At 72.9% G+C, this 42,589-nt stretch carries 46 protein-coding genes, 3 pseudogenes and 1 riboswitch; of the genes and pseudogenes, 18 read left to right on the top strand and 31 right to left on the bottom strand.

The genetic code is table 11. The features are described from left to right. Nucleotides 1-87 (top strand): annotated as a pseudogene (locus tag ACIRG9_RS28675) (phytochelatin synthase); the annotation flags it as partial. A 144-nt stretch (nucleotides 88-231) separates the two neighbouring features. Here ACIRG9_RS28675 and dusB read toward each other — a convergent pair. The 4 genes from dusB to ACIRG9_RS28655 all read right to left on the bottom strand — a co-directional run bounded on the left by dusB (nucleotide 232) and on the right by ACIRG9_RS28655 (nucleotide 4,023). After that, nucleotides 232-1,404, bottom strand: coding sequence for a tRNA dihydrouridine synthase DusB (gene dusB, locus ACIRG9_RS28670; protein WP_402862556.1), 1,173 nt, complete (start codon nucleotides 1,402-1,404; stop codon nucleotides 232-234). A gap of 170 nt (nucleotides 1,405-1,574) precedes the next feature. Next, entirely contained in the window at nucleotides 1,575-2,954 is a 1,380-nt protein-coding gene (locus ACIRG9_RS28665; RefSeq protein ID WP_402862553.1) for a glycine--tRNA ligase, read from the bottom strand. Nucleotides 2,955-3,065: 111 nt separating this feature from the next. Next, nucleotides 3,066-3,539, bottom strand: a complete 474-nt coding sequence (locus ACIRG9_RS28660) for a hypothetical protein (protein ID WP_402862583.1) — start codon at nucleotides 3,537-3,539, stop codon at nucleotides 3,066-3,068. Nucleotides 3,540-3,681: 142 nt separating this feature from the next. Continuing rightward, a complete protein-coding gene (locus tag ACIRG9_RS28655; protein ID WP_402862550.1) occupies nucleotides 3,682-4,023 on the bottom strand; it encodes an antibiotic biosynthesis monooxygenase family protein in 342 nt (113 codons plus the stop codon). A gap of 27 nt (nucleotides 4,024-4,050) precedes the next feature. On the opposite strand from ACIRG9_RS28655, the gene ACIRG9_RS28650 reads away from it, so the two are divergent. The 7 genes from ACIRG9_RS28650 (at nucleotide 4,051) to ACIRG9_RS28620 (ending at nucleotide 8,145) form a co-directional block, all read left to right on the top strand. After that, nucleotides 4,051-4,308 carry a DUF6703 family protein gene (locus ACIRG9_RS28650; RefSeq protein ID WP_402862547.1) on the top strand — a complete coding sequence of 86 codons (258 nt, stop codon included), beginning with the start codon at nucleotides 4,051-4,053 and terminating at the stop codon, nucleotides 4,306-4,308. A 73-nt stretch (nucleotides 4,309-4,381) separates the two neighbouring features. Next, nucleotides 4,382-5,329, top strand: a complete 948-nt coding sequence (locus ACIRG9_RS28645; protein WP_402862544.1) for a metal ABC transporter substrate-binding protein — start codon at nucleotides 4,382-4,384, stop codon at nucleotides 5,327-5,329. After that, nucleotides 5,326-6,087, top strand: a complete 762-nt coding sequence (locus ACIRG9_RS28640) for a metal ABC transporter ATP-binding protein (RefSeq protein ID WP_402862541.1) — start codon at nucleotides 5,326-5,328, stop codon at nucleotides 6,085-6,087. Before ACIRG9_RS28645 ends, ACIRG9_RS28640 begins: the two co-directional genes overlap by 4 nt. 1 nt (nucleotide 6,088) lies before the next feature. Next, nucleotides 6,089-6,961: a metal ABC transporter permease gene (locus tag ACIRG9_RS28635; protein WP_402862538.1), complete on the top strand. Its 873-nt coding sequence runs from the start codon at nucleotides 6,089-6,091 to the stop codon at nucleotides 6,959-6,961. Between the two features lie 43 nt (nucleotides 6,962-7,004). Further along, entirely contained in the window at nucleotides 7,005-7,307 is a 303-nt protein-coding gene (locus ACIRG9_RS28630) for an ArsR/SmtB family transcription factor (protein WP_402862535.1), read from the top strand. 52 nt (nucleotides 7,308-7,359) lie between these two features. Further along, on the top strand, nucleotides 7,360-7,965 hold the full coding sequence (locus tag ACIRG9_RS28625) for a hypothetical protein (protein ID WP_402862532.1): 606 nt from the start codon (nucleotides 7,360-7,362) through the stop codon (nucleotides 7,963-7,965). Between the two features lie 9 nt (nucleotides 7,966-7,974). Beyond that, the gene (locus tag ACIRG9_RS28620) at nucleotides 7,975-8,145 is read left to right on the top strand and encodes a hypothetical protein (RefSeq protein ID WP_402862529.1); all 171 of its coding nucleotides are present in this window, start codon (nucleotides 7,975-7,977) and stop codon (nucleotides 8,143-8,145) included. A 94-nt stretch (nucleotides 8,146-8,239) separates the two neighbouring features. Here the strand turns inward: ACIRG9_RS28620 and ACIRG9_RS28615 are convergent, their stop codons facing one another. From ACIRG9_RS28615 to ACIRG9_RS28595, 5 genes are all read right to left on the bottom strand, one after another. Beyond that, nucleotides 8,240-10,309: an acyl-CoA dehydrogenase family protein gene (locus ACIRG9_RS28615; RefSeq protein ID WP_402862526.1), complete on the bottom strand. Its 2,070-nt coding sequence runs from the start codon at nucleotides 10,307-10,309 to the stop codon at nucleotides 8,240-8,242. Nucleotides 10,310-10,429: 120 nt separating this feature from the next. Beyond that, on the bottom strand, nucleotides 10,430-10,933 hold the full coding sequence (locus ACIRG9_RS28610) for a DUF6328 family protein (RefSeq protein WP_402862523.1): 504 nt from the start codon (nucleotides 10,931-10,933) through the stop codon (nucleotides 10,430-10,432). Between the two features lie 89 nt (nucleotides 10,934-11,022). Continuing rightward, a complete protein-coding gene (locus tag ACIRG9_RS28605; protein ID WP_402862520.1) occupies nucleotides 11,023-11,766 on the bottom strand; it encodes a sugar isomerase domain-containing protein in 744 nt (247 codons plus the stop codon). After that, a complete protein-coding gene (locus ACIRG9_RS28600; protein WP_402862517.1) occupies nucleotides 11,763-12,575 on the bottom strand; it encodes an aminoglycoside N(3)-acetyltransferase in 813 nt (270 codons plus the stop codon). The genes ACIRG9_RS28605 and ACIRG9_RS28600 overlap by 4 nt, the downstream gene beginning before the upstream one ends. Continuing rightward, nucleotides 12,572-13,396, bottom strand: coding sequence for an alpha/beta fold hydrolase (locus ACIRG9_RS28595; RefSeq protein WP_402862514.1), 825 nt, complete (start codon nucleotides 13,394-13,396; stop codon nucleotides 12,572-12,574). The genes ACIRG9_RS28600 and ACIRG9_RS28595 overlap by 4 nt, the downstream gene beginning before the upstream one ends. Before the next feature lie 89 nt (nucleotides 13,397-13,485). Next, nucleotides 13,486-13,592, top strand: a riboswitch (TPP riboswitch). A 73-nt stretch (nucleotides 13,593-13,665) separates the two neighbouring features. Between ACIRG9_RS28595 and ACIRG9_RS28590 the strand changes: the two genes are divergently transcribed. The 3 genes from ACIRG9_RS28590 (at nucleotide 13,666) to ACIRG9_RS28580 (ending at nucleotide 16,590) form a co-directional block, all read left to right on the top strand. Next, complete coding sequence (locus tag ACIRG9_RS28590; RefSeq protein ID WP_402862511.1) at nucleotides 13,666-14,250, top strand: ECF transporter S component; 585 nt, start codon at nucleotides 13,666-13,668, stop codon at nucleotides 14,248-14,250. A gap of 109 nt (nucleotides 14,251-14,359) precedes the next feature. Continuing rightward, complete coding sequence (locus ACIRG9_RS28585) at nucleotides 14,360-15,793, top strand: ABC transporter ATP-binding protein (RefSeq protein ID WP_402862508.1); 1,434 nt, start codon at nucleotides 14,360-14,362, stop codon at nucleotides 15,791-15,793. After that, nucleotides 15,790-16,590: an energy-coupling factor transporter transmembrane component T family protein gene (locus ACIRG9_RS28580; RefSeq protein ID WP_402862505.1), complete on the top strand. Its 801-nt coding sequence runs from the start codon at nucleotides 15,790-15,792 to the stop codon at nucleotides 16,588-16,590. Before ACIRG9_RS28585 ends, ACIRG9_RS28580 begins: the two co-directional genes overlap by 4 nt. A gap of 84 nt (nucleotides 16,591-16,674) precedes the next feature. On the opposite strand, the gene ACIRG9_RS28575 is transcribed toward ACIRG9_RS28580, so the two are convergent. Beyond that, entirely contained in the window at nucleotides 16,675-16,920 is a 246-nt protein-coding gene (locus ACIRG9_RS28575; protein WP_402862502.1) for a hypothetical protein, read from the bottom strand. 245 nt (nucleotides 16,921-17,165) lie between these two features. On the opposite strand from ACIRG9_RS28575, the gene ACIRG9_RS28570 reads away from it, so the two are divergent. Next, nucleotides 17,166-17,492 carry an MTH1187 family thiamine-binding protein gene (locus tag ACIRG9_RS28570; RefSeq protein ID WP_402862499.1) on the top strand — a complete coding sequence of 109 codons (327 nt, stop codon included), beginning with the start codon at nucleotides 17,166-17,168 and terminating at the stop codon, nucleotides 17,490-17,492. 94 nt (nucleotides 17,493-17,586) lie between these two features. After that, nucleotides 17,587-19,032: an NADP-dependent phosphogluconate dehydrogenase gene (gene gndA / locus ACIRG9_RS28565; RefSeq protein ID WP_402862496.1), complete on the top strand. Its 1,446-nt coding sequence runs from the start codon at nucleotides 17,587-17,589 to the stop codon at nucleotides 19,030-19,032. A 34-nt stretch (nucleotides 19,033-19,066) separates the two neighbouring features. Here the strand turns inward: gndA and ACIRG9_RS28560 are convergent, their stop codons facing one another. The 3 genes from ACIRG9_RS28560 to recO all read right to left on the bottom strand — a co-directional run bounded on the left by ACIRG9_RS28560 (nucleotide 19,067) and on the right by recO (nucleotide 21,144). After that, the gene (locus ACIRG9_RS28560) at nucleotides 19,067-19,342 is read right to left on the bottom strand and encodes a thioredoxin reductase (RefSeq protein ID WP_402862493.1); all 276 of its coding nucleotides are present in this window, start codon (nucleotides 19,340-19,342) and stop codon (nucleotides 19,067-19,069) included. 116 nt (nucleotides 19,343-19,458) lie between these two features. Beyond that, nucleotides 19,459-20,259 (bottom strand): isoprenyl transferase, encoded by an 801-nt coding sequence (locus ACIRG9_RS28555; protein WP_402862580.1) that lies wholly within the window; start codon nucleotides 20,257-20,259, stop codon nucleotides 19,459-19,461. A gap of 12 nt (nucleotides 20,260-20,271) precedes the next feature. Continuing rightward, complete coding sequence (recO, locus tag ACIRG9_RS28550; RefSeq protein ID WP_402862490.1) at nucleotides 20,272-21,144, bottom strand: DNA repair protein RecO; 873 nt, start codon at nucleotides 21,142-21,144, stop codon at nucleotides 20,272-20,274. Nucleotides 21,145-21,246: 102 nt separating this feature from the next. Between recO and ACIRG9_RS28545 the strand changes: the two genes are divergently transcribed. Continuing rightward, nucleotides 21,247-22,023: a DUF4097 family beta strand repeat-containing protein gene (locus tag ACIRG9_RS28545; protein WP_402862487.1), complete on the top strand. Its 777-nt coding sequence runs from the start codon at nucleotides 21,247-21,249 to the stop codon at nucleotides 22,021-22,023. A 59-nt stretch (nucleotides 22,024-22,082) separates the two neighbouring features. On the opposite strand, the gene ACIRG9_RS28540 is transcribed toward ACIRG9_RS28545, so the two are convergent. From ACIRG9_RS28540 to ACIRG9_RS28495, 10 genes and pseudogenes are all read right to left on the bottom strand, one after another. Next, nucleotides 22,083-23,279 carry an acyltransferase gene (locus ACIRG9_RS28540; protein ID WP_402862484.1) on the bottom strand — a complete coding sequence of 399 codons (1,197 nt, stop codon included), beginning with the start codon at nucleotides 23,277-23,279 and terminating at the stop codon, nucleotides 22,083-22,085. A gap of 178 nt (nucleotides 23,280-23,457) precedes the next feature. Next, a complete protein-coding gene (era, locus tag ACIRG9_RS28535) occupies nucleotides 23,458-24,357 on the bottom strand; it encodes a GTPase Era (RefSeq protein WP_402862577.1) in 900 nt (299 codons plus the stop codon). Between the two features lie 5 nt (nucleotides 24,358-24,362). Continuing rightward, nucleotides 24,363-24,749: a cytidine deaminase gene (locus tag ACIRG9_RS28530; protein WP_402862481.1), complete on the bottom strand. Its 387-nt coding sequence runs from the start codon at nucleotides 24,747-24,749 to the stop codon at nucleotides 24,363-24,365. Next, complete coding sequence (locus tag ACIRG9_RS28525; RefSeq protein ID WP_402862574.1) at nucleotides 24,742-26,154, bottom strand: hemolysin family protein; 1,413 nt, start codon at nucleotides 26,152-26,154, stop codon at nucleotides 24,742-24,744. The genes ACIRG9_RS28530 and ACIRG9_RS28525 overlap by 8 nt, the downstream gene beginning before the upstream one ends. After that, nucleotides 26,130-26,603, bottom strand: a complete 474-nt coding sequence (gene ybeY / locus ACIRG9_RS28520) for an rRNA maturation RNase YbeY (RefSeq protein ID WP_402862478.1) — start codon at nucleotides 26,601-26,603, stop codon at nucleotides 26,130-26,132. Before ybeY ends, ACIRG9_RS28525 begins: the two co-directional genes overlap by 25 nt. An 18-nt stretch (nucleotides 26,604-26,621) precedes the next feature. Further along, nucleotides 26,622-27,050 (bottom strand): PhoH family protein, encoded by a 429-nt coding sequence (locus ACIRG9_RS28515; protein WP_402862571.1) that lies wholly within the window; start codon nucleotides 27,048-27,050, stop codon nucleotides 26,622-26,624. A gap of 213 nt (nucleotides 27,051-27,263) precedes the next feature. Further along, nucleotides 27,264-27,797 (bottom strand): annotated as a pseudogene (locus ACIRG9_RS28510) (LAGLIDADG family homing endonuclease); the annotation flags it as partial. A 212-nt stretch (nucleotides 27,798-28,009) separates the two neighbouring features. After that, nucleotides 28,010-28,751 (bottom strand): annotated as a pseudogene (locus ACIRG9_RS28505) (PhoH family protein); the annotation flags it as partial. A gap of 136 nt (nucleotides 28,752-28,887) precedes the next feature. Further along, nucleotides 28,888-30,258, bottom strand: a complete 1,371-nt coding sequence (locus tag ACIRG9_RS28500) for a serine hydrolase domain-containing protein (RefSeq protein WP_402862475.1) — start codon at nucleotides 30,256-30,258, stop codon at nucleotides 28,888-28,890. A 21-nt stretch (nucleotides 30,259-30,279) separates the two neighbouring features. Continuing rightward, complete coding sequence (locus ACIRG9_RS28495; RefSeq protein ID WP_402862472.1) at nucleotides 30,280-30,630, bottom strand: histidine triad nucleotide-binding protein; 351 nt, start codon at nucleotides 30,628-30,630, stop codon at nucleotides 30,280-30,282. A 94-nt stretch (nucleotides 30,631-30,724) separates the two neighbouring features. Between ACIRG9_RS28495 and ACIRG9_RS28490 the strand changes: the two genes are divergently transcribed. Further along, nucleotides 30,725-31,486 carry an SDR family NAD(P)-dependent oxidoreductase gene (locus tag ACIRG9_RS28490; protein ID WP_402862469.1) on the top strand — a complete coding sequence of 254 codons (762 nt, stop codon included), beginning with the start codon at nucleotides 30,725-30,727 and terminating at the stop codon, nucleotides 31,484-31,486. An 84-nt stretch (nucleotides 31,487-31,570) separates the two neighbouring features. Here the strand turns inward: ACIRG9_RS28490 and ACIRG9_RS28485 are convergent, their stop codons facing one another. The 3 genes from ACIRG9_RS28485 to hrcA all read right to left on the bottom strand — a co-directional run bounded on the left by ACIRG9_RS28485 (nucleotide 31,571) and on the right by hrcA (nucleotide 34,546). Beyond that, a complete protein-coding gene (locus tag ACIRG9_RS28485) occupies nucleotides 31,571-32,305 on the bottom strand; it encodes a 16S rRNA (uracil(1498)-N(3))-methyltransferase (protein WP_402862466.1) in 735 nt (244 codons plus the stop codon). A 1-nt stretch (nucleotide 32,306) separates the two neighbouring features. Next, nucleotides 32,307-33,449, bottom strand: coding sequence for a molecular chaperone DnaJ (dnaJ, locus tag ACIRG9_RS28480; protein ID WP_402862568.1), 1,143 nt, complete (start codon nucleotides 33,447-33,449; stop codon nucleotides 32,307-32,309). Nucleotides 33,450-33,523: 74 nt separating this feature from the next. Continuing rightward, nucleotides 33,524-34,546, bottom strand: a complete 1,023-nt coding sequence (gene hrcA / locus ACIRG9_RS28475) for a heat-inducible transcriptional repressor HrcA (RefSeq protein WP_402862463.1) — start codon at nucleotides 34,544-34,546, stop codon at nucleotides 33,524-33,526. A gap of 260 nt (nucleotides 34,547-34,806) precedes the next feature. On the opposite strand from hrcA, the gene ACIRG9_RS28470 reads away from it, so the two are divergent. Continuing rightward, nucleotides 34,807-35,346, top strand: coding sequence for a DUF4870 domain-containing protein (locus ACIRG9_RS28470; protein ID WP_402862460.1), 540 nt, complete (start codon nucleotides 34,807-34,809; stop codon nucleotides 35,344-35,346). 38 nt (nucleotides 35,347-35,384) lie between these two features. Here ACIRG9_RS28470 and hemW read toward each other — a convergent pair whose 3' ends face one another. Beyond that, on the bottom strand, nucleotides 35,385-36,608 hold the full coding sequence (hemW, locus tag ACIRG9_RS28465) for a radical SAM family heme chaperone HemW (protein WP_402862457.1): 1,224 nt from the start codon (nucleotides 36,606-36,608) through the stop codon (nucleotides 35,385-35,387). Between the two features lie 19 nt (nucleotides 36,609-36,627). On the opposite strand from hemW, the gene ACIRG9_RS28460 reads away from it, so the two are divergent. Next, on the top strand, nucleotides 36,628-37,434 hold the full coding sequence (locus ACIRG9_RS28460) for an enoyl-CoA hydratase-related protein (RefSeq protein WP_402862454.1): 807 nt from the start codon (nucleotides 36,628-36,630) through the stop codon (nucleotides 37,432-37,434). Between the two features lie 175 nt (nucleotides 37,435-37,609). Next, nucleotides 37,610-38,473, top strand: coding sequence for a hypothetical protein (locus ACIRG9_RS28455; protein WP_402862452.1), 864 nt, complete (start codon nucleotides 37,610-37,612; stop codon nucleotides 38,471-38,473). Nucleotides 38,474-38,520: 47 nt separating this feature from the next. On the opposite strand, the gene ACIRG9_RS28450 is transcribed toward ACIRG9_RS28455, so the two are convergent. The 4 genes from ACIRG9_RS28450 to ACIRG9_RS28435 are packed head-to-tail and all read right to left on the bottom strand — an operon-like array spanning nucleotide 38,521 to nucleotide 42,296. Beyond that, nucleotides 38,521-39,165, bottom strand: a complete 645-nt coding sequence (locus ACIRG9_RS28450; RefSeq protein WP_402862449.1) for an MOSC domain-containing protein — start codon at nucleotides 39,163-39,165, stop codon at nucleotides 38,521-38,523. A 34-nt stretch (nucleotides 39,166-39,199) separates the two neighbouring features. Next, nucleotides 39,200-40,030, bottom strand: coding sequence for a carbohydrate ABC transporter permease (locus ACIRG9_RS28445; protein WP_402862446.1), 831 nt, complete (start codon nucleotides 40,028-40,030; stop codon nucleotides 39,200-39,202). Further along, nucleotides 40,027-41,007 carry a carbohydrate ABC transporter permease gene (locus ACIRG9_RS28440; protein WP_402862444.1) on the bottom strand — a complete coding sequence of 327 codons (981 nt, stop codon included), beginning with the start codon at nucleotides 41,005-41,007 and terminating at the stop codon, nucleotides 40,027-40,029. The genes ACIRG9_RS28445 and ACIRG9_RS28440 overlap by 4 nt, the downstream gene beginning before the upstream one ends. Next, a complete protein-coding gene (locus ACIRG9_RS28435; protein ID WP_402862441.1) occupies nucleotides 41,004-42,296 on the bottom strand; it encodes a sugar ABC transporter substrate-binding protein in 1,293 nt (430 codons plus the stop codon). Before ACIRG9_RS28435 ends, ACIRG9_RS28440 begins: the two co-directional genes overlap by 4 nt. Nucleotides 42,297-42,589: the final 293 nt, after the last annotated feature.

Genomic DNA, 42,589 nt, shown 5'->3' with positions numbered 1-42,589 from the left:
TCCGCCAACCCGAACACCGCCTCCTACCAGATCAACGTCAACAACCTCGCCAACTGGATCGCCACCCGCGGCTACAGCGCCTCCTGACCCACACCAAACGACAAGGGCCGGCCCCCACCAGGGGCCGGCCCTCTCGTCGTACCCACCGCCCGCTCAACGGTGGTCGCTGCCGGCCCGCGCAGGGAGACAGCAACTTCCCCGAAAGTGTGCGGACCTTGGCCGGCGGGGCGGTCAGCCGCCGGAGTCGTCCAGCTCGGCACCGTCGGGCGGAGTGTCGTCGTCCCGGCTGGCCAGCCAGCCGTCGGGCAGGAAGACCTTGCCCGGGGAGTTGGTCCGGCCCCGCGGCTGGCCCAGGGTCTCCACCGGGAACGGCACAGCCGGATCGAGCTTGCCGAGCAGGTCGTCGAGCTGGGCGAGGCTGTCGATCATCGCCAGGGACCGGCGCAGCTCGCTGCCGATCGGGAAGCCCTTGAGGTACCAGGCGACGTGCTTGCGGAAGTCGGTGCAGCCGTCCCGCTCACCCCGCGCCGGGTTACGGGCACCGGCCACGAACTGGTCCACCAACAGCTCGGCGTGCCGCCGCATGGTCACCGCCACCTCCCCGAGGGTCGGCAGCCGCCGCTCCGGCCGGCCGTTGAAGGCGGCCTCCAGGTCGGCGAAGAGCCACGGCCGGCCCAGGCAACCCCGCCCGATCACCACGCCGTCGACCCCGGTGTGCGCCACCATCCGCAGCGCGTCGTCGGCCTCCCAGATGTCGCCGTTGCCGAGCACCGGCACGTCGAGCGCCTGCTTGAGGGAGGCGATGGCGTCCCAGTCGGCGGTGCCCGAGTAGCGCTGCGCGGCCGTACGCCCGTGCAGGGCGACCGCCGCCACGCCGGCATCCTGGGCGGCGAGCCCGGCCTCGACGTACGTCAGGTGGTCGTCGTCGATGCCCTTGCGCATCTTGACGGTGACCGGCACCCCGGCGGGTGACGCGGCGTCGACCGCGGCCCTGACCAGCCGGGCGAAGAGCCGGCGCCGCCAGGGCAGGGCGGACCCGCCGCCGCGCCGGGTGACCTTGGGGACCGGGCAGCCGAAGTTGAGGTCGATATGGTCGGCGAGATCCCGCTCCACCACGATCCGCACGGCCGCGGCGGTGATCTCCGGGTCGGTGCCGTAGAGCTGGAGGCTGCGCGGCTGTTCCTCCGCGCCGAAGGCGATCATCCGCAGCGTCTTCGGGTTCCGCTCGACCAGCGCCCGCGTGGTGATCATCTCGCAGACGTAGATGCCGCCGCCCTGCTCGCGGCAGAGCCGGCGGAAGCCGACGTTGGTGATCCCGGCCATCGGCGCGAGCACCACCGGCGGCCACACCTGGTGCCGCCCAAGAATCAACGGGCGCAGCACAGGCACGGTCGACGCGGTCATCGGACAAGTGTAAGGAGGGGTCCCTGCTCAACGCCTGCTGCATAGCAGGGGCCCGGGTTAACAGGGGCGCATATCACATGCGCCGGCCGGGCGGAGATTGTGCACAGCGCCTCGTTGAGAGGGGCCCCTTCTCTACCGGAAACGTTAAGAAGGGGCCCTTCCTTACAAGCTCAGCAGCCGGGGAGGCGCTCGATCAGGTAGCGCTCGACCTGGTCCAGGGAGATGCGCTCCTGGGCCATGGTGTCCCGGTTCCGCACGGTGACCGCGTTGTCGTCGAGGGTGTCGAAGTCCACCGTCACGCAGAACGGCGTGCCGATCTCGTCCTGCCGGCGGTAGCGGCGCCCGATCGCCTGCGAGTCGTCGAACTCGACCACCCAGCGCTTGCGCAGGTTGGTGGCGAGCTGCTTGGCCTTCGGCGAGAGCGCCTCGTTACGGGACAGCGGCAGCACCGCCACCTTGACCGGGGCCAGCCGCGGGTCGAAGCGCATGACGGTCCGCTTGTCCACGCTGCCCTTGGTGTTCGGCGCCTCGTCCTCGTCGTACGCCTCCAGCAGGAAGGCGAGCACCGCGCGGGTCAGGCCGGCGGCCGGCTCGATGACGTACGGGACCCAGCGCTCGCCCTTGCTCTGGTCGAAGTACGACAGGTCGACGCCGGAGTGCTTGGTGTGCGTGGACAGGTCGAAGTCGGTGCGGTTGGCGATGCCCTCCAGCTCGGCGAACTCGCTGCCGCCGAACTGGAACCGGTACTCGATGTCGACGGTGCGCTTCGAGTAGTGGGAGAGCTTCTCCTTCGGGTGCTCGTAGAAGCGCAGGTTGCTCTCCGACAGGCCGAGGTCCAGGTACCAGTTCCAGCGCTCCTGGAGCCAGTACTCGTGCCACTGCTCGTCGGTGCCCGGCTCGACGAAGAACTCCATCTCCATCTGCTCGAACTCGCGGGTCCGGAAGATGAAGTTGCCCGGGGTGATCTCGTTGCGGAACGACTTGCCGGTCTGCGCGATGCCGAACGGCGGCTTCTTCCGGGCGGCCGTCTCGACGTTCTTGTAGTTGACGAAGATGCCCTGGGCGGTCTCCGGGCGCAGGTAGTGCATGCCCTCGTCGCTCTCCACCGGGCCCAGGTAGGTCTTCATCAGGCCGTTGAACATCTTCGGCTCGGTGAAGGTGCCCTTGTTGCCGCAGTTCGGGCAGTTCAGCTCCGACAGCGAGGCCAGCGGCTTGCCGTGCTTCTCGGCGTACGCCTCCTCCAGGTGGTCGGCGCGGTACCGCTTGTGGCAGGACTGGCACTCGGTCAGCGGGTCGACGAACTCGGCGAGGTGGCCGCTGGCCGCCCAGACCTGGCGGGCCAGGATGACCGCGGAGTCGAGGCCGACGACATCGTCGCGCTGCTGGACCATGGTCCGCCACCACTGCCGGCGGACGTTCTCCTTGAGCTCCACGCCGAGCGGGCCGTAGTCCCACGCCGACCGGGTGCCTCCGTAGATCTCGCTGGAGGGGAAGACGAATCCCCGGCGCTTGGCGAGGCTGACGACGGCGTCGATACGGTCGGCTGGCATGTTTCCTCCTACGCCGGCTGGCGGTCGGCGGGGGCGATGTGAGTGGAACCGGACGGTCGGTACAACGGTACGACCACCGCTGCCCGAGCCCAGCACAATACCGGGGCCCGGTCAGCTCACCCCGCAGACCTCCACGGCGCCCGTCTGCTGATCCGGCGCCAGGGTCACCGTCTGGTCCTCCCGTTTGCCGCCGGCCAGCGTCACGTCCACCGGGACGGTCAGCGTCTGCACGTCGACGCTGCCGACCCGGTAGCCGGCGATCTGCGGCTCGGTGGCCACCCGCTGCTCGAACTCCGGCCGGGACTCGCGCCGGCGGGCGTCGGCGCAGAGCTGGTCGTACGCCTTGGACCAGTTCTTGTTGACGAGGGCCCGGTAGTAGTTGTTGGTGACCGCCCGGCCCTGCTCCTGGATGGCCTGGGCGTTGCTCACCACCAGCCCGACGATGGCCGCGCCGCCCCCGCCGCAGCAGAGCAGCACGGCGAGCGCGCCGACGCCGAGCCCCAGCCAGAGCCGCGCCCGGCCGCCCTCGGTGGGCGGTGCCGCGAACGGTGGGGCGGCACCGGGGCCGGGCGGCGGCTCGGGGATGCCGGGCCCGGCCGGCGGTCCCGCTGCCGGCGGCGCCCAGATCGGCGGTCCCGCTACCGGCGACCCGCCGGGCGGCACGTGAGGCGGGGGCGGGGCGGCCGGTCCGGGAGCGGTCATACGCCAGAGGGTAGTGCCCCCGGCTTCAGCGGTAAGGACCTGCGGCCCGATCACTGGCCACGACCACCACCCCGCCCTGCGGCGCGGCACTGGCCAGCGTCTCGTAGGCCGACGGCTCGTCGACCGAGCGGGCCAGCAGCGGCACCGCGGTGACCTTGACATCGAAGCCGCCCAGCGCCCGCCGGTACGCGCCGACCGACTCCCACTCGGTGACCAGGCACCAGTGCGTCGGGTCGTCCAGCGCCCGCAACAACTCCCCGCGCAGGTAGCCGGGGCGGGCCGCGAGCGCGGCGAGGGCGGCGTGCGCCCGCTCGGTGAAATCCGACGCGCCGTCGGGGTCGACTACGAACCGGTTGGTGACAAGCACCGGGCTCCTCCTCGTAAAGTTTGTGAAATGCAGCGTACGCAGAGTCCCGTGCTGGCCCGGCTGGCGCGGCTCAACCCGACGGTGGTGTTTCTGGCCACGCTCGCCCTGGTCCTGGTGGCGCTCTTCGCGCCGGGCCCCGCGGGCGGAATGCTGTTGCTCCTGCTGGCCGTGTTGCTGGTGTGGCTGATGGCCGTAACCTGGCCGGTGCAGAAGCCGGCGACCCGGCTGCTGCGGCTGCTCATGCTGGCGCTGTTGATCGCGGTCGCACTGGCCAAGCTGCTCTGATCCGGCGCGGCCGCGCTGACATGCAATCATGCGCTTTTGACAATCAATTTCGTTACCGCGGACAGTTGGTGGCATGACCGTCCGCCCCACCGCACGCGCCCTGGCCGCGGCCACCGCCGCCCTGCTCACCCTCGGCGGCGTCGCCGCCTGCTCGGACAACGGTGGCGGCGGCACCGACCCGGACCGGGTCGACGTGGTGGTCGCCTTCTACCCGCTCCAGTTCCTCACCGAGCAGGTCGGCGGGGACGCGGTCCGGATCACCAACCTGGCCCGGCCGGGCGCCGAGCCGCACGACCTGGAGCTGCAACCACGCCAGGTCGGCCAGATCGTCGACGCCGAGCTGATCGTCTACCTCGCCGGTTTCCAGCCGGCCGTCGACGAGGCGGTGGCGCAGAACGGCGGCGACCGGACGTTCGACGTCGCCGCCGTGCAGCCGCTGCTGGACGCCACGGCCGGCGGGCACCAGCACGAGGGCGAGGGCGAGGCCGGGCACGACGGCGAGACGGGCGGCAGGGATCCGCACGTCTGGCTCGACCCGACCCGGCTGGCCACCATCGGTAACCGGCTCGCCGAGCGACTCGGCAGGGCCGACCCGGACCGGGCCGCCGAGTTCACCGCCCGGGCGGCGACGCTCCACGCCGACCTGACGAAGCTGGACACCGACTACGCCCAGGGCCTGCGGACCTGCCAGCGCCGGGAGATCGTGACCAGCCACACCGCGTTCGGTTACCTGGCCGAGCGGTACCAGCTCGAACAGGTCGGCATCACCGGCCTCAGCCCCGACGCGGAACCCTCCCCGCAGCGTCTCGCCGAGGTGGCGGAGGAGGCCCGCAGCCACCAGGCCACCACCATCTTCTTCGAGACCCTGGTCAGCCCGAAGATCGCCGAGACGGTGGCCCGCGAGGTCGGGGCGAAGACCGCCGTGCTCGACCCGATCGAGGGCGCGCCGGCCGGCGGCGACTACCTGTCGGCGATGCGTACCAACCTCCAGACCCTGCGAACCGCACTGGGATGCTCATGACCACGCCTGTTGTCCAGGTCGCGCACGCCGCCGTCGGCTACGACGGGCCACCGGTGCTCCGGGACGTCTCGCTGAGCGTCGCCGCCGGCGAGGTGGTCGCCGTGCTCGGCGCCAACGGCTCCGGCAAGTCGACCCTGATCCGGGCCGTGCTCGGCCTGGTGCCGCTCGGCGCCGGGTCGGTCGCCCTCTTCGGCACCGCGCAGCGCCGCTTCCGGCAGTGGCACCGCATCGGGTACGTCCCGCAGCGGCTGGGCGCCGGCGGCGGCGTACCGGCCACGGTGCGGGAGGTGGTGGCGTCCGGGCGGCTTGCCCGCCGGGGCGTACTGCGCCCGCCGGGCCGGGCCGACCGGGAGGCGGTCGCCGCCGCGCTGCGAGCGGTCGGGCTCGCCGACCGGGCCGGTGACCCGGTCTCCACCCTCTCCGGTGGCCAGCAGCAACGCACCCTGATCGCCCGGGCCCTGGCCGGGCAGCCGGAGCTGCTGGTGCTCGACGAGCCGACCGCCGGGGTGGACGCGGCCAGCCAGGAGGCGTTCGCGGCGGCGCTGCGCGGCTTCGTCGACGGCGGCGGGACGGTGCTGCTGGTCGCCCACGAACTCGGGCCACTGCGCCCGCTGATCAGCCGGGCGGTCGTCGTCCACCAGGGCGGCATCGTGCACGACGGCGCGGTGCCGGAGCCCGCCGGCCACCACGCGGACCCCGACCACGAGCACGTGCACCCGCACTGCGACGAGGAACCCGCCGGGCTGTGGAGCATCTGACATGGACCTCTTCCACTACGACTTCATGCTGCGTGCCCTGGTCGGCGCGCTGGTCATCGGCCTGGCCGCCCCGGCCCTCGGCATCTACCTGGTGCAGCGCCGGCTGGCGCTGATCGGCGACGGGATCGGCCACGTGGCGCTCACCGGCGTCGGTGCCGGGCTGCTGCTCAACCGGTCCCCGGTGCTGGTGGCGGTGATCGCGGCGACGCTGGGCTCGATCGCGATCGAGCTGGTCCGCTCGCGCGGGCGTACCTCCGGGGACCTGGCCCTGGCCCTGCTCTTCTACGGCGGCATCGCCGGCGGCGTGCTGCTGGTCGGGCTCTCCGACGCGAGCAGCGCCTCGCTCAACTCGTACCTGTTCGGGTCGCTGATCACCACCTCCTCGGCGGACCTGGTCACCATCCTGGTGCTCGGCGCGGTGGTCCTGGTGGCCATGCTGGCGCTGCGCCCGGCGCTCTTCGCGGTCTGCCACGACGAGGAGTACGCCCGGGTGTCCGGGCTGCCGGTCCGGGCGCTCAACCTGCTCATCGCGGTGGGCACCGCGTGGACGGTGACGATCGCCATGCGCGCGGTCGGCGTGCTGCTGATCAGCGCCCTGATGGTGGTGCCGGTGGCCGCCGCCCAGCAGGTCACCCGGGGTTTCCGGAGCACCATGACGGCGGCGATGGCGTTGGGGCTCTTCGCCGCCGGCACGGGCATCTGGGTGGCCGCCACCGCCGACACCACCCCGGGGGCCTCGGTGGTGCTGGTGGCCATCGGCTCGTTCCTGCTGGTCGCGCTCGTCACCGCGGCCCGGCGGGCCCTACGCCGCCGGGCCCACCCGGTCGCCCCGCCGATCGCCGAGCCGCACGAACCCGAGGTGATCCTGCGGTGAGCCCGTGCCGGCCACCGCTGCTGGGATTGGTTACCGTTACAGGGTGACCGCCCTGCACGGATACGACGCCTTCGAAGGCGCCGGTGACCTGCTGCGCGCCCTGTCCGCACCCATCCGGTTGGCGATCGTGAGCGAGCTGGCCGATGGCGAGCGCTGCGTACACGAACTGGTGGAGAAGCTCGGGGCCCCGCAGCCGCTGGTCTCCCAGCACCTGCGGGTGCTGCGCGGCGCGGGCGTGGTACGCGGCTCCCGGCGCGGCCGGGAGATCGCGTACGCCCTGGTGGACGAGCACGTCGCGCACATCGTGGCGGACGCGGTGAGCCACGCCGGGGAAGGTTCGGCATAACCGGGCGTCCCGTCCTGTGCCGCCGCGCCCGGACCGTGGCACGCTGTCCGGCGTGAAGATCTACGCCGATCGCTTTCCGACCGCTCTCCGTCAGCTCCTCACCGATCTGCTCGTGGTCGTCTGGGTGTACGCGACGATCCGCTTCGCACTCTGGCTGCACGACATGATCGAGAAACTCGCCGTACCCGGACAGAAGCTGGAGGGGGCCGGCGGCGGTCTCGCCGACAACCTGGCCGACGCCGGCGGCAAGGTCGGCCGGGTGCCGCTGGTCGGCGACGAGCTGACCGCACCGTTCGCCCGCGCCGCGGAGGCCGCCCGCGCGGTCGCCCAGGCCGGCCGCGACCAGCAGGAACTCGTCGGCCAGCTGGCCCTCGGGCTGAGCATCGCGGTGCTGATCCTGCCGCTCGGGCTGGTCCTGTTCGGCTGGCTGCCGCTGCGGCTGCGCTGGATGCGCCGGGCCGGGGCGGCGCGGGCCCTGGCCGCCGCCCCCGCCGGGCGGGACCTGCTGGCCCTGCGCGCGCTCGCCGGCCAGCCGCTCGGGCGGCTGACCCAGATCGCGCCCGACGTGGCCGAGGCGTGGCGGCGCGGCGACGACGCGACCGTCGACGCGCTCGCCGCGCTGGAGCTGCGCAGACTCGGCCTGAAGGTCGGCCGGTAGGGTGTGGCGGTGCTGTACTTCCTGATCGTCGTCGCCGTGCTGCTGCTGGCGTACGCGGGCGTCCTGGTGAGCTTCGTCCGCAAGGGTCGCAAGATCCCGCCGGCCGCGTACCTGGTGCTGGCCGCGTTGAACGGGCTCATCCTGGCCGGCGTCCTGGCCTGGGCGGTCGCTGCCCGCTGAGCGTCGGCGGTCTACGCCGCCATGGGATGCGGCATGTCGCGGCCTCCGGTCGGCCGGACACCGCGACATGCCGCAAACGGTCGAATCAGCCGCGTCACCCGGCCGGTGGGATGCGGCGGCGGACATCCTCGACGGCGGACGGGCCGGGCTGCCAGCGAGCCACCCAGGGCAGCTCGGCCGGCGGGGCGACCACGTCCTCCTCCAGCGCGGCGTACCGGCCGGCGAGGATCCGCTTCGCGGCCGCCACGTCGACCGAGTCGGTATTGGACCAGAGCGCGGTGAACAGCTCGTCGACCCGCAGCCGGGCCTGCCGGCAGAACAGGTCGGCCAGCTCGACGTGCTCCGGATGCTCCGCCCGCTCGGCGGTGGCCCGTACGCAGACCGCGGCCATCGCGAACAGCTCCGCGCCGATGTCCACCACCCGGCCGAGGAACGCCTGCTTGCGCTCCATCTTCCCCTGCCAGCGGGACATCGCGTAGAAGGTGGCGCGGGCCAGCTTGCGGGAGGCGCGCTCGACCTGCCGCAGGTGGCCGGCGAGCGGGCCGAACTCGGCGTACGCCCGGGGTGCCTGCCCCCGGCCGACGGCGAGGGTGGGCAGCCACCTCGCGTAGAAGACGCCGGCCCGGGCGCCCGCCCTCGCCTTGCGGGCCAGCCCCGCGTCCGGGTCGATGATGTCGCCGGCCACCGAGAGGTGCGCGTCGACCGCCTCCCGGGCGATCAGCAGGTGCATGATCTCGGTGGAGCCCTCGAAGATCCGATTGATCCGCAGGTCGCGCATCAGCTGCTCGACGGCGGCCGGCCGCTCGCCCCGGGCGGCCAGGGACTCGGCCGTCTCGTAGCCACGCCCGCCCCGGATCTGGATCAGATCGTCGACGATCTTCCAGGCCATCTCGCTGGCGTAGAGCTTCACCAGCGCCGCCTCGATCCGGATGTCGTTGCGGTCGTCGTCGGCGAGCAGGCAGCACAGGTCGAGCATGCTCTCCATGCCGTACGTGGTGGCGGCGATGAAGGCCAGCTTCTTGGCCACCGCCTCGTGCTCGCCGACGGGCCGGCCCCACTGGACCCGGTCGGCGGCCCACTCCCGGGCCACGTTCAGCGACCACTTGCCGGCGCCGACGCACATGGCCGGCAGCGAGAGCCGCCCGGTGTTCAGCGTGGTCAGGGCGATCTTCAGGCCCTTGCCCTCACCACCGATCACGTTCTCCTTCGGCACGTACACGTCGTGGAAACGGGTGAGGCTGTTCTCCAGGCCGCGCAGGCCGACGAAGGTGTTGCGCCGCTCGACGGTGATGCCCTCGCTGTCGCCCTCCACCACGAACGCGGTGATGCCGCCGCGCCGCCCGTCGGCCGCCGGCACCCGGGCCATCACCACGAGCAGGGTGGCGACCGTGCCGTTGGTGGCCCAGAGCTTCACCCCGTTGACCCGGTAGCCGGTGCCGTCGGCCGTGGGCTCGGCGGTGGTGGCCAGCCGGGCCGGGTCGGAGCCGACGTCCGGCTCGGTGAGCAGGAACGCGGAGACCTCACCGGCGGCCAGCCGGGGCAGGAACCGCTGCTTCTGCTCGGCCGTGCCGAACATCTTCAGCGGCTGCGGCACGCCGATCGACTGGTGCGCGGAGAGCAGCGCGCTGATCGCCGGATTGGCCGAGCCGGCCCGCATCAGCGCCCGGCAGTAGTGCAGGTTGCTCAGCCCGAGGCCGCCGTACTTCCGGTCGATCTTCATGCCGAAGGCGCCCAGCCGGGCCAGCCCGTGGAACACCTCGTCGGGGATGTGCGCGTCCCGCTCGATCGCCGCACCGTCCACCTCGGAGTCCAGGTACGCGCCGAGCGCGCCGAGGAACCCCTCCGCCCGGGCGGCCTCCTCGGGGTCGGAGCGGGGCCACGGGTTGATCAGATCGAGCCGGAACCGGCCGAGGAACAGTTCCTTGCCGAAACTGGGCCGGTCCCAGGCCGTCTCGCGGGCCGCCTCGGCGACCTGGCGGGCCTCCTTCTCGGATACCTGGCCGGCCTCGGTGGGCAGCGGACCCGCCCCGCCGGTGACGGCGGTGCCGTCGTCGATCGGGGCGGCGGCGCCGACCGGCGTTTCGGGGTCGCCGGTCGGGGCCATCCGCCCGGTGGGTCCGGACGCGCCCGCGGGATCGGGCCGGCTGTTCTGTGTCGTGGTCACGGCTGCCTCCTGGGGACCTCGGTCCGGCTGCGTCAACGTGCTCGACAGAACGACGCTACCCCCGGGTGTTACCCAGGGGTAGCCTTCGCTGCGCGCCCGATTTGGCGCGACGGGCGCCGTTCAGGCGCCCGGCAGCACCTGCGGATCGTCGTCCTCGTCGGCGATGTCGCCGTCGCTCCAGTTGCGCCGGGCGAACGGCAGGATCACCCAGAAGGTCAGGAACCACGCCGCGGTGAGCACGCTCAGCAGCACGGCGATCGGCTGGCCCAGCACGAAGTCCGTGATCAGCAGGACCGCGCTGACCATCGAGATCAGCATGAAGGCCAGCCCACCGGTGGCCATCAGGTGGGCGAACCGGACCAGTTCCGGCTTGCGGCGCTGCCGGAACAGCGCCCGGTGAAAGGCGACCGGTGAGATGATCATCGCGGCGGCCGCGGCGGCGGCCAGCAACGCGACGAGGTAGGCGTCCCGCTGGAAGGCGCTGGTCCGGGCGAAACCGTTGCTGAACGGCAGGGTGAGCAGAAACGCGAAGAGGATCTGCACCCCGGTCTGTGCCACCCGCAACTCCTGGAGCAGCTCGGCGAAGTTGCGCTGCCAACGCTGCAGCTCGGTCTCCTTGGACACGCGCCACTCCCCGGGGACGACGGTGCTGCCGGCAGGGATCCCCACCGGCCGCACAACCCTTGCCCCGTGGAGCGGTGGCGAAACCGCGCTCAGGCGCCCCGGCGGATCCGGCCGGCGTACCGGGCCTCCAGCTCGGCGTTGTGCTCGTCGCCGCCGGTGATGTTGGCCGACAGGTAGACCGGGGGCCGCTCCCCCGCCGCCAGCAGCCGGGCCACCACCTCCGCCACGATCTGCTGGGCCAGCAGCGCCGCGGTGATCGAGGAGACCGCGCCGACCGCGCCGCCGCCGGGCAGCGGCAGGGTGGCGTCACCGTATGGGGCGCCGTTGTCGAGCACCACGTCGGCGAAATCAGCCAGCTTGCGCCCGGACGGGTGACGCGAGGTCATCCGGGCCGAATGGGCCGCCGAGGTGATCGCGATCAGCGCGTGCCCGCGCTCCTTGACGATCGACGCGAACTCCACCATGGCCCCGTTCACGCCGGAGTTGGAGGCGAGCACGAAGACGTCCCGCGGGTGGATCGGTGCCAGCTCGTAGAGGCGGTGCGCCACGGCGGGCTCGCGTTCCAGCTTCGGGCCGAGCACGTCGGCCGGCTCGCCGCCGTAGAGCACCAGGTCGCGCAGCGCGATCCGGTTGGTGGGCACCAGCCCGCCAGCTCGGCCGGCGATCTCCATCGCCAGCGCCTCCGAGTGGCCGGTGCCGAACGCGTGCACCACCCCGTCGGCGCGCAGCGACTCGGCGATCAGGTCAGCGGCCCGGCCCACGTTGTCCCGCTGGCCGGCGGCCACCCGGCCGATTGTCTCGGTCACCACCGCCAGATAAGCCTCGGCGCTCATGATTCCTCCGTCCGTCGGTTGCGGGCCAGCCAGTCCACCGCGAAGTCGACCGCCGCCCGCTGGCGCATCAACCGGCCCGTCCCGGCGCCGAACGGCCCGAGCCGGACCGCCCCGGTGGTCTCCAGGTCGGTGCCGAGCCGGGAGAAGTCGTCCTCGTCCAGGTCCACGTCGTCCCACCACACCCACTCCCGGCCACCGTCGGCGGTCAGCACCGCCGCACCGCACCGCTCCCGGGGCGGCGCCGGCTGCCGGTACTCGGCCAGGTGCAGCGAGGTGTTGTGGCCGTGGTCGACGCCGAGCAGCAGCACGTCGGCGTCCAGTTCGTACAATCGGGCCAGCGGGGAACTCTCGCCCAACATGTCGGCCAGCGCGTGGCCGGCGACGATCCGGTCGGCGGCCGGCCCGAGCGCGGCGAACGAGACGTACGGATGGTCGCTGCGCCGTGTGCCCGGCCAGGTGCGGACCAACTCCGCCAGGGTGCCCATGAACCGGCTCGGCGTCACCGCCGGGTCGAAGCCCGGCAGCTCGGCCCGGATCACCGGCCACCATTCGGGCGGCATCGGCGGGTTGGTCCAGCCCGCCGGGTCGCTGTTCTCCGGGGTGTGGGTGGGCACCACGACCGTGCCATCCGGCCCGAGCACGTCGCGCAGGGCGAGCAGGACCGCCTCCGGGCCGCCGCAGAGGAAGCCCAGCCCGCGCAGGGCCGCGTGCACCAGCACCGTCCCGCCGGGGCGTACGCCGAGGGTGTGGAGCTGGGCGGCGAGCGACGCGCGGGTGTGCGGCCGGGCCGGCGCGGCGACGGCGATCACGAGGCGACCCGGGCGAGGATCGCCGCGGCGAGCGGGGCGGGTGCCTCGTCGGGAATCCAGTGGGTGACGCCCGCCAGCTCCACGAAGCGGTAGTCGCCGGTGACGTGCGCCACGCACCCCTCGGCGGCGGTCCGGCCGATCGCGACGTCCCCGTCGCTCCAGACGAACGTGGTCGGCACGCCCACCGGCCCGACGGCCCGCATGTCGGCCCCCGACATGGCCCGGTACCAGTTCAGGGCGGCGGTCAGCGCGCCCGGCTCGCGCATCGGGTCGGCGTAGCGGGCGACCCGGGCGGCGTCGCCGACCCCGCCGAGCATCCGGCGCAACGCGGTGGCACGCATCGCGAGCAGCACCCGCTCGGCCGTGCCCGGCCTGCGGAACAGCGACATGTAGGCGGACCGGGCCCGCTGCCGGGGGACGGTGGCGAGCGCGTGGGCCATCGCCGCCGGGTGCGGCACCGACACCGCGGTCAGGGTGCGGACCCGGTCCGGGTGAGCCGCCGCCAGGCCCCACGCCACCGCCGCACCCCAGTCGTGCCCCACCACGTGCGCGGACGCCACCCCGAGCGCGTCGAGCACGCCGGCCGCGTCGGCCACCAGCTCCCGGATCCGGTACGCCTCGACCGCCGCCGGCCGCGCGCCCGGCGAGTAGCCGCGCTGGTCTGGCGCGTACGTGCGCAGCCCGGCGGCGTGCAGCGCGGGCACCACCTCGTCCCACTCACCGCCGTGCTGCGGGAAGCCGTGCAGCAGCAGGACGGGCGCGCCCTCCTCCGGGCCGCCCGTGCGTAAATCGAACGTCAGACCTCGCGCGTCGACCCGCATGACTCGGCAGCCTACCCAGCCCCATCGATCGACCGATGCCCTGCTGGCCGCTGACCGGGGGCGATGCTAGCGTCTGAACGAGACAACTTCACATCCGACAGGGGAGCGCACAGCGCTGAGAGTGCGGGCCGGTGCCCGCAGACCCTCGAACCTGATCTGGGTAATGCCAGCGCAGGGAGTTCGGTCGACCTCCAGCCGCGCCGCCGTCCGGTGACACCGGGCGCGGCGTGCGTCTTCTCCTGGTTCGTATCACTGGACTGGGAGCAACCATGACTCAACCAACCACCAACCGGTGGCGCACCCTCGACATCGTCATCGCCTCGGTGCTCGGAGTGGCGTTCGGCGTCATCTTCTGGGCCTGGGGCCTGGTCTGGAACGGGCCGGCGGACGCCATCCCACTGCCCGGCAGGGCGGCGCTGTACGGGGTGTGGCTGGTGCCGGCCGTGCTCGGCGCGCTGATCGTGCGCAAGCCGGGCGCCGCGTTCTTCACGCTGACCTTCGCCGCGCTGGTGTCGGTCGCGCTCGGCAGCAGTTGGGGATGGACCCTGGTGGTGCAGGGCCCGCTGGAGGCAGCGGCCGGGGAGCTGGCGTTCGCGCTGTTCGCGTACCGCACCTACCGGCTGCCGGTAGCCCTGCTGGCCGCCACGTTGGCCGGTCTCGCCGCTTCGATCTACGACGTCTTCGTCTGGTACCCGGGCACCGCGTGGGGCAGCTTCCGGCTCCCGTACATCCTCATCACGGCCGCCAGCTCGCTGGTCGTGGCCGGCGTCGGCGCCGTCGCCCTGACGCGGGCCCTCGCCGGCACCGGCGTCCTCGACCGCTTCCCCGCCGCCCGCGACCGCGCCGCCATCTGAGCATCCGCCGTCGATCGTGTTGATCAAGGAGTTCGCGTCGGCCGAACCGATGTTCCTGACGCAAACTCCTTGATCAACCAAGCTCGGGCCAGGAAGTGGGGGTGGGGACGTGAGTGCGGTGGAGGTGCGGGGCTTCGGGTGGCGGCATGCGGGGCGCCGGCAGTGGGCCGTCCGGGGGGTGGACCTGCGGGTCGAGCGGGGGGAGCGGGTGTTGTTGCTGGGTCCCTCGGGGGCCGGGAAGAGCACCCTGCTGGCGGCGCTCGCCGGGCTGCTGCCGGAGGACTCCGGCACCCAGGAGGGCACCATCGAGATCGACGGGCTCGAACCGCGCAAGGCCCGGGAACGGGTCGGCGTCGTATTCCAGGACCCGGAGACCCAGCTGGTGATGGCCCGCTGCGGCGACGACGTCGCGTTCGGGCTGGAGAACCGGGGCGTACCCGGCGAGGAGATCTGGCCCCGGGTGGACGAGGCGCTGAGCCGGGTCGGCTTCCCGTACCACCGGGACCGGCCCACCGCGGCGCTCTCCGGCGGCGAGCAGCAACGGCTCGCCCTGGCCGGGGCGCTCGCCCTGCGGCCCGGGCTGCTGCTGCTCGACGAGCCGACCGCCAACCTCGATCCGGCCGGTGCCACGCTGATCCGGCAGGCCGTCCGGGACGCCCTCGACGCCGACACCACGCTGGTCCTGGTCGAGCACCGGGTGACCGAGGCGCTGCCGCTGGTCGACCGGGTGGTCGTCCTCGAAGCCGGCGGCGGAGTGCGGGCCGACGGGCCGCCCGCGGCGATCTTCGCCGCGCACGGCGATGCGCTCGCCGCCGCCGGCGTCTGGGTGCCCGGCCGGACCGCGCCGCCCCGGCACGGGACCACGCCGGCCGGAGAGCCACTGATCACCGCCGGGCGGCTCGGCCTGCCGCCCCGGCTGGCCCCCACCGACCTTCGGGTACGCGCCGGCGAGGCGCTCGCCGTTCTCGGCCCGAACGGCGCCGGCAAGTCCACCCTGGCCCTGCTCCTGGGCGGCCTGCTCCGCCCCGGCACCGGTACGGTCACCGCCACCGCCGAGCTGGCCGGCCGGGACGCGGGCACTCCCCCGCACCGCTGGCGGGCGCCGGCCCTCGCCCGGCGGATCGGCTCGGTCTTCCAGGATCCCGAGCACCAGTTCGTCACCAGCACCGTCTTCGACGAACTGGCGCTCGGCCCACGCCGGACCGGCCAACCCGAGGCGGCGGTACGGCCCATCGTGGACGGTCTGCTGGAGCGGCTCCGGCTGGCCCGGCTGGCCGGGGCGAACCCGTACACCCTCTCCGGCGGGGAGGCGCGGCGACTGAGCGTGGCGACCGCCCTGGCCACCGCGCCCCGCCTGCTGATCTGCGACGAACCCACCTTCGGCCAGGACCGCCGGACCTGGCTGGAGCTGATCGACCTGCTCGCCGAACTGCGCGACACCGGCCACGGCATCGTGGCGGTCACCCACGACCCGGACTTCGTCGCCGCGCTGGCCGACCGCACGGTGACCCTCACGCGCCCCGGCACCGGGGACCGGCCGTGATCGGGGTGGAGCCGGTCGCCGCGCCCGGGGCACCGCTGGCCCGGCGCAACCCGGTGGCGAAGCTGGCCGCCGCGCTGGTCTTCTCGTTCATCCTGATCGCCACCCTGGACCCGGTGGCCCCGGCCATCGCCATCGCGATCGAGCTGGCGGTGCTGCCGCTGTTCGGCATCCGCTACCGGGTGCTGGCCCGGCGGGCGTGGCCGTTGCTGGCCGGCGCCGGCGGGATCCTGGTCACCCTGGTGCTGTTCGCCGCCGACCGCTCCGGACCGGTGCTGGTCGAGGCGGGTCCGGTCCTGGTCACCGAGGGGGTGCTGGTCACCGCGCTGGGGCTGGTGCTGCGGATGCTCGCGGTGGCGCTGCCCGGGATCGTCGTCTTCGCCACCACCGACGCCACCGACCTGGCCGACGCGCTGATCCAGAACGCTAAGGCGCCGGCCCGGTTCGCCATCGGCGCGCTGGCCGCGTTCCGGCTGGTGCCGTTGCTGGAACAGGAGTGGCAAATGATCAGCATGGCGCGCCGGGCCCGGGGGGTGGACGCCGGCCGGAATCCGCTCGCCAAGCTGCGGCTCTTCGTGTCGACGGCGTTCGCCCTGCTGGTCGGGGCGATCCGGCGGGGCACCCGGCTGGCGGTGGCGATGGACGCCCGCGGCTTCGACGCTGGCGTTCCGCGTACGGTCGCCCGGCGGCAGCACTTCACCCGGGCGGACGCCCTGCTGGTGGCCGGCGCGGCGACACTGGCGGGCGCGGCGCTGGCGGTCAGCATCGCGGCCGGCACCTTCCGCCCGCTGATCGGCTGATCATTCGACTCGGGTCGCGGCGGGTCGGGGCCCCTCAGGGCGAGATGCCCCGGATTGCCGCGACCCGAGTCGATCAAGGGTTGGTCAGCTGCGCCGGAAGGCGTAGAACCGGGTCTGGCCGGCGCGCTGGCCGCCGCGCCCGGCGAGGCGGGCGTCGCGACCGGTCGACGGCGGGCCGGCCTTCGGCGGCGTCGCCTCGGACGTCCCGGGCAGGGCCACCGGCTTGGCGACCGGCGCCACGGCGAGGGCGTCGAGATCCGTCGGGGTCACGTCCACCGGGGACGACGGCGACGGCTTGCGGGACTTCTTCGGGCTGCGCTTGGCGGGCATACGCGGACCTCCTGACTGTCGAACGCGCCGGTCACGGCGCGGCGAGCGGGCGGGCTCCGGCGGGTCCGACCACGACAGACGCCGCGACCGACGGCGGCGAGGAGGTATGCGGACGCCCGGAGCAGGACGGGTCACGCCGCGTGCGGCGGCGGACCGGGCTCGGCGGAAGGGCGTCAGATACGCATGCCAGCAGGCTAACCGGCGACCCGCCGCACCGCACCCGAATTACTGGCACCATCGGCGGCATGCTGATCGCGTTCTCGATCACCCCGCTCGGCGCGGGTGAGTCCGTGGGCGACCTGGTCGCCGACGCCGTCCGGGTGGTCCGCGAGTCCGGCCTGCCCAACCGGACCGACCCGATGTTCACCACCGTCGAGGGCGAGTGGGACGAGGTGATGGCCGTGGTGAAGCGGGCCGTCGACACCGTCGCGGCGCAGGCGCCCCGGGTCAGCCTGGTGCTCAAGGCCGACCTGCGTCCCGGGGTCACCGACGCGATGACCGCGAAGGTCGCCCACGTCGAGGCCCGGCTGGCCGAGGGACCGACCGCCACCATGCCACCCAACCAGGAGTGAGGCAGCGCTGACCGGCCGTCGACATCCCGGCCCGTGCCCGGACCGACCGCGATACGGTCGCAGCACGGGCAGCCGACGGAAGGTGGCGGTACGCATGGCGGCAGCGCAGGCGACGGCACAGATCGGCGTGACCGGCCTGGGGGTGATGGGCCGCAACCTGGCCCGGAACCTGGCCCGACACGGCTTCACCGTCGCCGTGCACAACCGCTCGCCCGGGCGCACCCGCAGCCTGCTCGCCGAGCACGGCGACGAGGGCGCCTTCGTGCCGTCGGAGTCGATGGCCGACTTCGTCGCCACGCTGGAACGCCCCCGCGCGGTGATCGTCATGGTCAGCGCGGGCGCCCCCACCGACGCGGTGATCGACGAGTTGGTGCCGTTGCTGGAGGCGGGAGACATCGTCGTCGACTGCGGAAACGCGCACTTCACCGACACCATCCGCCGGGAGGAGGCGCTGCGCGGTCCCGGGCTGCACTTCGTCGGCACCGGCGTCTCCGGCGGCGAGGAGGGCGCGCTGCACGGCCCGAGCATCATGCCGGGCGGCTCGGACGAGTCCTACCGCAAGCTCGGCCCGATCTTCGAGAAGATCGCCGCGCAGGTGGCGGGCACCCCGTGCTGCCGGCACATCGGCCCGGACGGCTCCGGCCACTTCGTCAAGATGGTCCACAACGGCATCGAGTACGCCGACATGCAGCTCATCGCCGAGGCGTACGACCTGTTGCGGGCCGGCCTGTCGGCAGGCCCGGCGGAGCTCGCGGAGATCTTCCGGCGGTGGAACGACGGCGAGCTGGAATCCTTCCTCATCGAGATCACCGCCGACGTGCTCGCGCACACCGACGCGGCGACCGGCCGGCCGTACGTCGACGTGGTGCTCGACCAGGCCGAGCAGAAGGGCACCGGCCGGTGGACGGTGCAGAGCGCGCTGGACCTGGGCATCCCGATCACCGGGATCGCCGAGGCGACCTTCGCCCGGTCGCTGTCCGGCCACGCCGACCAGCGGGCCGCCGCGCGCCACGCCTTCGCCGACTCGGGCGGGACGTGGCAGGTGGACGACCGGGAGACCTTCGTCGAGGACGTCCGGCGCGCGCTGCTGGCCAGCAAGATCGTCGCGTACGCGCAGGGCTTCGACCACATCCACGCCGGCAGCCGGGAGTACGACTGGGGCATCGACCTCGGCGGCACCGCGACCATCTGGCGGGGCGGCTGCATCATCCGGGCCCGCTTCCTGGACCGGATCCGCGAGGCGTACGACGCCGAGCCGGAGCTGCCGACGCTGCTGGTGGCCCCGTGGTTCGCCGAGCAGGTCAGCGCCGGGGTGCCGGCCTGGCGGCGGATGGTGGCCGACGCGGCCCGGGCGGGCGTGCCCACCCCGGCGTTCTCGTCGTCGCTGGCCTACTTCGACGCGCTGCGCGCGCAGCAGCTGCCGGCCGCCCTGATCCAGGGCCTACGGGACAACTTCGGGGCGCACACCTACCACCGGGTGGACCGGGACGGCTCGTTCCACACCCGCTGGGCGGCCGACCGCGCCGAGGTGGCGGCCTGACCCCGGCCTGTGTGGACACCGGCGGCGGGGGCGCTCACCAGGCCCGGCCCGACTCCTCGACCGAGGATTCCAGGTCGCTGCGGGGCGCCGAGCCGGAGTCGTCGGGCGGGGTGGGTGCCCAGCCGGCGGCCGGTTCCCCGTGCGCCAGCTCGGCGATCTCGCCGGAGCGGACGGCCGGCGCGTGCCCGAGCTCGGCGCAGTACCGCTCGGCGACGCCGGCACAGATCTCCGCGACCTGTTCCCGGTGCCCGGCGTCAACCAGGTCCGCGCCGGCCAGCGCGGCCGTCATCTCGTACCGGAGATCCCGCATGCCCACCCCCGTGGCCGGACGCGACGCCGGCGGCCCGCCCTCGCGCCGATGGTATGCGCTGAGGCCGCACCGCCCGCCGCAAACGCCTCGACGCCGCCCCCGACGGGGACCGACGCCTAGCGTGTCGGGGCCACCGGGTTGGGCAACGCGCCGCCGAAGCGGCGGTCCCGCTGGGCGTAGAGCTCGCAGGCGTACCAGAGGTGACGGCGGTCGAAGTCGGGCCAGAGCGTGTCGAGGAAGATCAGCTCGGCGTACGCGCTCTGCCACAACAGGAAGTTGGAGGTGCGCTGCTCGCCGGAGGGGCGCAGGAAGAGATCCACCTCGGGGACCTCCGGGTGGTAGAGATACCTGCCGATGGTCTTCTCGTTGACCCGGTCCGGGTCGAGCCTACCGGCCGCCACGTCGCGAGCGATCGCGGCGGCGGCGTCGGCGATCTCCGCCTGGCCGCCGTAGTTGACGCAGAACTGCAGGGTCAACGTCGAGTTGCCCCGGGACATCTCCTCGGCGGTCTGCAACTCGGAGATCACGCTCTTCCACAGCCGCCCCGCCCGACCCGACCAGACCACCCGGACGCCCAGGTCGACGAGCTGGTCGCGGCGGCGGCGGATGACGTCCCGGTTGAAACCCATCAGGAACCGGACCTCGTCCGGCGATCGCCGCCAGTTCTCGGTGGAGAAGGCGTACGCCGACAGGTAGGGGATGCCCAGCTCGATCGCACCCTCGACGGTGTCGAAGAGGCTGTGCTCGCCCTGCTCGTGACCCTTGGTCCGGGGCAGCCCGCGCTCCTTGGCCCAGCGGCCGTTGCCGTCCATGACCACGGCGACGTGCTTCGGCAGCGCCTCGGCCGGCAGGGCCGGCGGCCGGGCGCCGGACGGATGCGGAGTCGGTGGCACCGGCTCCCGCCGGACGGCCCTCATCGATCGGATCACTTACGTATTCTCCCTGTTCACGCCAGCGGCGGCGGGTCCGGCGCCGGGGCGCGGCGGGACCACACCCGGCCCCGCGCCGCCGGGCGGCGGGACCGTGCCGGACCCCGGGGCACCCCGGTCGACCAGCGGCAGCGAGCGTAGCGCGCGCTCCAGGTGCCACTGGAGGTGCGCCGCGACCAGCCCGCTGCACTCCCGGCGTATCCCGTTCTCGGTGGCGTCGGCGTACGCCCAGTCGCCGGTGGTCAGCGCGGACATCAGGTCGACGGTGGCCGGGGCGGGATGGGCGGCGCCCGGTGGTCGGCAGTCCGGGCAGACCGTCCCGCCGGCCGGCACGGAGAACGCCCGGTGCTTTCCGGGCGTGCCGCAGACCGCGCAGGCGGTCAACGCGGGCGCCCAACCGGCCTGCGCCATCCCGCGCAGCAGGTAGGCGTCGAGCACCAGCGTGGTGGCGTGCTCGCCGCGCGCCAGCGACTTCAACGCGCCGAGGGTGAGCTGGAACAACCGCAGCGACGGCTCCCGCTCGACCGGGGTGAGCCGCTCCGCCGTCTCGGCGATCGCGCTGGCCGCCGTGTAGCGGGGGTAGTCGCCGAGGAACCGCTTGCCGTAGAGGTCGATCCCCTCGACCTGGCTGACGGTGTGCAGCGAGCTGCCCTGGTTGCCCTTGGGGTCGCCGGCGAGCTGGAGGTCGACGTGCCCGAACGGCTCCAGCCGGGCGCCGAACCGGCTGGAGGTGCGCCGCACGCCCCGGGCCACCGCGCGCAGCCGGCCGTGCCGGCGGGTGAGCAGGGTGATGATCCGGTCGGACTCGCCCAACTTCTGCACGCGTAGCACCACCGCGTCGTCGCGGTAGAGCTGTCGGCGGTATCCGGCCACCCGGTCATTCTCCCTCGGGGTGCGATCTCAGGGTCGGTTCGGGGTGGATCGGCGGTCGAACCCGGATGTGCCGCCCCGCGGGTCGGCCGTAGCGTGCTGGCCATGGCTCAGCACCGAACCGTCGTCACCGCCACGGCCGCGGCCGCCCTGATTCTCCTCAGCGGGTGTGACACCCTGGCGTTCCGCCAGCTGGACTACGACAACACCGAGGCGGCACAGATCGCCCGGATCACCGTACGGCCCGGCTCAGGCGACGTGAAGGTGCATGGCTCCGGGTCCGCCGCCGAGGTCCGCATCAAACGGATGATCCGCTACCAGGGCAAGCAGCCCGAGACCCGGTACGAGATCAACGGCGACGAACTGGTGCTGGACACCCGCTGCGGCCACCGCTGCAGCATCTCCTGGGACGTGACCGTCCCCGAGGGCGTGGCGGTACGCGGCGAGGCCGGCTCCGGGGACATCGTGCTGAGCCGGGTCGGCACGGTCGACATCAAGCTGGGCTCCGGCGACGTCAGCGTGACCACGGCACGCGGCGACGTCCGGGCCGAGACCGGCTCCGGGGACATCGCCGTGGTCGACGCGACCGGCGCGGTCCGGCTGCACGCCTCCTCCGGCAACGTCCAGGCTCGCCAGCTGGGCGCCGGGGTGGACGCGGAGACCTCCTCGGGAGACGTGAGCGTCGAGCTGGCGGAGCCGGCCGCGGCCCGGGTGCACGCCGGCAGCGGCAACGTGAACCTGACCGTGCCGGAGGGCCGGTACCGGGTGCGGACCAGCACCGGCTCGGGCAACTCCGACGTGGGAGTGACCGACGACCCGAGCGCCGCCCTGCTGCTGGACGTCCGCACCGGCAGCGGCGACGTCACGATCACCCGCCGCTGAGGCCGCCGCCCAGGGGCGCCACGACGGCGCCTCCTGGGCAAGCGGCCCGGGTCGGTGGATCAGCGCCTGCCGGCCCCGCTGTCCGCCCGCTCGGCCGCGCCCCGCGGCGCGGGCACCCGGCTCGGCCCGGGCACCCGGCTCGGCCCGGGCCCAGTGGAGCGGTCCGCCCGCGCACCGGCCGCCACCAGCTCGGCCTCCCTGCCGACGGGCGCGGGGCTGGCCGGGGCGTTCGCCGCCCGCTCGGCCAGGGTCCGCCGGGGGCGGCCGGGGATCAGCTCCGGCGTACGCCGGGCCGCCAGGTCCTCGACCCAGCCGACCAGCAGGGTGACCACGCCGACCAGCGCGAACACCAGCACCACCCGGACCGCCAGGCCGAGCGGGTCGCGCGGGCCCCAGCCGATCAGACCGGCCAGCGGGGTGAGCGCCACCACGAACGACATGTGCCACAGGTAGATGGTCAGGGCGCGCCGGTTCAGCACGGTGACCGCCCGGCCCAGCAGCGGGATGCGGTCGACCCAGGGCGCCTCGGCCGGGGCCCGGCCGATCGCCACCAGGATGAACGCGGCCGACCAGACGGCGTTGCCGAGATGGATGTCGTTCAGGTCGTAGCCGCGCGGGCCGTGGTGGGTGAAAATCCACCCCAGCCCGGCGGCGCCGAGGGCGAGTGCGGCGGGCCACAGCACCCGGTTACTGAGCCGGCGGAGCATGCCGTCGTGGTGGGCGAAACCGAGCATCCAGGCACCGAAGTACAGGCCGAACTCGCGGAGCACCAGCGGCGCGTCCGGGTAGACGCCGAACTCGATCACCAGGAGCAGCACGTACGGGGCGAGGAGGGTGGGCAGCGGGGCCCGGCGGAACAGCCAGAGCGCGAGCGGCGAGGCGAGCACGAACCACAGGTAGTCCCGCAGGTACCAGATCGGGCTCAGCGCCAGCGCACCCCAGTAGTTGGCCGGTGGGTCGGCGACCGGGAAGAGCCAGAGCAGCACCTTCGGGCTGAACGGCAGGCCGGTGAAGAGCATGGCCGGCACGAAGATCGCCGCGAGCACCCAGAGCGAGGGCAGCAGGCGGCGCAGCCGGCGCGCCACGGCCGGCACGCCGGTCCGGTCCAGGGAGGCGGCCATCAGCGAGCCGGCGAGCGCGAACATCACCGACATCGCCGGGAAGATCAGGGTCAGGGTCGCGTACCCGAGAACGTGGTAAACGACGACTCGAACGATGGCCAGGAAACGGAGCAGATCCAGGTATCGGTTTCGCATCAGCCTGTAGCAATGTCCGGGGGCAAGGGATCAACGCTTTCCCTACCCTCCGGCTCCACGGTGCGAAACAGCGAGCGGACCGGGTCAGAAGTGAAACATCCCATATTGCCGACCGATCCGGATCATCCCGAATGCGGGTCGCCGGTCCGTTCCCCGGACCGGCGACCCGAGCTCGCGGTCAGAAGCCCAGCTTGCGCAGCTGCTTCGGGTCGCGCTGCCAGTCCTTGGCGACCCGGACGTGCAGGTCGAGATAGATCCGGGTACCGAGCAACTCCTCGATCTGCCGACGGGCGGTGGTGCCGACCTCCTTCAGCCGGCCACCCCGGTGACCGATCATGATCGCCTTCTGACTCGGTCGCTCTACGTACACGTCTGCGTAGATTTTGGTGAGCCGGCCCTCCGGGATCATCTCCTCGACCACCACGGCGATGGAGTGCGGCAGCTCGTCCCGCACGCCTTCGAGGGCCGCCTCGCGAATCAGCTCGGCGACCAGCACCTGCTCCGGGTCGTCGGTGAGCATGTCGTCCGGGTAGAGCTGCGGCGACTCCGGCAGGTAGCCGGTCATCACGTCGACCAGGGTGTCCACCTGGTGCCCGGAGACCGCGCTCACCGGCACCACGTCGGCGAAGTCGGCCAGCTCACTCACCGCGAGGAGCTGCTCGGCCAGCCGCTTCTTGTCCACCAGATCCGTCTTGGTGACCACCGCCAGCACGGTCGCCTTCAGGCTGGCGAGCTCGCCGGTGATGAACCGGTCACCCCGACCGATCGGCTCGTTCGCCGGGATGCAGAGGCCGATCACGTCGACCTCGCTCCACGTCTCCCGGACCAGGTCGTTCAGCCGCTCACCGAGCAGCGTACGGGGACGGTGCAGCCCCGGCGTGTCGACCAGCACGAGCTGCGAGTCCGGCCGGTGCAGCACGGCACGGATGACGTGCCGGGTGGTCTGCGGCTTGTTCGAGGTGATCGCGATCTTGGTGCCGACGATCGCGTTGGTCAGCGTCGACTTGCCCGCGTTCGGCCGCCCGACAAAGCAGGCAAAACCGGCACGATAGGGACGAGGCTGGTCCGGGTCCGGCACCCCGCTCACTCGACCACCGTGCCGAGGACGGTGCCGTCCGGCGCGGCCACGTGGATCGGCGCGTCGGTGGAAAGGTCCCGGACGGCGGCGTGCCCGGCAGCGTCCAGCGTCGAAGCCTCCGTCACCACCACGGCGGCCTCCAGCCGGCTGGCCCCGGCGGCCACCGCCGAGGCGACCGCGAGCTGGAGCGCGGTCAGGGTCAGCGACGGCAGCGCGACGCTGGCCGCCGCGTACGTCCGACCGTCCTGATCGCGGACCGCCGCGCCCTCCACGGCGCCGACCCGGCCACGCGCGCCCCGGGCCAGGACGACCAGTTTGCCGTCCTCGGCGCTCAGCACCGCGGGGTCGGACGGGGTGGGACGGGCAGCCGGTACGGCGGGTGACTCAGGCATCGGCGGGTTGCCTCTCCTCGGAACGATTCTGGTTACCGCGTGACTCGGCGTGCTCGCCGCGCCCCGCGCTGTCGGATGCGTCGCCCGGCACGACCCGGCTCACCAGCACGGTGTCGATCCGGTTACGCCGACCGGTGGTGCCCTCGGCGATCAGCCGGAGCCCGGCCACCTCCGCCTCGGCGCCGGGGATCGGCACCCGGCCGAGCGACTGGGCGAGCAGACCGCCGACCGTCTCCACCTCGTCGGTGGGCAGCTCGGTGTCGAACAGCTCGCCCAGGTCCTCGACCGGCAGCCGGGCGGTCACCCGCACGGCCCCGTCCGCCAGGCGCTCGACCGGCGGGCGTTCGACATCGTACTCGTCGGTGATCTCACCGACGATCTCCTCCAGGATGTCCTCGATGGTGACCAGGCCACCGGTGCCGCCGTACTCGTCAACGACGATGACCAGGTGGTTGCGGGCCGCCTGCATCTCGGAGAGCAGGTCGTCGACCGGCTTTGACTCCGGCACGAAGGTCGCCGGACGCATCAGCTCCGAAACCGGGAGCTGGCCGGTACGTGGGTCGCCACCCTGGGTACGCCGGATCAGGTCCTTCAGGTAGAGCACACCGAGCACGTCGTCCACGCTCTCGCCGATCACCGGGATCCGGGAGAAGCCGGAGCGCAGAAAGAGCGCCAGCGCCTGGGCGAGCGTCTTGCGCTCCTCTATCCACACCATCTCGGTACGCGGCACCATCACCTCGCGGGCGATGGTCTCGCCGAGGGCGAAGACCGAATGGATCATCTGACGTTCGCCGTGCTCCACGACCCCGCGCTGCTCGGCCAGGTCGACCAGCTCGCGCAGCTCGACCTGGGTGGCGAAGGGCCCCTCCCGGAAGCCCCGCCCCGGGGTGACCGCGTTACCGATCAGGATCAGCAGCGAGGCCAGCGGGTTGAGCGCCCGGCCCAGCCAGCGCACCAGCGGCGCGACCGTGCGGCCCACCGCGTACGCGTGCTGCCGGCCCAGGGTGCGCGGCGCCACGCCGACCACTACGAAGCTGACCACGGTCATCGCCCCGGCGGTGACCAGGGCGGCCCGCCAGCCGGCGCCGAAGCTGTCCACCGCCACCAGCGCGACCAGCGTGGTGGCGGTCAGCTCGGCCAGCAGCCGGAGCAGGAGCAGGAGATTGAGGTGGCGGACCACGTCACCGGCGACCGCCTGGAGGGTACGCGCGCCGCGCGCCCCGTCCCGGGCCAGCTCGGCGGCCCGGGCCGGCGAGACGGCGGCGAGCGCCGCCTCGGTCATCGCGATGAGGCCGGCAAGCACCACCAGCCCCGCCGCGACGACGAGGAGCTGGAGATCGGGCAGATTGGCAGGGTCACTGCCGGCTGCCAGGGTGGTCATCATGCGGACCGGGTCGACCGCCAGCTGGCCAGCAGGCGGGCCTGGAGATCGAACATCTCCCGCTCCTCCTCCGGCTCGGCGTGGTCGTAGCCGAGCAGGTGCAACACCCCGTGCACGGTGAGCAGGTGCAGCTCGTCGGCGGCCGAGTGGCCGGCGGCGGCCGCCTGCTTGGCCGCCACCTCGGGACAGAGCACGATGTCACCGAGCAGCGCCGGCTCGCCGCCGGCCGGGGTGTTCTCCCCCGGACCGTGGTCGACGCTGCCCTCGTCCATGGGGAAGGCGAGCACGTCGGTCGGGCCGTCACCGCCCATCCAGCGGTGATTCAGCTCGGACATGTATTCGATGTCGACCAGCAGCACGGAGAGCTCGGCGAGCGGGTTGACCCCCATCTCGTCGAGGGCGTGGCGGGCGACGGCGAGCACGGCGTCGGTGTCGACCTCGACACCGGACTCGTTTGCGATCTCGATGGACAACTGTCTTTCCTCTGGTGATTAGCGGCGCCGGCCGGCCCGCCCGCCCTGGGCGGTCCGCCCGGGCACGGCGTGCACGCTCTGTGCCTGCTGGTTCTCCCGCTCGGCGTCCCAGCGGGCGTACGCGTCGACGATCTCGCCGACCAGCTTGTGACGGACCACGTCGGAGCTGGAGAGCTGGGCGAAGTGCACGTCCTCGACGTTGCCCAGGATCTCCCGGACCACCCGCAGGCCGCTCGTCGTCCCGCCCGGCAGGTCCACCTGGGTGACGTCACCGGTGACCACGATCTTGGAACCGAAGCCGAGCCGGGTGAGGAACATCTTCATCTGCTCGGGCGTGGTGTTCTGCGCCTCGTCCAGGATGATGAACGCGTCATTGAGGGTGTTGTGCGTCACCAGGAAGTGATCGGTGACGTACAGCGAGTCCTCCGCCGCGACCTGGATACACATCGTCTCCTGCACCCCGGCGGGGAGGATCGAGTCGATGAACCGCATCGGCCGACCGCCCCCGTGCTCCTCGTACCGCTCGCGCTTACGCGACAGGCGGAACGGCGGGACGCCCTCGGGCAGCCGGATCTCCACGACATAGGCGTCGGAACGATAGGTAACCGGACGGCCGTCCGCCCGACCTGGCTCGCGCCCCTCAGCCTCCCGAACCCGCCACGACGCGACACCGCCGAGCGACTGGACCAGGTAGACGACGTCGTCCCGCAGGCGGGCGGACGTGGTCGTGTACTGCACCCGGCAGGTGCGGCCCGCCTGGACGACCGGCCCCCCGTCGCTGTCCATCAGACCCTGCAGGACGGCCAGCCGGACGTCGATGCTGTTCTGCTTGTAGCGGTCGGGCACGAACTTGGTCCCCGACGTGGCGCCGGCCAGACCCAGCTCGCGGATCGCGACCGTCACCGGGTTCGCGACGATCACCCCGCCCCGGTGCCCGTTGACGTGCCGGAGGACATAGTCGTAGTCGCTCTTGTGGACGAGCTCGATGCCGACGAGCGCGTCCTCGATCGCGCGGGCCAGTTCCGGGTCCGCCGTGCTGAATCCTGGCGTCGTCTGACACGAGATCGAGCACTCGCCGAGCAGCAGACCGAGCACGTACGGATCGAGCGGGACGTCCTGCGGCTCCAGGTGGACGGGAGCCACGACCGGAAGCTCGTAACGGCGGATGTGGCCCCGCCGCTCCTGGCCGATCATCTCCTGCGTCTCAAGGGTGCGCCGGCGTCCCCGCCGCTTGTCCTCGGGCGTTGCGACGGTCCAGAGGTGTTCGCCACAGCAGAGCGTGGAGGCACCGTCCTGGGTGGTGACCCGATAGACCTGCTTGGGCCCCTGCGGGTAGATGCCGATCACCGGCGTGGGCGTCCCGTCCGAGCCGATGACCAGGTCACCGACCTGGAGCGACCCGAACGGCTTGAAGCCCTCCGGCGTCAGCACCCGGGCGTCGTACGGCTGTGCCCGCCCCCGCATGTACGCCAGCGGCGCCACCTCGATCGTGCCGGCCGCCATCAGCTTCGGGATGGTCTCCGGGTCGAGCATGTCGTGCAGCGCGTCGTACAGCGGGCGCAGGTACGGGTCGATCTTCTCGTTCAGGGTGCCGGGCAGGAAGCCCAGCCGCTCCCCCGCCTCGACCGCCGGCCGGGTCAGGATGATCCGGTTGACCTGCTTGGCCTGGAGCGCCTGGACGGCCTTCGCCATCGCCAGGTAGGTCTTGCCGGTACCGGCGGGACCGATGCCGAAGACGATGGTGTGCGCGTCGATCGCGTCGACGTATCGCTTCTGCCCGAGCGTCTTGGGACGGATGGTGCGTCCGCGCCGGGAGAGGATGTTGAGCGTCAGAACCTCGGCGGGCCGCTCGGTGCTGCCCTGCTCGAGCATGCCAACGGTACGCCGCACGGCATCAGTGGTCAGGGTCTCGCCTTTCTCGATGAGTTCGAGCAGCTCGCTGAAGAGACGCTCGGCGAGGGCGTTGTCCGCGGGCGCGCCCGTGATGGTGATCTCGTTGCCGCGCACGTGGACGTCACTGTTGACCGAGCGTTCGACGAGTCGCAGGATCTCGTCGCCCGCGCCGAGCAGGTTCACCATGATCTTCTGGTCGGGAACCGTGATCCTGGTCTGCACCCGGGGCGGGCCGGGAGGTGGGGTGCCGGTCATAGGTCGGGCCGTCGGGCCCTGCGCCACCTGCTTCCGATCTCGGTCGCCGAGCCCTGTCGGCGCGGCGTACGGTTCCACCCATCGTATCGGTTCAACACCGGCCGCACCCCGCCCATTTCCGCCGGTAGGAGATCATCTACCGGCGGAAGTCGTGGCCCTCGAAGGTCTCCTGATCCCGGGTGAAGCGGTAGGTCGCCCAGTGCATCCGGACCACCGCGCCGCGCTCGTCGCGGGTCAGCCGGAGCAGCTCGCCCACCTCACGTCCCGCGACGGTTCGAAACACGTCCGGCCGGTCCGGCAGCGGCGCGAACACCGCCGGGGGTTTGCCGGCCGGGTCGGCGGCGCCCCGGGCTCGCAGCGCCCCGTCGTGCCAGGAGAACACGTACTCGAAGCCCTCGCCCCACCAGCGGCCCAGCATTCCGCGCAGGTGCTCGGGGGCGGGCGGGCCGGGGCGCCACGGCTCGATGTCGGCCGGGTCGTGCTCGGCCGCGGCGGCGAGCAGCCCGTGCGGCAGGTCGAACACCTCCACGCCGGTTCCGGAGGAGCCGAGCACCGCGCAGCCCATCGCGCCCGCGGTGCCGTCCCCGCCGCGTCGGCCGTAGACGGAGGCCAGAAAACCGGGCATCGCCCCGTCGTGCCCCACGTGCATCACCCGCCCCGGCTGTGGCACCAGGATCAGGCCCAACCCGAAGCCGGCCGCCCACAGCGCCTCGTCGGTGGTGGTCAGCGGCCAGCGCATCTCGTCGAGGGTGGCCGGGGCGAGCACCGCACCAGCCGGGTCCAGCGCGGCCGGATCGGCCAGGAACGCCGCCCAGCGCGCCATGTCCGGCGCGGTGCTCCAGAGCTGCGCGGCCGGGGCCACCCCGCCGAAGTCGGTCGGCGGCTCCGGCCGCGCCTCGTCGGAGTACGCGTCGACCAGGAACCCGGTCGCCGCCCGGTCGCCGGGGGTGGGACCGGTTGCGGTCAGCCCGAGCGGGGCGAGCACCCGCTCGGCCAGCACCTCCGCCCAGGTGCCGCCGCGCAGCCGGGCGACCAGCTCGCCGAGCAGCGCCAGGCCGAGATTCGAGTAGTGGTAGCGCCGGCCGGTCGGCAGCACCCGCTCCACCCGGGCCAGGTCGACGATCAGCTCGGCCGCGCCGGGGGCCAGCAGCGTGTCCCAGACGTCGCCGTGCGGCTCGCGCTGCAGGCCCGCGGTGTGCGACAGCAGCCGGCGTACGGTCAGCTCACCGTGCGCCGGCAGGTCGAGGTGCCGCCCGATCGGGTCGTCCAGGTCGAGCAGGCCGTCGTCCCGGCACTGCATGACCAGCACCGAGGTGAACGTCTTGGTGACCGAGCCGATCCGGAACACGGTCTCCGGGGCGAGCGGGGTGTCGTTGCCGGTCCCGCCGACCGCGCAGGTCCAGAGCGGCCGGTCGGCCCGGTGCAGGGCGACCGAGACCGCGGGGATCCGGCCCTGGGACTGCGCCTGCCGCACCATCCGGCCCAGCCGGTCATGCACCGTGATCATGCGGGCAGTCTAGGGCCCTGATCAGCGGCAGAGCATCGGCCCGAGCGGCGCACCGCCGAAGATGTGCGCATGCACGTGGAAGACCTCCTGGCCGGCGTACGCCCCGGTGTTGAACATCAGCCGGAAGCCGTCGGCGAGCAGCCCCTCCTCCTCGGCCACCGTGGCGGCCGTGGCGAGCACCTCGCCGGCCAGCCCCGGGTCGTCCTGGGCGAGCGTGGCCACGTCCGCGTAGTGCTCCTTCGGGATCACCAGCACATGCGTCGGCGCCTGGGGGTTGATGTCCCGGAAGGCGAGGGTGGTGGCGGTCTCCCGCACGATGGTGGCCGGGATCTCCCCGGCGACGATCCGGCAGAACAGGCAGTCGGTTCCCATTCCGGCAGTGTAAGGAAGGGCCCCTTGTTAACGCTTTTCGCGGAGGAAGGGCCCCTTGCCAACCGGCGTGGCCCGGTGCGGCACGATGGCGCGCATGACGGGACGGGCGGTACTGGTGACGGGGGCCTCGCGCGGCATCGGACGCGCGGTGGCACGGGCGTTCGCGGCGGGCGGGGACCGGGTGGCGATCCACCACCGGGACTCGGCGGACCTGGCCGAGGGGGTGCGCACGGAACTGCCCGGTGACGGGCACGTGGTGGTCCGCGCCGACCTGACCGACCCGGACGCGGTCCGCGCGATGGTGGACGCGGCGGCGGAGCGCCTGGGTGGGCTCGACGTCCTGGTCAACAACGCCGGCGTGTACGGGCCGCGGGACCTGCCGCACCCGGTCTTCGGCAACACCTACGCGCAGTGGCAGGAGCAGTGGCGGCAGGTCCTGGAGACCAACCTGACCGGGGCCGGCAACGTCACCTGGTGCGCCGCCCAGCACATGCGTGAGCGGGGCGGCCGGATCGTCAACGTGTCGTCCCGGGGCGCCTTCCGCGGCGAGCCGGAGCAGCCGGCGTACGGGGCGAGCAAGGCGGGGCTGAACGCCCTCGGCCAGTCGCTGGCGCTGGCCCTGGCCCCGTACGGCATCGCGGTGGCCACGGTCGCGCCGGGCTTCGTGGAGACCGACATGACCACCACGCATCTCAGCGGCGAGCGCGGCGACGCGATCCGCGCCCAGTCCCCGTTCAACCGGGTGGCGCGCCCCGAGGAGATCGCCGCCGCCGTGCACTGGCTGGCCAGCCCCGAGGCCGAGTGGACCTCCGGCACCATCGTCGACCTCAACGGCGCCTCCTACCTCCGCACCTGACCCACCCCGGGAAGGGTCGGCCCGGTTCATGTCCCGAGGGCCGACACCCACGCCCGCGTCCCGTGTCGCCCGGGCGGGCGCCGGTCACCAGCGGGACAGGCGGGTGGCGAGGACGCTGAGGGCGGCGACGCCGGCGGTGGAGGTGCGTAGCACCGAGGGGCCCAGCCGGACGGTGTGGGCGCCGGCCTCGCGGAACGCCGACAGCTCGGCGGGGGCGATGCCGCCCTCCGGGCCGACCACCAGCACGATCTCGCCGGTCCGCGGCAGATCGGCGGTGGTGAGCCGCTCGTCGGCCTCCTCGTGCAGCACGAACGCGGCGGCCGCCCCGGCGATCCGTCGGGCGACCGTCGCGGTGGACTCGTCGGGTGATCCGGCCACCACCGGCAGCCAGGCACGACGGGCCTGCTTGGCCGCCTCCCGGGCGGTGGCCGCCCACTTCTCCCGGGCCCGTACGCCCCGGTCGCCGCGCCACTGGGTCACCGACCGGGACGCCGCCCAGGGGACGATCTCGTCCACCCCGACCTCGGTCATCGCCTGCACGGCCAGCTCGCCCCGGTCGCCCTTGGCGATGCCCTGCACCACCACGAGCCGGGGAACAGGCGCGTCGACGTACGCCCGGGAGGCGACCGCCAGGTCGAGGGCGCCCCGGCCGACGGCGGTGACCACCGCGCCGGCCGTGCCGCCCCGACCGTCGGCGAGCAACAGCTCCTCGCCGACCCGCAGCCGCTGCACGGTGGCGGCGTGGTGCCCCTCCGGACCGTCGAGGGTCAGCGTGTCGCCGGTGGGCAGCGCCTCGACCAGGAACAGCGGCGCCGACACGCTAGGCGTGCCCGTTGAAGGCGTCGCGCATCCGGGAGAAGAAGCCGCCCTGCTTGCTCAGCTCGGCGACCTCCTCGCCCCGGGTCTTGGCGAACTCGCGCAGCATCCGCTCCTGGTCGGCGTCGAGCTTCGTCGGGGTACGCACGTCCAGGTGGACGTAGAGGTCGCCCCGACCGGTGCCGCGCAGGTGCGGTACGCCCCGGGCGCGCAGCCGCAGCGTGCTGCCCGGCTGGGTGCCCGGCTTGACGTCGACCGTCTCCTCGCTGTCCAGCGTCTTGATGGTGAGCCGGGTGCCGAGCGCGGCGGCGGTCATCGGCACGGTGACCCGGCAGTGCAGGTCGTCGCCCTTGCGCGAGTAGACGTCGTGCGGCCGCTCGTGGATCTCCACGTAGAGGTCGCCGGCCGTACCGCCGCCCGGACCGACCTCGCCCTGCTGGGCCAGCCGAATCCGCATGCCGTCCTCGACACCCGCCGGGATCTTGACGGTGAGCGAGCGGCGGGTCCGCACCCGGCCGTCACCGGCGCAGGTCGGGCAGGGGTGCGGGATGGTGGTGCCGTAGCCCTGGCAGACCGTGCACGGCCGGGCGGAGACCACCTGGCCGAGGAAGGTCCGCTGCACCGACTGCACCTCGCCCCGGCCCCCGCACGCCTCACAGGTGGCGAGATGGGTGCCGGCCGCGGTACCCGCACCCGAACAGGTGGTGCAGAGCACGGCGGTGTCGACCGTGATCGGGGCCTCGACGCCGAACGCGGTCTCGTTGAGGTCCAGTTCCAGCCGCAGGATCGCGTCCGCACCCGGCCGGGTACGCGGACGCGGGCCACGCCCGCCACCGGCGGCACCGCCGAAGAACGCGTCCATGATGTCCTGGAACCCGACGAACGGGCCGGCGCCGCCCGGGCCACCCGGCCCGGCGCCCCCGCCGCCCGGTGCCAGCGGGTCGCCGCCCAGGTCGACGATCTGCCGTTTCCGGTCGTCCGAGAGGACCTCGTACGCGGCGTTGATGTCCTTGAACTTCTCCTGTGCCTCCGGGTCCGGATTCACGTCCGGGTGGAACTGCCGCGCCAGCTTGCGGTAGGCGCGCTTGATCTCGTCGTCGGAGGCCTCCCGGCTGACGCCGAGAATGCCGTAGTAGTCCCTGGCCACTGCGTTCGGTGTCCTCATGTTCGTCTCGCGTTGCGCCGGTCGCCGGCCTCATGCCGGCCGTCGCCCCTGACTGGTCAGTTCTGGGCCAGCAGCTCGCCCACGTAGCGTGCCACGGCCCGCACGGTGGCGATGGTGCCGGGGTAGTCCATCCGGGTCGGCCCGAGCACCCCCAGGCCGCCGACAATCGTGCTGCCCGGGCCGTACCCGGTGCTGACCACCGAGGCGGCCCGCAGGTTGTCGATCTCGTTCTCGTCGCCGATCAGCACCCGGGTGGTGCTCGGCTCGGCCTCGCCGATGAGCTTGAGCAGCACGACCTGCTCCTCGAGCGCCTCGAGGACGGGCCGCAGAGTGCCGTGGAAGTCCAGCAGGCCACCCCGGGTGAGGTTGGCCGTGCCGGCCAGGGCGATGCGCTCCTCGTGCCGCTCGACCAACGTCTCCAGCAGCACGCTGGAGAGCGTGGCCATGGCCGGGCGCAGCTCCGGCGAGGACTCGTCCACCAGCGCCTGGACCAGGGGCGGCGTGTCCGACAGCCGGCTGCCGACCAGCTTCTCGTTGACCAGCCGACGCAGATCGATGACGTCGTCGGCCAGCATCGGCCCGGGCAGCTCCACCAGCCGCTGCTCGACCCGCCCGGTGTCGGCGATCATGACCAGCATCAGCCGGGTGGTGGAGATCGGCACCAGTTCCAGGTGGCGCACCTTGGAGCGGGCCAGGCTCGGGTACTGCACCACGGCGACCTGCCGGGTGAGCTGGGCCAGCAGTCGGACCGTACGCTGCACCACGTCGTCCAGGTCGACCGCGCCGACCAGGAACCGCTCGATGGCCCGGCGTTCGGCCGGGCTGAGCGGCTTGACCCGGGAGAGCCGGTCGACGAAGAGCCGGTAGCCGCGGTCGGTGGGCACCCGGCCGGCGCTGGTGTGCGGCTGCCGGATGTAGCCCTCGTCCTCCAGCACGGCCATGTCGTTGCGCACCGTGGCCGGGGAGACACCGAGCTGGTGGCGCTCGACCAGGGCCTTGCTGCCGACCGGCTCCTGGGTGGCGACGTAGTCCTCGACGATCGCGCGGAGCACGGCGAGCTTGCGGTCGTCGAGACCCATCTCCCCCACCTCCTGACGCACCTCGGCCCGCCCGGCGCAGCGGCACCGCCTGTTCGGACCAGGCGACCCCGCGGTACCGGCCGAGCGTCTGGCACTCGACTGTAGCGAGTGCCAGTCTACGTCGGTGCACCCACCGACGCGATGATCAGTGACGGACCCCCGGTGCGGTCCGCCGCACACTTCGCCACAGCCGAACAGCCGGACATCCGGGACGATGTTGCTCTGGCGCATCCTTGCGAAGGGGACCTAACGTGACGTCCATGACTGAACCACCTCGCCCTCCCGGAGCGGGGGACCCCGGCGCCCAGCCGCCGGGCGGGACCCCACCGTCGGGACCATACGAGCCCACCCCACCACTGTCCGGGGGAGCCGGCGGCCCCGGCTATCCCCCGCCCGGTGACTATCCGCCGCCGGGCGGCTACCCGCCCCCGGGTGGCTACCCCCCACCCGGCGGCTACGCCAACAGCGATGACAAGACCTGGGCGCTCGTCGCGCACTTCGGCGGCGCGGCCGGCGCGTTGATCAGCTTCGGCCCGCTGGGTTTCGTGGGGCCGCTCGTCGCCTACCTGGCCCGCGGTCAGCAGTCGCCGACCGTTCGGGCGCACGCCCTGGCCGCGCTGAACTTCCAGATCCTCTGGTCGGCCATCGCGTTCGTGCTGCTCTTCGTGAGCTGGTGCCTGCTCTTCCTGCCCAGCATCGCGGTGGTGGTGATCCAGATCCTGTTCGGGATCATCGCCGGCATGAGGGCCAACGAGGGGCAGCACTACCGCTACCCGATGTCCGCCAACTTCATCAAGTGATCAGGGCCCGGCCGGCCACCCGGCCGGCCGGCCCCCGGTCAGGGCAACAGGTCGCGGATCACCGCGTCGGCCAGCAACCGGCCGCGCAGGGTGAGCACCGCCCGTCCTTCGGCGTACCCGCCGGCGGTCAGCAGGCCGTCGGCCAGCGCCCGCCGCGCGCCGTCCCGGCCCGCCTCGTCGAGCACGTCCAACGGCAGGCCGGTCGCGAGGCGCAGCCGCAGCATCACGTCCTCCATGTGCGCCTCGTCGGGGGTGAGCAGTTCCCGGGCCAGGCCGGGTGACCGCCCCGCGGCCAGGCGTCCGGCGTACGCGGTCGGATGCTTGACGTTCCACCAGCGCACCCCGCCGACGTGGCTGTGCGCCCCGGGACCGAGGCCCCACCAGTCGCCACCGGCCCAGTAGAGCAGGTTGTGCCGGCACCGGGCCGCCTCGGAACGGGCCCAGTTGGAGACCTCATACCAGGAGAATCCGGCCGCGTCGAGGGCGGCCTCCGCGGCCAGGTAGCGGTCCGCCGCCACGTCGTCGCTCGGGTACGCCAGCTCGCCGCGGCGCATCCGCGCGGCCAGCCGGGTGCCCTCCTCCACGATGAGGGCGTACGCGCTGACGTGGTCCACGCCGGCCGCCACCACCTGCTCCAGCGAGGCGGCGAAGTCCTCCGCGCGTTCCCCCGGCGTGCCGTAGATCAGGTCCAGGTTCACGTGGTCGAACCCCGCGTCCCGCGCCTCAAGCGCGGCGGTGGTGGCCCGGCCGGCGCTGTGCTTCCGGTCCAGGACGGCCAGCACCCCGGGTGCGGCGGACTGCATGCCCAGCGAGATCCGGGTGTAGCCGGCCGCCCGCAGCGTCTTCAGCGACTCCGGGGTGACCGATTCGGGGTTGGCCTCGGTGGTCACCTCAGCGTCGGCGGCGAGCCCCCAGGTCCGGTCGATGCCGTCCAGGATGCGGGCCAGGTCGTCGGCCGGGAGCAGGGTGGGCGTGCCGCCGCCCACGAAGACGGTCTCCACCCGCGGCGGCGGGGTGTCGCCCAGCACCCGGGCGGCGAGCGCCAGCTCGGCCAGCACAGTCTCGGCGTACGTCTCGCGGCTGGCGCCGCCGCCCAGCTCCGCCGCCGTGTAGGTGTTGAAGTCGCAGTAGCCGCAGCGGCTGGCGCAGAACGGGACGTGCACGTAGACGCCGAAGCCGCGCGCGCCGACGGCACGCAGGGCGGCGGTGGGCAGGGCCCCGTCGACCGGGACGGGTTCGCCTTCTGGAAGAGCGCCGGGCATGGCCACTAGTGTGCCCGGCATGACCTCTCCGGACCCTCTCGTGCGGGTCGCCACGGCCCGTGGGGTGACCACCCTCACCCTGGACAGCCCGCACAACCGCAACGCGCTCTCCACCCCGCTGATGACCGAGCTGCTGGCCGGGCTGGCCACCGCGGTCGCCGACGACGCGGTCCGGGCGGTCGTGCTGGACCACACCGGCCCGGTCTTCTGCTCCGGGGCGGACCTGAAGGAGACCGCGGCCGCGTACGCCAGCGGGACCGTGCCGGCCGGGATGCTCGGCGACGTGCTGGCGGCGGTCCGGGAGTGCCCGAAGCCGGTGCTGGCGAAGGTGGCCGGGCCGGCCCGGGCCGGCGGGCTGGGCCTGATCGCCGCGGCCGACTTGGCGGTCTGCGCCGAGGATGCGACGTTCGCCTTCACCGAGGTCCGGATCGGGGTGATCCCGGCGGTGATCTCGGCGACCGTGCTGCCCCGGCTGCACCCCCGGGCCGCCGCCGAGCTGTACCTGACCGGTGACGCCTTCGACGGCCGGCGGGCCGCCGAGATCGGTCTGGTCACCGCCGCGGTGCCGGCGGACCGCCTGGACGAAGCGGTGGCGGGCTACTGCGCCTCGCTGGTGAAGGGCGCGCCGAAGGCCCTCGCCGGCGCGAAGGAGCTGCTGCGCCGGCCGGCCGCCACCGACCTGCGGGCGGAGATCGCCGAGTTGGCCGAGCTGTCCACCGGGTACTTCCTCTCCGCGGAGGGCCGGGAGGGGGTGGCCGCGTTCCGGGAGAAACGATTGGCTCGATGGGTGGCCGCTCTGGACGGTGGTCCGGCAGAGAACGACTAACTCGATGGGTGGTCGCTCTGGACGGTGGCCAGGCCGAGGGCGCGGGCCAGGACGTGGATGGGCGGGCGTGAGCTAGGGACTGTGGCGGGGCGGTGACGGAACGCGAGGCAACCGGTCGGACGACCCCGAGCGCCGCGCCGGGGGACGTAGGCTGGTCGGGCTGTGGGGACAGGAGGTGTCGGTGCGAACTCGAGTTGCGGTCGTGGCGGGCGGTGTGGTGGTGGCGGTCGTCGCCCTGCTCGGCGTCTGGTTCGTCACGAAGCAGTTCGGGCGGCACCTCGGGCTCCCGACCAGCCGCGCCTGCACCGTGGAGGCCGACGGGCGGGTCGTGCTCAGTCCCGAACAGATGGCCAACGCGGCCACCATCGCCGCCATCGGAATGCAGCGGAAGATGCCCGAGCGGGCCGTGGTGGTGGCGCTGGCGACCGCGTACCAGGAGTCGCACCTGCGCAACATCGCGCACGGCGACCGGGACTCGCTGGGCCTGTTCCAGCAGCGCCCGAGCCAGGGCTGGGGCACCCCCGAGCAGATCCAGGACCCGCGTTACGCGGCGAACAAGTTCTACGCCGCGCTGAAGAAGGTCAGGGGCTGGGAGGACATGCGGGTCACCGAGGCAGCCCAGCGGGTGCAGCGGTCGGCCTTCCCCGAGGCGTACCAGAAATGGGCCGACGACTCGGAGATCCTCACCCGCGCGCTGCTCGGCCACGCGACCGGCGCGGTGGCCTGCACGGTCGGGCTGACGCCGACGATGCGCGGCCCGGCCGCGGCGACCGCCCTGGTGGAGAGCCTGGCCCTGGACTGGGGCCTGCCCGACCTCACCGTACCGACCGACCTCACCGGTTTCACCGTGCCGGCGACGGACAGCCGCAACGGCTGGCGGTACGCGCACTGGCTGGTCTCACACGCCGACGACCACGGCGTGAAGCTGGTCCGCTTCGGTGACCTGGAGTGGACGGCCGAGCACGGCACCTGGGCCAGGGTGAAGGGCGGCCGGGCCGCCCCGACGCAGGTGCTGGCGGAGGTCTTCGCGGCGACCTGACCCGGTCCGGGCCGGCGGCACCGGGCGTCGGGACCGACGCGCCCCCGTCAACGGCCGGCGGTGTCGAGACGGCGGCGGACCTTGTCCCTCAACCTCTCGGGCAGCTCCGGCACGTCGAGCAGTCGGGGCAGCAGTTCGGGCTCCAACGTGGTCGCCCGGAACACCTCGCCGACGGTCACCCCGTGCGCCGGGCGGTCCACCACCTCGACCGGGTCACCGGCACCGACCTCACCCTCTCGCACCACCCGCAGGTAAGCGCCGGGCGCGGCCCGGACGGTGAACCGCTTGATCAGGTCGGGCACGCCCCAGAAGCCGGCGAAGGTGGTGCACGGGGTGCGCGGCTTGGTCACCTCCAGCAGCGCGGAGCCCACCGCCCACCGCTCGCCGACCACCGCCCCGGTGACGTCCACCGCGTACGTGGTGAGGTTCTCGCCGAAGGCGCCCGGCCGGAGGGCCCGGTCCAGCTCGGCGGCCCACCAGCCGGCGTCCTCCTCGGCGTACGCGTAAACGGCCTGGTCGGGGCCGCCGTGGTGGGCCCGCTCGCCGATGAAGTCGCCGGCCACCCCGGCGAACCCGATCCGCACCGGGCCGGCGACCGGCCGCTTGTCGATCCCGCTGCGGCCGCTCGGGTCGCCCGCCCACGCCGCCTCGGTCACCGCGCCGGCGTTCACCGCCACCAGCCTGCCCGTCATGGCGGTGAGCCTACGACCCTTCCCTATCCCTTCCCTATCCCTTCACCGCCCCGGCGACGAGGCCGGAGACCATCCGGCGCTGCACCAGCAGGAAGAAGACGATCACCGGCAGGGTGAACAGCGTCGAGGCGGCCATCACCGAGCCCCAGGCGGTGTCGTCCCGCCCGAAGAAGAAGGTCATCGCCACCGGCAGGGTGTACTTGTGCTGGTCGTTGATGAAGGTCAGCGCGAAGATCAGCTCGTTCCAGGCGGTGATGAAGGAGAAGATGCTGGTCGCGACGAGGCCCGGGGCGACCAGCGGGAAGAGGATCCGGCGGAAGGTCTGGGCCCGGCTGGCCCCGTCGATCGCCGCCGCCTCCTCCAGCTCCTTCGGCACCGCGGCGACGAAGCCACGCAGCATCCAGACCGCGAACGGCAGCGAGAAGCCCAGGTAGGTCAGGATCAGGCTGGGCAACTGGTTGTAGAGCCCGAGCCGCTGGATCATCAGGAAGAGCGGGATGACCAGCGCCTCCAGCGGGATCATCTGGACCACCAGCAGCAGGATCAGGAACGTGGTGCGCAGCCGGAACCGGAACCGGGCCACCGCGGTCGCGGCGAGCAGCGCGACCAGCCCGCTGAGCAGCACGGTCGCCACCGCGACCAGCGCGCTGTTGAGGAAGAAGTCGGTGAACGTCACGCCCGGGATCAGGTTCCCGGTGAGGATCTCCCGGTAGTGCTCCAGGGTGGGCTCGGCCGGCACCGGACGCGGCGTGGCCGAGAAGATCTCCCGGTTGGGCTTGAGCGAGGTGGCAACCATCCAGTAGACCGGGAACGCCGCGAAGAGCGCGACCAGCAGGCCGGCCCCGTTGAGGGCGATCTTCCTCACGACTCCTCCTGCCGGAGCACCATGCGGACGTACAGGGCGGTCACCGCGAGCAGGATCAGGGTGAGGATGACCGCGATCGCCGACCCGAGGCCGTACTTCGGCGGCGGCGAGAACGCCTCCGCGTACGAGTAGATCGAGAGCATGAAGGTCGACCGGTCCTGGGTGCCGCCGGCCAGCACGAACTGCTGGGTGAAGACCTTGAAGTCCCAGATCGTGGAGAGCACGACGAGGATGCCGAAGACCGGGCGCAGGGTCGGGAAGGTGACCGACCAGAAGACCCGCCACGGCCCGGCACCGTCCACCCGGGCCGCCTCCTGCAGTTCGCTCGGCACGCTCTTCAGCCCGGCCAGCACGCTCACCGCGATGAACGGGAACGAGTGCCAGACCACCACCAGGGTCAGGATCGCGAAGAAGAGCAGGGGGTCGTTGAACCAGCCGTACCCGGTCCAGTCGCTGCGCCCGAAGAGCGCGGTGGAGAGCCCGTCCGGAAGCTTGTTGAACAGCCAGGTCACCAGGCCGCTGGTGTCGTCGAAGATCCACTTCCAGACGATGGTGCCGGTCAGCGCCGGGGTGGCCCAGGCCAGCATCACGCAGCTCGCGACGAAGGTGGCCATCCGCTTGCCGAGCCGGTTGAGCAACAGCCCGACCAGGGTGCCGAGGATCATCGTGAGCGCGACGTTCGCCATCGCGAAGAGCACGGTGTTGCGCAGCACCGTACGGAAGAACGGGTCGCCGAGGATCTGGGCGTAGTTGTCCAGGCCCACCCACGGCCACTCGCGGTCCCCCCGCAACTGCCGGACGTTGTTCAGCTTGTGGAACGACATCATCACGACCTGGCCGAGCGGCCACAGCAGCAGCACCGCGATGATCGCCAGACAGGGCAGGAGCAACACGTACGGGAGGTAATCCACGCGGCGCCGCCGCGCGGGGGTCTCCCGCGCGGCGGTCGTGCCGGTGGCCTCGGTCAGCGTGGTCACTTGGTGTTGAGGATGCTTTCCATCTCGGTGGCCGCGTCGGCGGTGGCCTTCTCCACGGTCTTCTGACCCTTGATGACCGAGCTGTTCATCGCCTGGGTCACCGTCTTGTTCCGGCTGACCTCCACCCAGTTCGGGGTGAGCGGGGTCAGCTTGGTGTTCTGCATGGCGGTGGCGAACGCGGCCATCACCTTGTCGTTGGCGTAGGTGCCGCCGCCGACCAGATCCTGGTAGACCGGGAAGAAGCCGAGGCTGCTCGCGAACTCCTGGTCCTTCTGCTTGCTCAGCAGCACGGTCAGGTAGTCCCAGGCCAGGTCCTGCCGCTTGCTGTCCTTCCACAGCGCGATGTCGGAACCGCCGGCGAAGGCCGGGGCCGGCTTGCCGTCCGGGCCCGGGATCGGGAAGGTGCCCCAGACCTTGTCGATGTCGGGGTTGTCCTTCTTCATCGCGCCGCCCTGCCAGCTGCCGGCGAACGCCATGGCGGCCCGGCCGGTGGCGAACTGGGTCCGGGCGTCGACCTCGTTCCAGCCGGCGGCGGCGGGCGGGGCGACCTTGTGCACGGTCACCAGGTCGGTCCAGAACTTGACGGCCCGCTGCGCCTCCGGCGTGTTGTAGCCGGACTTCCAGCTGTCGCCCTCCTTGGTGGCGATCTCGGCGCCGGCGGCCCAGAGGAAGGAGTAGAACGGCAGCTCGGAGTTGCCAGGCAGGGCGATGCCGTAGGTGCCGGGCTTCTTGGCCTGGACGGTCTTGGCCGCGGTCACCAGCTCGTCCCAGGTCTTCGGCGGCTGCACGCCGGCCTCGGCGAACCAGTCGGTGCGGTAGTAGACGGCGCGGACGCCGGCGTACCACGGGACGCCGTACTGCTTGCCGTCCAGCTGGGCGTTCTTCACCAGGTCGGGGAGGATGTCCTTGCCCTCGGCCCAGCCGTTGAACCTGCCGGTGACGTCGGCGAGGGCCTCCTGCGCCGCCCAGCCCTGGGTCTCGGTGTTGCCCAGCTCGGTGACGTCCGGCCCCTCACCGCCGGCGAGCGCGGCCTGGAACTTCTTCGGCGCCTCGAGCCAGGGAATGTACTGCACCACCACGTCGGTCTCGGGGTGCTTCTTCTTGAACTCGGCCTCGACGCTGTCGAGGAACTTGGTCTGGGCGTCGCCGCCCTCGCCCATCATCCAGACCGTCAGTTTGCTGTTGTCCGCGGCCTTGTCGTCATCCCCGGAGCCACCGCAGCCGGCCAGCACCATCGCGGCCGAGGCCACGACGGCGGTGACCGGAGCCAGCCGCTTCCACCTGTTCACGCCATATCTCCCTCGCGATGGTCTGGCACTAACCTTCTCCGCCGCACCTTAGTAGGAAAATTTCCTTTACAACAGGGGGTGGCCGCGGCGACCGGGCGTGGCGACGGTATCGCAGACTGCCATCGATGTGGCAGGGGTGCCGGCCAGGCAGATTCGCCCGGTTCGACAAGCCCGGCAGAGACCGGGCGGGGGGGCCCCCCCGGGGGGGGGGGGGCCCCCCCCCGGGGCGGGGGGGGGGGGGGGGGGGGGGGGGGGGCACCCCGCCGACGCCCCCCCCCCCCCCCCCCGCGCCC

Origin of the sequence: Micromonospora sp. NPDC093277, assembly GCF_044765245.1 — a bacterium.
GTDB lineage: Bacteria > Actinomycetota > Actinomycetes > Mycobacteriales > Micromonosporaceae > Micromonospora.
This window is presented reverse-complemented; position numbering and strand designations above follow the sequence as displayed.

Excerpts from the sequence above, each read along its gene's own strand:
- dusB (WP_402862556.1), bottom strand. The coding sequence starts at position 1,404 with ATGACCGCGTCGACCGTGCCTGTGCTGCGCCCGTTGATTCTTGGGCGG.
- ACIRG9_RS28665 (WP_402862553.1), bottom strand. The coding sequence starts at position 2,954 with ATGCCAGCCGACCGTATCGACGCCGTCGTCAGCCTCGCCAAGCGCCGG.
- ACIRG9_RS28650 (WP_402862547.1), top strand. The coding sequence starts at position 4,051 with ATGCAGCGTACGCAGAGTCCCGTGCTGGCCCGGCTGGCGCGGCTCAAC.
- ACIRG9_RS28645 (WP_402862544.1), top strand. The coding sequence starts at position 4,382 with ATGACCGTCCGCCCCACCGCACGCGCCCTGGCCGCGGCCACCGCCGCC.
- ACIRG9_RS28640 (WP_402862541.1), top strand. The coding sequence starts at position 5,326 with ATGACCACGCCTGTTGTCCAGGTCGCGCACGCCGCCGTCGGCTACGAC.
- ACIRG9_RS28635 (WP_402862538.1), top strand. The coding sequence starts at position 6,089 with ATGGACCTCTTCCACTACGACTTCATGCTGCGTGCCCTGGTCGGCGCG.
- ACIRG9_RS28605 (WP_402862520.1), bottom strand. The coding sequence starts at position 11,766 with ATGAGCGCCGAGGCTTATCTGGCGGTGGTGACCGAGACAATCGGCCGG.
- ACIRG9_RS28595 (WP_402862514.1), bottom strand. The coding sequence starts at position 13,396 with ATGCGGGTCGACGCGCGAGGTCTGACGTTCGATTTACGCACGGGCGGC.
- ACIRG9_RS28590 (WP_402862511.1), top strand. The coding sequence starts at position 13,666 with ATGACTCAACCAACCACCAACCGGTGGCGCACCCTCGACATCGTCATC.
- ACIRG9_RS28575 (WP_402862502.1), bottom strand. The coding sequence starts at position 16,920 with ATGCCCGCCAAGCGCAGCCCGAAGAAGTCCCGCAAGCCGTCGCCGTCG.
- ACIRG9_RS28570 (WP_402862499.1), top strand. The coding sequence starts at position 17,166 with ATGCTGATCGCGTTCTCGATCACCCCGCTCGGCGCGGGTGAGTCCGTG.
- gndA (WP_402862496.1), top strand. The coding sequence starts at position 17,587 with ATGGCGGCAGCGCAGGCGACGGCACAGATCGGCGTGACCGGCCTGGGG.
- ACIRG9_RS28560 (WP_402862493.1), bottom strand. The coding sequence starts at position 19,342 with ATGCGGGATCTCCGGTACGAGATGACGGCCGCGCTGGCCGGCGCGGAC.
- ACIRG9_RS28555 (WP_402862580.1), bottom strand. The coding sequence starts at position 20,259 with ATGAGGGCCGTCCGGCGGGAGCCGGTGCCACCGACTCCGCATCCGTCC.
- ACIRG9_RS28545 (WP_402862487.1), top strand. The coding sequence starts at position 21,247 with ATGGCTCAGCACCGAACCGTCGTCACCGCCACGGCCGCGGCCGCCCTG.
- ACIRG9_RS28540 (WP_402862484.1), bottom strand. The coding sequence starts at position 23,279 with ATGCGAAACCGATACCTGGATCTGCTCCGTTTCCTGGCCATCGTTCGA.
- ACIRG9_RS28530 (WP_402862481.1), bottom strand. The coding sequence starts at position 24,749 with ATGCCTGAGTCACCCGCCGTACCGGCTGCCCGTCCCACCCCGTCCGAC.
- ACIRG9_RS28515 (WP_402862571.1), bottom strand. The coding sequence starts at position 27,050 with ATGTGTATCCAGGTCGCGGCGGAGGACTCGCTGTACGTCACCGATCAC.
- ACIRG9_RS28500 (WP_402862475.1), bottom strand. The coding sequence starts at position 30,258 with ATGATCACGGTGCATGACCGGCTGGGCCGGATGGTGCGGCAGGCGCAG.
- ACIRG9_RS28495 (WP_402862472.1), bottom strand. The coding sequence starts at position 30,630 with ATGGGAACCGACTGCCTGTTCTGCCGGATCGTCGCCGGGGAGATCCCG.
- ACIRG9_RS28490 (WP_402862469.1), top strand. The coding sequence starts at position 30,725 with ATGACGGGACGGGCGGTACTGGTGACGGGGGCCTCGCGCGGCATCGGA.
- hrcA (WP_402862463.1), bottom strand. The coding sequence starts at position 34,546 with ATGGGTCTCGACGACCGCAAGCTCGCCGTGCTCCGCGCGATCGTCGAG.
- ACIRG9_RS28470 (WP_402862460.1), top strand. The coding sequence starts at position 34,807 with ATGACTGAACCACCTCGCCCTCCCGGAGCGGGGGACCCCGGCGCCCAG.
- hemW (WP_402862457.1), bottom strand. The coding sequence starts at position 36,608 with ATGCCCGGCGCTCTTCCAGAAGGCGAACCCGTCCCGGTCGACGGGGCC.
- ACIRG9_RS28460 (WP_402862454.1), top strand. The coding sequence starts at position 36,628 with ATGACCTCTCCGGACCCTCTCGTGCGGGTCGCCACGGCCCGTGGGGTG.
- ACIRG9_RS28450 (WP_402862449.1), bottom strand. The coding sequence starts at position 39,165 with ATGACGGGCAGGCTGGTGGCGGTGAACGCCGGCGCGGTGACCGAGGCG.